Source organism: Pseudomonas sp. FSL W5-0203 (genome assembly GCF_001896155.1).
Classification (GTDB): Bacteria; Pseudomonadota; Gammaproteobacteria; order Pseudomonadales; family Pseudomonadaceae; genus Aquipseudomonas; species Aquipseudomonas paracarnis.
Map to the genome: position 1 here is coordinate 115,343 of NZ_MPOR01000002.1, position 55,384 is coordinate 170,726.

General features: G+C 61.2%; 56 protein-coding genes and 1 riboswitch (2 of these 57 cut by a window edge). Of the genes, 22 read left to right on the top strand and 34 right to left on the bottom strand.

From position 1 onward, the window contains the following. On the top strand, positions 1-99 hold the 3' end of the coding sequence (locus BOP96_RS02730) for a polysaccharide lyase family 7 protein (protein ID WP_058410801.1). It extends 567 nt beyond the left edge of the window; only the last 99 of its 666 coding nucleotides appear in the window; its start codon lies beyond the left edge, outside the window; it ends in the stop codon at positions 97-99. 473 nt (positions 100-572) lie between these two features. Further along, a complete protein-coding gene (locus BOP96_RS02735; RefSeq protein ID WP_038451799.1) occupies positions 573-866 on the top strand; it encodes a hypothetical protein in 294 nt (97 codons plus the stop codon). 59 nt (positions 867-925) lie between these two features. Here BOP96_RS02735 and fba read toward each other — a convergent pair whose 3' ends face one another. The 6 genes from fba to tkt all read right to left on the bottom strand — a co-directional run bounded on the left by fba (position 926) and on the right by tkt (position 7,140). Continuing rightward, entirely contained in the window at positions 926-1,990 is a 1,065-nt protein-coding gene (fba, locus tag BOP96_RS02740; RefSeq protein ID WP_003177554.1) for a class II fructose-bisphosphate aldolase, read from the bottom strand. Positions 1,991-2,114: 124 nt separating this feature from the next. Continuing rightward, the gene (locus BOP96_RS02745; protein WP_014720277.1) at positions 2,115-2,447 is read right to left on the bottom strand and encodes an MliC family protein; all 333 of its coding nucleotides are present in this window, start codon (positions 2,445-2,447) and stop codon (positions 2,115-2,117) included. Between the two features lie 61 nt (positions 2,448-2,508). Continuing rightward, on the bottom strand, positions 2,509-2,736 hold the full coding sequence (locus tag BOP96_RS02750) for a hypothetical protein (protein ID WP_003194953.1): 228 nt from the start codon (positions 2,734-2,736) through the stop codon (positions 2,509-2,511). Between the two features lie 31 nt (positions 2,737-2,767). Further along, positions 2,768-3,931, bottom strand: coding sequence for a phosphoglycerate kinase (locus BOP96_RS02755; RefSeq protein ID WP_003194956.1), 1,164 nt, complete (start codon positions 3,929-3,931; stop codon positions 2,768-2,770). Between the two features lie 17 nt (positions 3,932-3,948). Next, the gene (epd, locus tag BOP96_RS02760) at positions 3,949-5,004 is read right to left on the bottom strand and encodes an erythrose-4-phosphate dehydrogenase (protein ID WP_003194958.1); all 1,056 of its coding nucleotides are present in this window, start codon (positions 5,002-5,004) and stop codon (positions 3,949-3,951) included. A gap of 138 nt (positions 5,005-5,142) precedes the next feature. Further along, a complete protein-coding gene (gene tkt / locus BOP96_RS02765) occupies positions 5,143-7,140 on the bottom strand; it encodes a transketolase (protein WP_073451782.1) in 1,998 nt (665 codons plus the stop codon). A gap of 260 nt (positions 7,141-7,400) precedes the next feature. Here tkt and BOP96_RS02770 point away from each other — a divergent pair, with 260 nt between their 5' ends. The 5 genes from BOP96_RS02770 to BOP96_RS02790 all read left to right on the top strand — a co-directional run bounded on the left by BOP96_RS02770 (position 7,401) and on the right by BOP96_RS02790 (position 12,364). Then, positions 7,401-8,396, top strand: a complete 996-nt coding sequence (locus tag BOP96_RS02770) for an ArsR/SmtB family transcription factor (protein WP_003194962.1) — start codon at positions 7,401-7,403, stop codon at positions 8,394-8,396. 19 nt (positions 8,397-8,415) lie between these two features. Then, positions 8,416-9,606, top strand: a complete 1,191-nt coding sequence (gene metK / locus BOP96_RS02775) for a methionine adenosyltransferase (RefSeq protein ID WP_003194964.1) — start codon at positions 8,416-8,418, stop codon at positions 9,604-9,606. 212 nt (positions 9,607-9,818) lie between these two features. Beyond that, complete coding sequence (locus BOP96_RS02780) at positions 9,819-10,169, top strand: DUF1090 family protein (protein ID WP_014720281.1); 351 nt, start codon at positions 9,819-9,821, stop codon at positions 10,167-10,169. 96 nt (positions 10,170-10,265) lie between these two features. Continuing rightward, positions 10,266-11,930 (top strand): NAD-dependent DNA ligase LigB, encoded by a 1,665-nt coding sequence (ligB, locus tag BOP96_RS02785; protein ID WP_073451784.1) that lies wholly within the window; start codon positions 10,266-10,268, stop codon positions 11,928-11,930. A gap of 38 nt (positions 11,931-11,968) precedes the next feature. Next, complete coding sequence (locus tag BOP96_RS02790) at positions 11,969-12,364, top strand: DUF1090 domain-containing protein (protein WP_014720283.1); 396 nt, start codon at positions 11,969-11,971, stop codon at positions 12,362-12,364. A 6-nt stretch (positions 12,365-12,370) separates the two neighbouring features. Here the strand turns inward: BOP96_RS02790 and BOP96_RS02795 are convergent, their stop codons facing one another. Continuing rightward, complete coding sequence (locus BOP96_RS02795) at positions 12,371-12,820, bottom strand: c-type cytochrome (protein WP_019817443.1); 450 nt, start codon at positions 12,818-12,820, stop codon at positions 12,371-12,373. Positions 12,821-12,949: 129 nt separating this feature from the next. On the opposite strand from BOP96_RS02795, the gene mltA reads away from it, so the two are divergent. Further along, a complete protein-coding gene (gene mltA / locus BOP96_RS02800) occupies positions 12,950-14,143 on the top strand; it encodes a murein transglycosylase A (RefSeq protein ID WP_072435394.1) in 1,194 nt (397 codons plus the stop codon). Between the two features lie 208 nt (positions 14,144-14,351). Here mltA and BOP96_RS02805 read toward each other — a convergent pair whose 3' ends face one another. Together BOP96_RS02805 and BOP96_RS02810 are read right to left on the bottom strand one after the other, a co-directional pair. After that, positions 14,352-14,738, bottom strand: a complete 387-nt coding sequence (locus BOP96_RS02805; RefSeq protein ID WP_014720286.1) for an MAPEG family protein — start codon at positions 14,736-14,738, stop codon at positions 14,352-14,354. Positions 14,739-14,767: 29 nt separating this feature from the next. After that, entirely contained in the window at positions 14,768-15,601 is an 834-nt protein-coding gene (locus tag BOP96_RS02810) for an EamA family transporter (protein ID WP_019817441.1), read from the bottom strand. 103 nt (positions 15,602-15,704) lie between these two features. Here BOP96_RS02810 and BOP96_RS02815 point away from each other — a divergent pair, with 103 nt between their 5' ends. Further along, positions 15,705-16,940, top strand: coding sequence for a cation:proton antiporter (locus BOP96_RS02815; RefSeq protein ID WP_014720288.1), 1,236 nt, complete (start codon positions 15,705-15,707; stop codon positions 16,938-16,940). On the opposite strand, the gene BOP96_RS02820 is transcribed toward BOP96_RS02815, so the two are convergent. Next, positions 16,924-17,799, bottom strand: a complete 876-nt coding sequence (locus BOP96_RS02820; RefSeq protein WP_014720289.1) for a LysR substrate-binding domain-containing protein — start codon at positions 17,797-17,799, stop codon at positions 16,924-16,926. The genes BOP96_RS02815 and BOP96_RS02820 overlap by 17 nt on opposite strands. 92 nt (positions 17,800-17,891) lie before the next feature. On the opposite strand from BOP96_RS02820, the gene BOP96_RS02825 reads away from it, so the two are divergent. Next, on the top strand, positions 17,892-18,305 hold the full coding sequence (locus tag BOP96_RS02825; RefSeq protein ID WP_014720290.1) for a VOC family protein: 414 nt from the start codon (positions 17,892-17,894) through the stop codon (positions 18,303-18,305). Between the two features lie 34 nt (positions 18,306-18,339). Further along, complete coding sequence (locus BOP96_RS02830) at positions 18,340-19,629, top strand: cation:dicarboxylate symporter family transporter (protein WP_236598433.1); 1,290 nt, start codon at positions 18,340-18,342, stop codon at positions 19,627-19,629. Positions 19,630-19,648: 19 nt separating this feature from the next. On the opposite strand, the gene BOP96_RS02835 is transcribed toward BOP96_RS02830, so the two are convergent. The 3 genes from BOP96_RS02835 to BOP96_RS02845 form a co-directional block, all read right to left on the bottom strand. Then, positions 19,649-20,539 carry a formate/nitrite transporter family protein gene (locus tag BOP96_RS02835; RefSeq protein ID WP_014720292.1) on the bottom strand — a complete coding sequence of 297 codons (891 nt, stop codon included), beginning with the start codon at positions 20,537-20,539 and terminating at the stop codon, positions 19,649-19,651. Positions 20,540-20,610: 71 nt separating this feature from the next. Then, the gene (locus BOP96_RS02840) at positions 20,611-22,530 is read right to left on the bottom strand and encodes a patatin-like phospholipase family protein (protein WP_073451786.1); all 1,920 of its coding nucleotides are present in this window, start codon (positions 22,528-22,530) and stop codon (positions 20,611-20,613) included. Between the two features lie 100 nt (positions 22,531-22,630). Then, entirely contained in the window at positions 22,631-23,035 is a 405-nt protein-coding gene (locus BOP96_RS02845; protein ID WP_003194988.1) for an acyl-CoA thioesterase, read from the bottom strand. A 199-nt stretch (positions 23,036-23,234) separates the two neighbouring features. Next, positions 23,235-23,341, top strand: a riboswitch (S-adenosyl-L-homocysteine riboswitch). Positions 23,342-23,362: 21 nt separating this feature from the next. Between BOP96_RS02845 and ahcY the strand changes: the two genes are divergently transcribed. The 5 genes from ahcY to BOP96_RS02870 all read left to right on the top strand — a co-directional run bounded on the left by ahcY (position 23,363) and on the right by BOP96_RS02870 (position 29,931). Then, positions 23,363-24,772 (top strand): adenosylhomocysteinase, encoded by a 1,410-nt coding sequence (gene ahcY, locus BOP96_RS02850; protein ID WP_003194990.1) that lies wholly within the window; start codon positions 23,363-23,365, stop codon positions 24,770-24,772. A gap of 178 nt (positions 24,773-24,950) precedes the next feature. Next, positions 24,951-25,796: a methylenetetrahydrofolate reductase [NAD(P)H] gene (metF, locus tag BOP96_RS02855; RefSeq protein ID WP_014720294.1), complete on the top strand. Its 846-nt coding sequence runs from the start codon at positions 24,951-24,953 to the stop codon at positions 25,794-25,796. Between the two features lie 79 nt (positions 25,797-25,875). Next, positions 25,876-26,958, top strand: a complete 1,083-nt coding sequence (locus tag BOP96_RS02860) for a hypothetical protein (protein WP_073451789.1) — start codon at positions 25,876-25,878, stop codon at positions 26,956-26,958. 63 nt (positions 26,959-27,021) lie between these two features. After that, on the top strand, positions 27,022-27,825 hold the full coding sequence (locus BOP96_RS02865; RefSeq protein ID WP_014720296.1) for a substrate-binding periplasmic protein: 804 nt from the start codon (positions 27,022-27,024) through the stop codon (positions 27,823-27,825). Between the two features lie 222 nt (positions 27,826-28,047). Further along, a complete protein-coding gene (locus BOP96_RS02870; protein ID WP_014720297.1) occupies positions 28,048-29,931 on the top strand; it encodes a DEAD/DEAH box helicase in 1,884 nt (627 codons plus the stop codon). Between the two features lie 142 nt (positions 29,932-30,073). Here BOP96_RS02870 and BOP96_RS02875 read toward each other — a convergent pair whose 3' ends face one another. Both BOP96_RS02875 and BOP96_RS02880 read right to left on the bottom strand, forming a co-directional pair. After that, positions 30,074-30,673, bottom strand: a complete 600-nt coding sequence (locus tag BOP96_RS02875) for a YceI family protein (RefSeq protein WP_014720298.1) — start codon at positions 30,671-30,673, stop codon at positions 30,074-30,076. Between the two features lie 32 nt (positions 30,674-30,705). Then, the gene (locus tag BOP96_RS02880; RefSeq protein WP_014720299.1) at positions 30,706-31,257 is read right to left on the bottom strand and encodes a cytochrome b; all 552 of its coding nucleotides are present in this window, start codon (positions 31,255-31,257) and stop codon (positions 30,706-30,708) included. Between the two features lie 272 nt (positions 31,258-31,529). Between BOP96_RS02880 and BOP96_RS02885 the strand changes: the two genes are divergently transcribed. Together BOP96_RS02885 and BOP96_RS02890 are read left to right on the top strand one after the other, a co-directional pair. Then, positions 31,530-32,936, top strand: a complete 1,407-nt coding sequence (locus BOP96_RS02885) for an adenosylmethionine--8-amino-7-oxononanoate transaminase (protein ID WP_019817735.1) — start codon at positions 31,530-31,532, stop codon at positions 32,934-32,936. 88 nt (positions 32,937-33,024) lie between these two features. After that, the gene (locus BOP96_RS02890; RefSeq protein ID WP_014720301.1) at positions 33,025-33,744 is read left to right on the top strand and encodes a 16S rRNA (uracil(1498)-N(3))-methyltransferase; all 720 of its coding nucleotides are present in this window, start codon (positions 33,025-33,027) and stop codon (positions 33,742-33,744) included. Between the two features lie 135 nt (positions 33,745-33,879). Here BOP96_RS02890 and BOP96_RS02895 read toward each other — a convergent pair whose 3' ends face one another. The 3 genes from BOP96_RS02895 to BOP96_RS02905 are packed head-to-tail and all read right to left on the bottom strand — an operon-like array spanning position 33,880 to position 36,410. Further along, on the bottom strand, positions 33,880-34,782 hold the full coding sequence (locus BOP96_RS02895) for a transporter substrate-binding domain-containing protein (RefSeq protein ID WP_020301902.1): 903 nt from the start codon (positions 34,780-34,782) through the stop codon (positions 33,880-33,882). Between the two features lie 25 nt (positions 34,783-34,807). Then, complete coding sequence (locus BOP96_RS02900) at positions 34,808-35,158, bottom strand: RidA family protein (RefSeq protein WP_014720303.1); 351 nt, start codon at positions 35,156-35,158, stop codon at positions 34,808-34,810. 10 nt (positions 35,159-35,168) lie between these two features. Then, positions 35,169-36,410 carry a D-amino acid dehydrogenase gene (locus BOP96_RS02905; protein WP_060766827.1) on the bottom strand — a complete coding sequence of 414 codons (1,242 nt, stop codon included), beginning with the start codon at positions 36,408-36,410 and terminating at the stop codon, positions 35,169-35,171. 108 nt (positions 36,411-36,518) lie between these two features. On the opposite strand from BOP96_RS02905, the gene BOP96_RS02910 reads away from it, so the two are divergent. Beyond that, positions 36,519-37,421: a LysR family transcriptional regulator gene (locus tag BOP96_RS02910; protein WP_073451791.1), complete on the top strand. Its 903-nt coding sequence runs from the start codon at positions 36,519-36,521 to the stop codon at positions 37,419-37,421. A 17-nt stretch (positions 37,422-37,438) separates the two neighbouring features. Here the strand turns inward: BOP96_RS02910 and trhA are convergent, their stop codons facing one another. Then, the gene (trhA, locus tag BOP96_RS02915) at positions 37,439-38,056 is read right to left on the bottom strand and encodes a PAQR family membrane homeostasis protein TrhA (protein WP_020301905.1); all 618 of its coding nucleotides are present in this window, start codon (positions 38,054-38,056) and stop codon (positions 37,439-37,441) included. A 144-nt stretch (positions 38,057-38,200) separates the two neighbouring features. On the opposite strand from trhA, the gene BOP96_RS02920 reads away from it, so the two are divergent. Beyond that, on the top strand, positions 38,201-39,115 hold the full coding sequence (locus tag BOP96_RS02920; RefSeq protein WP_014720307.1) for a LysR family transcriptional regulator: 915 nt from the start codon (positions 38,201-38,203) through the stop codon (positions 39,113-39,115). 124 nt (positions 39,116-39,239) lie between these two features. Here BOP96_RS02920 and madM read toward each other — a convergent pair whose 3' ends face one another. The 10 genes from madM to BOP96_RS02970 all read right to left on the bottom strand — a co-directional run bounded on the left by madM (position 39,240) and on the right by BOP96_RS02970 (position 46,864). Continuing rightward, entirely contained in the window at positions 39,240-40,004 is a 765-nt protein-coding gene (gene madM, locus BOP96_RS02925; RefSeq protein WP_003195023.1) for a malonate transporter subunit MadM, read from the bottom strand. Positions 40,005-40,009: 5 nt separating this feature from the next. After that, positions 40,010-40,402 carry a malonate transporter subunit MadL gene (gene madL / locus BOP96_RS02930; protein WP_019817741.1) on the bottom strand — a complete coding sequence of 131 codons (393 nt, stop codon included), beginning with the start codon at positions 40,400-40,402 and terminating at the stop codon, positions 40,010-40,012. Positions 40,403-40,469: 67 nt separating this feature from the next. Further along, positions 40,470-41,369, bottom strand: coding sequence for a malonate decarboxylase subunit epsilon (mdcH, locus tag BOP96_RS02935; protein ID WP_058410813.1), 900 nt, complete (start codon positions 41,367-41,369; stop codon positions 40,470-40,472). Then, positions 41,366-41,962, bottom strand: a complete 597-nt coding sequence (locus BOP96_RS02940) for a malonate decarboxylase holo-ACP synthase (RefSeq protein WP_019817743.1) — start codon at positions 41,960-41,962, stop codon at positions 41,366-41,368. The genes mdcH and BOP96_RS02940 overlap by 4 nt, the downstream gene beginning before the upstream one ends. Further along, positions 41,956-42,726: a biotin-independent malonate decarboxylase subunit gamma gene (mdcE, locus tag BOP96_RS02945; RefSeq protein ID WP_038451835.1), complete on the bottom strand. Its 771-nt coding sequence runs from the start codon at positions 42,724-42,726 to the stop codon at positions 41,956-41,958. The genes BOP96_RS02940 and mdcE overlap by 7 nt, the downstream gene beginning before the upstream one ends. Then, positions 42,723-43,565, bottom strand: a complete 843-nt coding sequence (locus BOP96_RS02950; RefSeq protein ID WP_014720311.1) for a biotin-independent malonate decarboxylase subunit beta — start codon at positions 43,563-43,565, stop codon at positions 42,723-42,725. Before BOP96_RS02950 ends, mdcE begins: the two co-directional genes overlap by 4 nt. Further along, positions 43,558-43,857, bottom strand: coding sequence for a malonate decarboxylase subunit delta (locus BOP96_RS02955; RefSeq protein WP_014720312.1), 300 nt, complete (start codon positions 43,855-43,857; stop codon positions 43,558-43,560). Before BOP96_RS02955 ends, BOP96_RS02950 begins: the two co-directional genes overlap by 8 nt. Next, positions 43,857-44,690 carry a triphosphoribosyl-dephospho-CoA synthase gene (locus BOP96_RS02960; protein WP_032902286.1) on the bottom strand — a complete coding sequence of 278 codons (834 nt, stop codon included), beginning with the start codon at positions 44,688-44,690 and terminating at the stop codon, positions 43,857-43,859. The genes BOP96_RS02955 and BOP96_RS02960 overlap by 1 nt, the downstream gene beginning before the upstream one ends. Next, on the bottom strand, positions 44,691-46,361 hold the full coding sequence (gene mdcA / locus BOP96_RS02965; RefSeq protein ID WP_073451793.1) for a malonate decarboxylase subunit alpha: 1,671 nt from the start codon (positions 46,359-46,361) through the stop codon (positions 44,691-44,693). Positions 46,362-46,627: 266 nt separating this feature from the next. Then, positions 46,628-46,864 carry a DUF6124 family protein gene (locus BOP96_RS02970; protein ID WP_073451795.1) on the bottom strand — a complete coding sequence of 79 codons (237 nt, stop codon included), beginning with the start codon at positions 46,862-46,864 and terminating at the stop codon, positions 46,628-46,630. A gap of 377 nt (positions 46,865-47,241) precedes the next feature. On the opposite strand from BOP96_RS02970, the gene BOP96_RS02975 reads away from it, so the two are divergent. Together BOP96_RS02975 and BOP96_RS02980 are read left to right on the top strand one after the other, a co-directional pair. Next, positions 47,242-47,520, top strand: a complete 279-nt coding sequence (locus BOP96_RS02975) for a type II toxin-antitoxin system RelE/ParE family toxin (protein WP_056783018.1) — start codon at positions 47,242-47,244, stop codon at positions 47,518-47,520. Between the two features lie 14 nt (positions 47,521-47,534). Then, positions 47,535-47,822: a HigA family addiction module antitoxin gene (locus BOP96_RS02980; RefSeq protein WP_020301914.1), complete on the top strand. Its 288-nt coding sequence runs from the start codon at positions 47,535-47,537 to the stop codon at positions 47,820-47,822. A 115-nt stretch (positions 47,823-47,937) separates the two neighbouring features. Here BOP96_RS02980 and BOP96_RS02985 read toward each other — a convergent pair whose 3' ends face one another. The 5 genes from BOP96_RS02985 to BOP96_RS03005 form a co-directional block, all read right to left on the bottom strand. Beyond that, on the bottom strand, positions 47,938-48,177 hold the full coding sequence (locus tag BOP96_RS02985; protein WP_060766834.1) for a DUF6124 family protein: 240 nt from the start codon (positions 48,175-48,177) through the stop codon (positions 47,938-47,940). Positions 48,178-48,375: 198 nt separating this feature from the next. Next, complete coding sequence (locus tag BOP96_RS02990; RefSeq protein ID WP_060766835.1) at positions 48,376-48,795, bottom strand: hypothetical protein; 420 nt, start codon at positions 48,793-48,795, stop codon at positions 48,376-48,378. Further along, a complete protein-coding gene (locus BOP96_RS02995) occupies positions 48,773-49,156 on the bottom strand; it encodes a polymorphic toxin type 44 domain-containing protein (RefSeq protein ID WP_044269533.1) in 384 nt (127 codons plus the stop codon). Before BOP96_RS02995 ends, BOP96_RS02990 begins: the two co-directional genes overlap by 23 nt. A gap of 289 nt (positions 49,157-49,445) precedes the next feature. Next, positions 49,446-49,901: a chemotaxis protein CheW gene (locus BOP96_RS03000; RefSeq protein WP_003195048.1), complete on the bottom strand. Its 456-nt coding sequence runs from the start codon at positions 49,899-49,901 to the stop codon at positions 49,446-49,448. Then, positions 49,894-55,384, bottom strand: partial view of an Hpt domain-containing protein gene (locus BOP96_RS03005; RefSeq protein ID WP_073451797.1) — the 3' portion only. 329 nt of this gene lie beyond the right edge of the window; only the last 5,491 of its 5,820 coding nucleotides appear in the window; the start codon falls outside the window, past its right edge; its stop codon occupies positions 49,894-49,896. Before BOP96_RS03005 ends, BOP96_RS03000 begins: the two co-directional genes overlap by 8 nt.

A 55,384-nucleotide genomic window follows, 5' to 3' on the forward strand; every position in this document is an offset into this window, starting at 1 on the left:
TTGTACTTCAAGGCGGGGGTGTACGTGCAGGACAATTCGGGCGACACCAATGAGGGCGCGCGGGTGACGTTTGCGAAGTTGGATATTGATCATGAGTGAATCGTCCCGTGAGACACCGGATTTTTCCCAGATAAATCCAAAGCTTTAAACACACCGCCGCCCCCTGTGGGAGCCGGGCTTGCCCGCGATGGCGGCACATCAGCCACTATCCTAGGCGCCTGACACACCGCCATCGCGGGCAAGCCCGGCTCCCACATTGACCGTGCATCGACTTCAAGGTCCGGTGTGAGTCCTACAGCACCGTTGCGGCCAGCCACATCGCCGCTTATAGTTCGCCCCGTCGCTGGCATTGATCGGCGATAGGGTTTCGCAGCCCTACAGAGTTAAAACCGCACCCGTCAAAACAACCCCGGTACCCTTGCCGAAGGTCGTCTTTGTTATGGCGGCTGTGCGTGGGAGACCTTCGGGTCTGCCGGGTCTTAACTCCTCGGTCTGCGAACCCGCGTACAGCTGCCACCCAACTTGTTTCGCAGCAAACGGTGGTCATTCTTCTCTCGAGTTAAGGGTTCACCATGACCCAGCAACTACCACTTCGTCGCTTCACCCCTTGCACAGAAACCGCCACCGACTACCCCGTGCTGCTGATCGACAGCGAAGCCCCACTGCTCGACCTCCACGCCTGCCTGCGCGAACGCCTCAACGCCGCTCTGGAACACCTCAACCTGATGGCTTGCTCCAGCCTGCCGGATTTTGCCGAGCGCGACCTGAACAACATGGCCAATACCGCACGCATTCTGGTGCAGGACGTGAGTGATGTGTTTCGGGTCATTGAACACCGTGGTTTCGGCGCTTCATCTGCAAGTTGATTAAATGGTGTCCATAAAAAAGCCCGCATCGCTGCGGGCTTTTTATTAACACTTGAGGCTCAGTTCACCTTAGCGTTCAACTCACCTTTCAAATACCGCTGGTACATCGCTTCCAACGAGATCGGCTTGATCTTCGAAGCATTACCCGCCGTACCAAACGCTTCATAACGTGCAATACACACATCACGCATCGCCGTCACAGTGGCGCCGAAGAATTTGCGCGGGTCGAACTCGCTCGGGTTGGTGGCCATCAGGCGACGCATCGCACCGGTGGAGGCCAGGCGCAGGTCGGTGTCGATGTTGACCTTGCGCACGCCGTACTTGATGCCTTCAACGATTTCTTCAACCGGTACACCGTAGGTTTCTTTGATGTCGCCGCCATACTGGTTGATGATCGCCAGCCACTCTTGCGGTACCGAGGAAGAACCGTGCATCACCAGGTGGGTGTTGGGGATGCGCTTGTGGATTTCCTTGATGCGGTCGATGGCCAGCACGTCGCCGGTAGGCGGCTTGGTGAACTTGTAGGCGCCGTGGCTGGTGCCGATGGCGATAGCCAGGGCGTCGACCTGGGTCTTCTTGACGAAGTCGGCGGCTTCTTCCGGGTCGGTCAGCATCTGGCTGTGATCCAGCACGCCTTCGGCGCCGATGCCGTCTTCTTCGCCGGCCATGCCGGTTTCAAGCGAACCCAGGCAGCCCAGCTCGCCTTCAACCGAAACGCCGCAGGCGTGGGCCATGGCCACGGTTTGTTGGGTCACGCGTACGTTGTACTCGTAGTCGGTTGGGGTTTTGCCGTCCTCACCGAGGGAGCCGTCCATCATCACCGAGCTGAAGCCCAGTTGGATCGAGCGCTGGCACACGTCAGGGCTGGTGCCGTGGTCCTGGTGCATGCACACCGGGATGTGCGGGAATTCTTCGATGGCAGCGAGGATCAGGTGACGCAGGAACGGGGCGCCAGCGTATTTGCGCGCACCGGCCGAAGCCTGGACGATCACTGGGGAGTCGGTCTTGTCAGCGGCTTCCATGATGGCGCGCATCTGCTCAAGGTTGTTGACGTTAAAGGCTGGGACGCCGTAGCCGAACTCGGCTGCGTGGTCCAGCATTTGACGCATGCTGATAAGTGCCATTGTGTTGTCTCTCCCGGTCGAGGGTCGTTAATCGTGCAAGCCTGCCGTAGCGGCGGCTGCTATTCAAGTTATTGCAGATCAAGGGGTTGAGCCTTGTGCTGCTGAATCGTTATTGCTGTTGGGTTCAGTTGGCTTTGCAGCCGCGCCCAATCAAATCATCCGTCGCCACCCAGTACACCAGGCCTTCCTCACCCTTGGTGTGAAACGCCAACTGGCCGTCGCTGTACAGCACGCCGGAGGCGGCTACCTCTTGCTTGAGCCGATAAACCTGGTCCGAACCGCCGAGGCGTACATCCACTTCGGAACGGGCCTGGTTGGCAAAGCGCCAGTTGACCTCGGCCTTGCTGTCGCAGGTCCAGGTGGTCCATTTGTCGGCTGGCTCTGCCTTGTTGAACAGGTTCATGCTGCTGCAGCCGGCCAACAGGGCCAGAGCTGCCAGGGCGAAAACGCCTTTCATTGCCAATCCTCGCAGGGAGGCCTATGGGCCGCCGTTGCTGTCGGTTAGTGGATCAGACCCGTCATGGGCAACCCTGTTCCTGACCGTTGGGCGCGGAGTCGTATTTCTCCAGCCGTTCGTTGCCGATGCGCTTGTTGATCACCGGCATGGTCTCGGCTTGCCAGTCAGCCTGGTAACAGCTTTTTCTCAACGGTGCCTTGGCATTATCCGCCTCGGGCGCCGCGCTGGGTGTGCTGCCGCAGCCGGCCAACAGGCCCGCTGCGATCACCAGTGCCAACGACTTGATCATGGGAACGCTCCTTTTCCTGATCACGCGAGCCTTAACCTTTGGCTCGGGTTTCCAGCACTTCCACGGCTGGCAACACCTTGCCCTCGACGAACTCGAGGAAAGCGCCACCACCGGTAGAAATGTAGGAGATCTGATCAGCCACACCATATTTATCGATTGCCGCCAGGGTATCGCCACCGCCAGCGATGGAGAACGCCGAGCTTTCAGCGATCGCTTTAGCCAGCACTTTGGTGCCGTTGCCGAATTGGTCGAACTCGAATACGCCCACCGGGCCATTCCACAGAATAGTCTGGGATGCCTTGAGCAGCTCGGCGAAGTTGGCTGCCGTTTGCGGGCCGATGTCCAGGATCATGTCGTCGTCGGCCACGTCAGCGATAAGCTTGACGGTCGCCGCGGCGCTTTCCGCGAATTCCTTGGCAACCACCACGTCCACCGGCAACGGCACGCTGACCTTGGCGGCGATGGCGCGGGCGGTGTCGAGCAGGTCTGGCTCGTACAGGGACTTGCCCACCGGGTGGCCGGCAGCAGCCAGGAAGGTGTTGGCAATGCCGCCGCCGACGATCAGTTGGTTGCAGATCTGGCTCAGGCTGTTGAGCACGTCCAGCTTGGTGGACACCTTGGAGCCGGCAACAATGGCCGCCATCGGTTGGGCCGGAGCGCCCAGGGCCTTGCCCAGCGCATCCAGCTCGGCAGCCAACAACGGGCCCGCCGCGGCGACCTTGGCGAACTTGGCCACGCCGTGGGTCGAACCTTCGGCGCGGTGGGCGGTGCCGAACGCGTCCATCACAAACACGTCGCACAGGGCGGCGTATTGCTGGGCCAGTTCGTCGCTGTTCTTTTTCTCGCCCTTGTTGAAGCGCACGTTTTCGAACAGCACGATATCGCCGGCTTTCACGTCCACGCCGCCCAGGTAGTCTGCGACCAATGGCACGTCACGGCCCAGGGCCTTGCTCAGGTACTCGGCGACCGGCTTGAGGCTGTTTTCGGCAGAGAACTCACCTTCGGTCGGGCGACCCAGGTGGGAGCAGACCATCACGGCCGCGCCTTTTTCCAGGGCCAGCTTGATGGTCGGCAGCGAGGCCAGGATTCGCGCATCGCTGGTGACAACACCGTCCTTGACGGGGACGTTGAGGTCTTCGCGGATCAGTACGCGCTTACCTTGCAGATCGAGGTCGGTCATCTTCAACACGGTCATGGGTCGCAGTTCCTGAATTACTGTTGAGGTTGTTTAGAAGCGATGTGCAGATAGTGTTCGGCAACATCCAGCATGCGGTTGGCAAAGCCCCATTCGTTGTCGAACCAGGCCAGAATGTTCACAAGCCTGGGGCCGGAAACGCGGGTCTGGCTGGCATCGACAATCGCCGAATGCGGGTCATGGTTGAAATCGCAACTGGCGTGGGGCAGCTCGGTGTAGGCCAACAGACCTTTGAGCGGGCCGCTGGTGGCGGCGTCGCGCAGGATCCGGTTGACTTCGGCCGCGTCAGTGTCACTGACGGTTTGCATGGTGATATCCAGGCAAGACACATTCACCGTCGGCACCCGTACGGCTTTGGCCTGGATTCGCCCGGCAAGTTCCGGCAGCAGTCGCTCGATGCCACGCGCCAGGCCGGTGGACACCGGAATCACTGACTGGAACGCCGAACGCGTGCGCCGCAGGTCTTCGTGGTGATAGGCGTCGATGACCGGCTGGTCGTTCATCGCCGAGTGAATCGTGGTGATCGACACGTAATCCAGGCCGATCGCCTGGTCCAGCAGGCGCAGCAACGGCACGCTGCAGTTGGTGGTACACGACGCGTTGGACACCAGCAGCTCATCGCCGGTCAGGCAGTCCTGGTTGATGCCGTAGACGATGGTGGCGTCGACATCCGCCTCGCTGGCCATCGGCTGGGAAAACAGCACACGCGGTGCGCCGGCGTCGAGAAAACGCTGGCCATCGGCACGGGTGTGATAAACACCGGAGCATTCCAGCACCAGGTCGACGCCCAGTGCTTTCCAGTCGATGCCTTCGGGGGTGGCACTGCGCAACACTTGCACGCAGTTGCCATTGATATGCAGACAATCGCCTTCAACCCGCACTTCGCCAGGGAAACGGCCGTGGGTGGAGTCAAAGCGTGTCAGGTATTCGATGCTGGCCATGTCGGCCAGATCGTTGATCGCAACAATTTCAAACCCGGCCGCCGCCCCTCGCTCGAACAGAGCACGCAAGACGCAACGACCAATGCGGCCGTAGCCGTTGAGTGCAACTTTGTAGGGACGCGGTTGGGGCATGGGGTTCTCGATCAAGGTTAGTTCAGTGATGAATGTACTGGCGCCATCGCGGGCAAGCCCGCTCCCACAGTGGACCGCAATCCAAATGTGGGAGCGGGCTTGCCCGCGATGGCGCCAGTACAGACAACGCAGACTGACTTAGTCTTCCAGCAACTCTTCAGCCTGACCCAGGATGTTTTCCAGGGTGAAACCGAACTTTTCGAACAAGGCTGGCGCCGGTGCCGACTCACCGTAGGTGGTCATGCCGATCACGCGGCCTTCCAGGCCCACGTATTTGTACCAGTAGTCAGCGTGAGCCGCTTCGATGGCGATACGCGCACTGACCTGCAACGGCAATACCGATTGCTTGTAGCCGGCGTCCTGGGCTTCGAACACGCTGGTGCAGGGCATGGACACAACGCGCACGTTACGGCCCTGGGCAGTCAGCTTGTCGTAGGCCTGAACGGTCAGGCCCACTTCGGAACCGGTGGAGATCAGGATCAGCTCCGGCTCGCCGATGCAGTCCTTGAGCACATAACCGCCACGGCTGATGTCGGCGATCTGCGCGTCGGTACGCACCTGGTGTTGCAGGTTCTGACGCGAGAAGATCAGCGCCGAAGGGCCGTCCTTGCGCTCGATGGCGTGCTTCCAGGCCACAGCGGATTCCACCGCGTCGGCTGGGCGCCAGCAATCGAGGTTCGGCGTGGTACGCAGGCTGGTCAGTTGCTCGACCGGCTGGTGCGTCGGGCCGTCTTCGCCCAGGCCGATGGAGTCGTGGGTGTAGACGTGGATCACGCGCTTCTTCATCAGCGCCGCCATACGTACGGCGTTACGTGCGTATTCCATGAACATCAGGAAGGTCGCGCCGTAAGGCACCAGGCCACCGTGCAGGGACACGCCGTTCATGATGGCGCTCATGCCGAACTCGCGCACGCCGTAGTACATGTAGTTGCCGCTGGCGTCTTCGGCAGAGACACCTTTGCACCCCTTCCACAGGGTCAAGTTGGAACCGGCCAGGTCAGCCGAACCGCCGAGGAACTCAGGCAGCAACGGGCCAAAGGCGTTCAGGGTGTTCTGGCTGGCTTTACGGCTGGCGATGGTCTCGCCCTTGGCCGCGACTTCAGCGATGTAGGCCGAGGCCTTTTCCGAGAAGTCGGCAGGCAGGTCACCGGCCAGGCGGCGTACCAGCTCGTTGGCCAATTCCGGGAATTCGGCGGAGTACGCAGCGAAACGCTGGTCCCACTCGGATTCAGCCGCCAGGCCTTTTTCCTTGGCATCCCATTCGGCGTAGATATCGGCCGGGATTTCGAACGGGCCGTGGTTCCACTTCAGTGCTTCGCGGGTCAGGGCGATTTCCGCGTCACCCAGTGGGGCGCCGTGGCAGTCTTCTTTACCCTGTTTGTTCGGCGAGCCGAAACCGATGGTGGTCTTGCAGCAGATCAGGGTTGGCTGCGCGCTCTTGCGAGCGGTGTCGATGGCGGTCTTGATCTCTTCCGGATCGTGGCCGTCGACATTGCGGATCACCTGCCAGTTGTAGGCTTCGAAACGCTTAGGCGTGTCGTCAGTGAACCAGCCTTCGACTTCGCCGTCGATGGAGATGCCGTTGTCATCGTAGAAGGCAATCAGCTTGCCCAGGCCCAGGGTACCGGCCAGGGAGGCGACTTCGTGGGAAATGCCTTCCATCATGCAGCCATCACCCAGGAATACGTAGGTGTGGTGGTCAACGATGTCGTGGCCAGGGCGGTTGAACTGCGCGCCCAGGACTTTTTCCGCCAGGGCGAAACCAACCGCATTGGCCAGGCCTTGGCCCAGGGGGCCGGTGGTGGTTTCCACGCCTGGGGTGTAGCCGAATTCCGGGTGGCCCGGGGTACGGCTGTGCAGCTGACGGAAGCTCTTGAGGTCGTCAATGGTGACATCGTAGCCGGTCAGGTGCAGCAGCGAATAAATCAGCATCGAGCCGTGGCCGTTGGACAGCACAAAGCGGTCACGGTCGGCGAACGACGGGTTGCTCGGGTTGTGTTTCAGGTAGTCACGCCAAAGTACCTCGGCGATATCCGCCATGCCCATCGGGGCACCGGGATGGCCGCTGTTGGCTTTTTGCACGGCATCCATGCTGAGGGCACGAATGGCGTTGGCACGCTCACGACGGCTGGGCATCGCTGATCTCCTGGAGTTTGCTTATAAAGAAACGGAAAAAAGGACCGGCATTTTCCCTCAGCCACCGCCTGCGGGCAATGACAGATAGTTACTTGTGGGCGTTTTTCCTGTGCTTTGGGCACCAATCCCTTGCAGAAACCTTTAACCGGTTCGTCTAAAGGTTATAGCGATGGCTTATAACCGCCACTTATCGATCAATATCAAAACTTTTTGATATTGGCCTTGCGGGGATCTACACCCGTCACTAGACTGCTGGCCTTATGAACCTACCCGTGCCCTCCCTGCGTCCTGATGACGGCGATGAACTGGCTGCCTTGTGCAAGGCCGCTGGCGATCCGTTGCGCTTGAACGTACTGCGCGCACTGGCCAACGATTCTTTCGGGGTACTGGAGCTGGCGCAGATCTTCGCCATCGGCCAGTCCGGCATGAGCCACCATTTGAAGGTGCTGGCCCAGGCTGACCTGGTGGCTACCCGTCGCGAAGGCAATGCGATTTTCTACCGGCGTGCCCTGCCCCATACCGAACTGCTTGGCGGCAAATTGCACGCTGCCCTGCTCGACGAAGTGGATAACTTGTGCCTGCCCGGCGATGTGCAATCGCGCATCGGCCAGGTGCACGGACAACGCGCCGCCGCCAGCCAGGATTTTTTCTCACGGGTGGCCGACAAGTTTCGCGCCCAGCAGGATCTGATCGCCGGCTTGGCCCAGTACCGCGAAAGCGTACTGGCGCTGCTGGACAAGCTGAGCTTCAGTGAAGAGGCCACGGCCTTGGAAGTCGGCCCTGGCGACGGCGGTTTCCTGCCCGAACTGGCGCGTCGCTTCGAGCAGGTCACCGCGCTGGATAACAGCCCGGCGATGCTTGAACTGGCGCGCCAACTCTGCGAGCGCGAAGCCTTGGGCAATGTGCGCCTGCAGTTGGCCGACGCCCTGAGTGACACCGGCCTGCGAGCCGATTGCGTGGTGCTGAACATGGTCTTGCACCATTTCGCCGCCCCGGCAGAAGCTCTCAAGCAAATGGCCGGGTTGCTGCACCCCGGCGGTAGCCTGCTGGTTACGGATTTATGCAGCCACAACCAGAATTGGGCCAAGGAGGCCTGCGGTGATCTCTGGCTGGGTTTTGAACAGGACGATCTGGCCCGTTGGGCCACCGCTGCGGGACTCGTTCCCGGGGAAAGCCTCTATGTAGGTTTACGTAATGGTTTCCAGATTCAGGTCCGCCATTTTCAGCGACCGGCTGGCGACACTCACCATCGGTAAATATCAGGAAAACATCGAGATGAGCGAATACTCCCTTTTCACCTCCGAGTCCGTGTCTGAAGGGCATCCGGACAAAATCGCCGACCAGATTTCTGATGCGGTGCTGGACGCTATCATCGCTGAAGACAAGTTCGCCCGTGTGGCGTGCGAGACGCTGGTGAAAACGGGCGTGGCGATCATCGCCGGCGAAGTTACCACCACTGCCTGGGTCGACCTGGAGCAGATCGTGCGTGACGTGATCACCGACATTGGCTACAACAGCTCCGACGTCGGCTTTGACGGCGCAACCTGCGGCGTGATGAACATCATCGGCAAGCAGTCCCCAGACATCAACCAGGGCGTTGACCGGGCCAAACCTGAAGACCAGGGCGCCGGCGACCAGGGCCTGATGTTCGGCTACGCCAGCAACGAAACCGACGTACTGATGCCCGCGCCGATCACCTTCTCGCACCAGCTGGTACAACGTCAGGCCGAGGCGCGTAAATCCGGCGTACTGCCATGGCTGCGCCCTGACGCCAAGTCCCAAGTGACCTGCCGCTACGAAGGCGGCAAAGTGGTGGGCATCGACGCCGTCGTACTGTCGACCCAGCACAACCCGGATGTGTCCTACGCCGACCTGCGTGAAGGCGTGATGGAACTGATCGTCAAGCACGTACTGCCTGCCGAGCTGCTGACCAAGGATACCCAGTTCCACATCAACCCGACCGGCCAGTTCATCATCGGTGGCCCCGTGGGCGACTGCGGCCTGACCGGCCGCAAGATCATCGTCGACAGCTACGGCGGCATGGCCCGTCACGGCGGTGGTGCATTCTCCGGCAAGGACCCGTCCAAGGTTGACCGCTCTGCCGCTTACGCCGGTCGTTATGTGGCCAAGAACATCGTGGCTGCCGGCCTGGCCGAGCGCTGCGAAATCCAGGTTTCCTACGCCATTGGCGTCGCCCAGCCTACTTCGATCTCGCTGAACACCTTCGGCACCGGCAAGATCAGCGATGACAAGATCGTCAAGCTGGTGCGTGAGATCTTCGACCTGCGCCCTTACGCGATCACCACCATGCTCGACCTGCTGCACCCGATGTACCAGGAAACCGCAGCCTACGGCCACTTCGGCCGCACCCCGGCGCAGAAGACTGTGGGTGATGACACCTTCAGTACCTTCACCTGGGAAAAAACCGACCGCGCCAACGACCTGCGTACCGCCGCCGGCCTGTAATCGTTCGCGGTAAATAGAGCCCCGCCAGGTCTGCCTGGCGGGGCTTTTTGTTGCCTGCAGGGCCTCTTCGGGCTTTTTTGGATCCAAGGCTTGCGGGCAAAATGATGGCCCACTAGAATCCGCGCCCTCTCGGGCCCTTCACCTTATTTGGATATTGCACTGCGCCCGCCCGGGATGGATAAGCGCGCAGGCGATCGAACATTGAGGTTTTCATGCGCATTTCCACGCTCGCCCCTGCCGCCCTTCTGCTCAGCCTGTTCACCCTGTCGGCCCAGGCCGCTGACCTGAACGCGCTGAGCGGCGCCCTGAGTGCCCAGCTCGGGGGCGGCAACGCCGGCGACTGCCAGCAGCAACCCAAAGACCTGCAAGCCAAGATCGACGCGGCCAATGCCAAGAACGATCTGTTGAAAGTGCGGGCATATGAGGCTGCGCTGGAGCAGGTCAACAAAGCTTGCAACAAACTCGCCGACAGCCAGGCAAAAGTCGACGCCAAGCAGCAAAAACAGCAGGCCAAGGCTGAAAACAACGACGCTGTGAAGGCCTTGGGCGGCCTGTTCAAGTAAACAGAAATACCCGGTAAAAAGCCCCGCTCGGTCGGGGCTTTTTTGTGGGCGCGTGGATCACTTAGGCTGGGCGTCCCCTTTCGAGCAAGGATGCTCATGATGCACGTATTACTGGCTGCTCTCATAAGCGCCCTGCCAGCCTGGGCCTGGGCCGAAGCCTGTCCGGATAACGTTCACTTGCAGTTGGAAACCCTGTCCAGGCAAATCCAGCAGTGGGACGACAGCTACCATCGGCAGGGCCAATCCCTGATCAGCGATGAACTCTACGACCAGGCCCGCAAGCGCCTCGCGCATTGGCAAGAATGCGCCCGCCAGCAGCCCCCCAAGGCTGATAACCCGCTAGCCAGTGCGCGCGGCACCCTACGTCACCCGGTCGCGCACACCGGCCTGCAAAAGCTGCCGGGCGAGCCTGCCGTCAGTGGCTGGCTTAGCACACGCCAGGATGTATGGGTCCAACCCAAGGTCGATGGCGTCGCGGTGACCCTGGTGTATCGCCAAGGCCGCTTGCACCAGCTCATCAGTCGGGGCGACGGCCTGCTGGGGCACGACTGGTCAGCCTCCGCCGCCAAGATCCCCGGCATTGTCCAACAGTTGCCCGACGCCGTTGACGTGGTGCTGCAAGGCGAACTCTATTGGCGCCTCAATCACCATGTGCAAGCGCTCAAGGGCGGGCTCAATGCACGCAGTAAAGTGGCTGGCCTGATGAGCCGTCGCCAATTGAGCAACGCCGAGGCGGCAGGGATCGGCCTGTTCGTCTGGGCATGGCCCGACGGCCCGAAGGACTTCACCGAACGCCTGGCCACCCTGGCGCGCTGGGGGTTTAGCGACAGCCAGCAGTACAGCCAACCCGTCGCTTCCATTAGCGAAGCTGCGCATTGGCGCACGCACTGGTACAACGCGGCATTGCCTTTCGCCAGCGATGGCGTGGTGCTGCACCAGGCTGCGCGAGCGCCCGCCGAGCGCTGGCAAGCCAGTGCGCCGTATTGGTCGGTTGCCTGGAAGTACCCTGCCATCAAGGCCCTGGCCCTGGTACGCAATGTCCACTTCAGGGTGGGGCGCACCGGGCGCATTACTCCAATCCTCGAACTGGAACCCGTGCGGCTGGATGATCGGCAGATCAGCCGGGTCAGTGCCAGCTCCCTGAAACGCTGGCAAGCCCTGGATATCCGCCCCGGCGATCATGTGTCGATCAGCCTGGCGGGCCAAGTGATACCGCGACTGGACGAGGTGATCCTGCGCAACGAGACGCGCGTGGACCTGCAGGTACCCGACCCTCAAGACTTCCACGCTTTGAGCTGCTGGCAACTGGACCCCGGCTGCGAAGATCAGTTGCTCGCCCGCCTCACCTGGCTGAGCGGCAAACACGGCCTGGCCTTACCCCATATGGGCCGTGAAACCTGGAACGTATTGATTCAGGCCGGTCTAATCGCAGGCTTTCTCGATTGGTTGACCCTGGATGCGGCCGAGCTTGCTACCATTGAGGGCTTAGGCGAGCGGACCCGTGCGCGGGTGCTCGACAGTATTCAAAGCGCCCGGCAACGCCCTTTTTTACAATGGCTTCGCGCCTTGGGCATACCGCCAGCGGCGCGCAACAACCTGGAAGGTAACTGGCAGACGCTGGTCGCCAAAGACCCCCAAGCCTGGCTGGCCTCAGACGGCATCGGCCCGGGACGCGCGGCGCAACTCAGCGCTTTTTTTCGCGACCCGCAGGTACAAGCCTTGGCTGAAACATTACGCGTAGCCGGGATAGATGGGTTTTGAACACCCCCGGCCACCTGATTGCGAACTTGGAGCTTTATATGAAATTTCTCGCCCCCTTTGCCTTGCTGACCGTCGCAAGCTTCATGGCCACGCCGCTGTTGGCCGCCGAAGACGTACAACCCCTCACCGGCTGCGCCGCCAAGCGCCAGGCCATCAGCAGCCAGATCGAACAGGCCAAGGCCCACGGTAACCGCGCCCAGCAGGCCGGTTTGGAAAAAGCCTTGGACGAAGTCACTACCCACTGCACCGATGCCGGCTTGAAGAAAGAACGTGAAAACAAGGTGCTCGACGCCAAGCACGAAGTCAGCCGCCGTCAGGCCGACCTCGACAAGGCTATGAAAAAAGGCGACCCGGACAAGATCAACAAACGTAAGGAGAAGCTGGCCGACTCGCGCAAAGAGCTGCAAGACGCGGTGGAAGAACTTGACCAGTAAAACCGGTCAATGATCGCGGAACTGTTTATGGCAGGCGCTGCAGGCATCTTCAACTTTTTGCACCGCAGGTTGCAGGCTGCTGGCCTTGTAGGGCTGCACTTGGCTGGCGATCACCAATTCACCGGTGGCCGCCTCAAGATCGCGGGCCAATTGTTGGAACTGCGCCTGTTTTTGCCACACATCATCTTTGGCACTGGTGTGGTCTTCTTCGCGCACGCTCGGGAAATGCTTCCACGGCTCATGGGACAACGCATCCAGTTTGACCGCACCCTCGGCGAACTTGGCGCCGTCAAATGGGATACGCCCGCGCAGCATCCCGCCCAGGTCTTCACCAGTCTTGAGCATCTGCTTGAAGATCGCCTTGCGCTGGCCCAGGGGGGAATTGGGATCAACACCGCCACAGGCAGACACTGCCAGGCAGGCCAGCAATACAACGGTCAATTTTTTTAACATCATCATGGCTTCAAGGTCACGGGAAACGGCGGCCAGTATCCTCGCACCGCCCGCAAAGACCAATAGCCCTATTAATAATAAGGGTTGCCCGAATGCAGTGAAGCACGGGCAATCGTTTCAGGAATTGCTTGCATGAATGTCACCTTCAAACCCTGGGGCCGGCGCCTGGCGTGGGCTCTGCCAATGTTCGCGCTACTGGCCGGCTGCGATGCCGGTAAAGACGCCGGCAAAGAAGCTGCCCAGGAACCCACCAAACCTCACGCCGTTGCCACCTACGTGAGCGCACCGTGGGAAGCCTTGCCGAGCGTTTCCGACAGCGACTTGCTCGCCGGCTTCGAATCCTGGCGCAGCGCCTGCCAGCGCCTCAAGGCCGACCCGATCTGGGGCCCGACCTGCGCGACAGCGACCAGCGTTCCGGGCGATGCCGTGGCGGTTCGTGGCTTTCTCAAGGAACACCTGGATGTCTTCGGCCTGCGTTCGGCGGACAACACGCCAAACGGCTTGATCACAGGTTATTACGAGCCGGTCTACCCCGGCAGCCTGACCAAGACCGCCACCGCCCACGTGCCGGTATACGGCGTGCCGGACGACCTGATCATCGTCAACCTCGACAGCATCTACCCGGAACTCAAGGGCAAGCGCCTGCGCGGGCGCCTGGAAGGTCGTGTGCTCAAGCCGTATGACGACGCCAGCACCCTCAACAGCCAAGGCTCCACCGCCAAGCCGATCGCCTGGCTGACCGACCCGATGGACCTGCAATTTCTGCAGATCCAGGGCTCGGGGCGTATTCAACTGGCCGGTGGGCGCCAACTGCGTGTGGGTTACGGCGACCAGAACGGCTACCCGTACCGCCCCATAGGCCGTTGGCTGGTGGAACAAGGCGAACTGAAAAAAGAAGACGTGACCATGGCCGCCATCAGCGCCTGGGCCAAGGCCCACCCGCAGCGCATTCCAGAACTGTTGGCGAGCAACCCCAGCTACGTATTCTTCAGCGCCCGCCCCGACAGTAACGAAGGCCCGCGCGGTTCGCTGAACGTGCCATTGACCGCCGGCTACAGCGTGGCGGTGGATCGCAAGGTGATTCCGCTGGGCAGCCTGTTGTGGTTGTCGACCACCAAGCCGGACGGCACGCCACTGGCACGCCCGGTCGCCGCGCAGGACACCGGCGGCGCAATCACCGGCGAAGTGCGCGCAGATCTGTTCTGGGGCACAGGCAATGCCGCAGGCGAGTTGGCGGGAAACATGAAACAGCAAGGGCAGATCTGGATGCTGTGGCCCAAAGGCGCGGCGTTGCCACAGGTGCCGGATGCGCCTGCCGGCACCTGACAACCTCTGATAGTCAATGTGGGTGGGGGCTTGCCCTGATCCCAGCCAGTTATCGCAAATCCCCTGTGGGAGCGGGCTTGCCCGCGAAGGCGGTGTGTCAGTCAGTGCATCTGTTACGGCACGACCGCTTTCGCAGGCAAGCCAGCTCCCACATTTAATTGATCAACAGCAGGGCTTGCTCCCTCCCGCATAGCGACGGCGTCATCCCTCAGATCGAGACGAAGAAGAAACTCGCAATCAACGCCATACCCACGGCCCACACCAGCGAACGCAAGATCGCCCAGTCCGCCAGGTAGCAAATGATGTACAGCAGGCGGCTGGTGATAAACAGCACTGCCAGCACGTTGATCGTCACCAGTTCGGCGTTGCCGGCCAGGTGCGCAATGATGACTGCGGCGGCAAACGCCGGGGTCACTTCGAAACTGTTGAGTTGCGCGCTATGAGCACGCTTGGCGACGCCTTCCAGGCTCTCGAGGAAGGCACGCGGGTCGTGGTTATCCCGTGGCCCGAACTTGCCTGTACTGAACTTGGCCACACCGGTGCAGATGTACGGCAGAAAGATTGCGATCAATACACACCATAAAGCGACTGTCATCACCGATTCCTTTTAGTTTTATCCGACGGTTAGAGTTTCATCACCAACATGCCAATCAACACCAACCCACAGGCTATGAGCCGTGGACGGCCAAAAGGTTCTTTCAAGTAACGCATACCGAACAGCACCACCAGAATCACACTGACTTCGCGCAGCGCGGCGGCTTCGGCAATCGAGCCCAACTGCATGGCCCAAAGTACCAAAGCGTAGCTCAACAACACGCATAACCCCACGCTCAACCCCAACCGCCACTGGGTGCGCCAGAACAGGCTGAAGGCTGCACGCTTGCGCACCAGCGCCAGCAGCGGAAACGGCCAGGCGCTGATCAGCGTCAACCACACCAGGTAATCCAGCGGGTGCGACCAGCGCCGCAACGCCTGCCCGTCCAAAAAGGTGTAACAGCCAATGCACAGGCCGATCAGCAACACCACGGGTAGCATCGACCAGGGCAACCGGTCACCGCCGCCGCCCTGCCACAACAGGCACACCATACCGAACGGGATCAGCAGAATCCCCAGGATTTGCTGGTTACTCAGCACTTCGCCGGCAAACACCAGGGTCAGCACCAGCACCACCAGCGGCGACAAACCGCGCATCAACGGATATACCAGGCCCAAGTCACCCACCCGATAGGCCTGGATCAACAAATAGCGATAGAGCAATTCAAACAGCGCCGAGGCAACGAGCCACGGCCAGAGTTCCAGCGGCGGCAAAGACACGAACCCCACCGCCAATACCACGAACAGCAGCGCCACACTGTCCATGCAAGCGATGACTAAAAGGCGCTCGCCACTGAACTTGATCAAGGTGTTCCACGTCGCATGCAACAGCGCCGCTACCAGCACCAGGGCTGTCGCTACCACCAGAACCTCCTTAATTGATACGTCATGTAACAGCACCTGTTTATACTAAACCCCGATTCGACGCACCCCGTGCGCCTATATTTCCCTGCTCCAAGGACCCCGGATGCTTGAACTTGTCGCCGCTTTCATCTGCCTCACCACCCTGCTCACTTATGTGAACTTCCGTTTTATCGGCCTGCCGCCCACCATCGGCGTGATGGTCACCGCACTGCTGTTCTCGCTGATCCTGCAAGGCCTGAGCGTGCTCGGCTACCCAGGCTTAGAGGAACGCGTCCAACAGCTGATCGGCCAGATCGACTTCGGCGATTTGCTGATGAACTGGATGCTGTCGTTCCTGCTGTTCGCCGGCGCCTTGCACGTCAACTTGAACGACTTGCGCAGCTACCGCTGGCCCATCGGCCTGCTGGCAACCTTTGGCGTGTTGATCGCCACCGTGGTGATCGGCAGTCTGGCGTACTACATCTTCGCCCTGTTTGGCTGGCACGTGAGCTTCCTTTACTGCTTGCTGTTCGGCGCGCTGATTTCCCCCACCGACCCCATTGCGGTGCTCGGCGTGCTGCGGACCGCCAATGCCTCCAAACCGCTGAAAACCACCATCGTCGGCGAGTCGCTGTTCAATGACGGCACCGCCGTGGTGGTGTTTACCGTGCTGCTGGGCATCGCGCAGTTGGGTGAAACACCCACCGTGGGCGCCACGGCCATGCTGTTTGCCCACGAAGCCATTGGCGGCGTGCTGTTTGGCGGGCTGATCGGCTACCTCGTGTACCTGATGATCAAGAGCATCGAACAGCACCAGATCGAAGTCATGCTGACCCTCGCCCTGGTGATCGGCGGCTCGGCCATGGCTTCGGAGCTGCATGTGTCCGCACCGATTGCGATGGTGGTCGCGGGGCTGATCATCGGTAACCTGGGACGCAAGCTGGCGATGAACGACATGACGCGTCGCTACCTGGATGGTTTCTGGGAATTGCTCGATGACATGCTCAACGCGCTGCTGTTTGCGCTGATCGGCATGGAGCTGCTGCTATTGCCATTCAACTGGCTGCACGTGTTCGCGGCCAGCCTGCTGGCGGTGGCGATCCTGCTCTCGCGCCTGCTGACCGTGGCCCCGGCGATCCTGTTGCTGCGCCGTTGGCGCTCGGTACCACGCGGCACTATCCGCATCCTCACCTGGGGCGGCCTGCGCGGCGGCGTCTCGGTGGCATTGGCCCTGGCCCTGCCCCTGGGCCCTGAGCGTGACTTGTTGCTGAGCATCACCTATATCGTGGTGCTGTCTTCGATCCTGTTGCAGGGGTTGACGATCGGTCGCGTTGTCAGCCGCGTTACTGGGCCGCAGTAACCGCGCCGCGCAACACTTCAAGTAGGTGCCGCATCGCCAGTGGACGGCGCGGTGTCGAGCCGTACATGACTACCAGCTCGCGCGCATAGCACTGCGGGTTGCCGGCCGGTAACACACTGATGCCGTTGGAGGGCATGCCCGCCCACTGCGGCACCAGCGAAACCCCCATCCCTTGGGCGACCAGCATCAGGATAGTTTCCAGCGCATCCAGCTCACATAGCACCTCTGGGTCGAAGGACTGTTCATCCAGAAAGCGCTGGGCAATCTGACCGCCCCAGGAGCGTGCGTCATAGCGGATGAATGGGCGTTCACGTAACAAGGCAGCCAGCGCCTGCGCCCCCCACTGGGCGGGCGCAACCAGAATCAAGGGTTCGGCACGCAGCAAGGCCATCGACAAGGCTTTGGGCGGTTGAAACGGCGGCCGTACCAGTATCGCCGCATCCAACTCCTGGTTGAGTAACTTCTCATAAAGGCTTCTGGAGTCGCCGGGTGTGATCTTCAGCCTCAGCTTGGGTGCTGACATTGTCAGACGCTCGATCACCCCCGGCAAGACGCCGGTCAGCGCCGTGGAAATGGCCCCGATTTTAATTTCCCCCGATAACTCGTCCTGGCTCAGATGCTCCTGCAGCTGGCGCGCCTGTTCAATAACTGCCTGGATTCTGGGCAAGAGCAGCAAGCATTGATCCGAAGGCCAAGCGGCATGTGCCGTGCGCATGAGCAGCGTACAACCCAGCGTGCGCTCAAGCGCCTTGACCCGCAGGCTGATCGCCGCGGCACTACGATTTTCACGGCGCGCAGCGGCGGCTATCGACCCGGTTTCAATGACAGCGACCAGGCTCCTCAGGAATCGAACATCCATAAGTTTTCCTTTCGCTCAGACCAAGGCAAACCCGTTTTACCCTGGCGGCATCGCCTGTTTAACCTGACAGTTCCCCATCTGGAGAACCAGCCATGAACAGACCCTTTCACGCTGCATACCATGTTTATGACTTAGACGAGGCGCGCATTTTTTATCGAGATGTTTTGGGTTGCACCGAGGGCCGGTGCAGCGAGACCTGGATCGACTTCGACTTTTTCGGCAATCAACTTTCACTGCACCTCGGTACGCCCTTCCCAACCACACGCACCGGCCTGGTCGGTGAGCACCAGGTACTGATGCCGCACCTGGGGGTGGTGCTGCCACTTGATGAGTGGCTGACGCTTGCCGAGCGCCTCACCCGCCTGGGCACGCGCTTCGAGATTCCACCCGTGACCCGCTTTGCCGGCGAACCTGGCGAGCAGCGCACGATGTTTTTTCTCGACCCCAGCGGTAACCCCATCGAAGTGAAAGGGTTCAAGCACTTCGAAGGGTTGTTCGCCCCGTAAATCCCTGACAATCACAACAATAAGGGACACCCCCATGACCACTAGAAAACCCACCAGTCTTATCACTCGCATCATGATCGGCCTGGCTGCCGGGATAATCGTCGGCCTCCTGCTCAATCAATTCCCCGAGCAAAAAACCTGGTTCATCGACAATCTGCTGCAACCGGCTGGCGACCTGTTTATCAAGCTGATGAAGATGATCGTCGTTCCCCTGGTATTTGCCTGCATGACCGTCGGCATCGCCGGCATGGGCAACCCGTCTGCCCTGGGTCGCGTCGGCCTGAAGACCTTCGTGTACTTCTTCACCATCACCAGCATTGCCATCGTCTTCGGGCTGTTGGTTGGCAATGTGGTGCAGCCCGGCTCGGGCGCCGAATTCGGCAGCACGCTGCAGGCACCGGCGACGGGACTGGCCTCCAGTGGCACCCCACAGAACCTGGGCCAGGTACTGCTGGCGATCGTGCCGGATAACATCGTCCTGGCCATGTCACAGGGCAAACTGCTGTCGGTGCTGTTCTTCGCGATCCTGTTCGGTTGTGCCTTATCGTTGTTGCCCGAGGAGCGCAAAGCGCCCTTGATCAATGTGATGCAAGGCGTCTCCGACACCATGTTCAAAGTCACCCACTTGGTCATGCATTACTCGCCGATAGGTATTTTCGGCCTGATCGCGGTCACCGTCGCCAGCTTTGGCCTCAGTGCGTTGTTGCCGCTGGCCAAACTGATCGGCACGACCTATGTCGCGGTGCTCTTATTTGCCCTGTGTGTATTGGGTGCAGTGGCACGCTTGGCCGGCGTCGGCTTTTTTCACCTGGTGCGGGAAATACGCAGTGAACTGCTGCTGGCCTTCAGCAGTGCCGCCTCGGCGACGGTCATGCCTCAACTGATCGAGAAGATGGAGCGCTATGGCGCGCCACGGCCCATTACCAGCATGGTGATCCCACTGGGGTACTCGTTCAATCTGGATGGTGCATCGCTGTTTGCCGCACTCGGCACGCTGTTCATCGCCCAAGCGTATGGCATCGACTTGAGCCTGGCGGATCAAGGCATGCTGGTCTTGATCATGGTGCTGACATCAAAGGGCGCGGCGGGCGTACCAGGCTTCATGTTTATCATCCTGACCGCGACGTTGACCGCGGCCGGGCTTCCCGTTGAGGGTGTGGCGATCATCGCGGGCATCTATCGGCTGATGGATATGCCCGTCACAGCCCTGAATGTACTGGGCAACGCATTGGCCCCGCTGGTAATTGCTCGCTGGGAAGGTCAGCTCAAGGCACCCGACAGCACGCTGGCCTGCGAACCTCCCAGCGTGCCCTTCAAGGCCTGACGCGTCAGCCAGGGTAATGTCAGACTTTGCCCTTATCCTGACGGGGCTTCGCCTGTGTGTGAGATTGAGCAACAGCAGGCATGGACGCCTCGCTGCGAACCTGCGCATGGCTGATCAACGCAAAGATGAAGCTACCGCCGATGATGTTGCCGGCCAGAGTCGGCCCGGCGAAGACCAGCCAGAAATCCTTCCACGGCAACTCGCCGGCAAACACCAGGTAGGACACTTCCGCTGAACCGACGACGATATGGGTGAAGTCGCCCAGTGCCATGAAGTAGGTGATCAGGATGATAATCCACAGCTTGGCACTCTCCATCGACGGAATCATCCAGACCATGGTGGCGATCATCCAACCGGAGACGATGCCCTTGGCGAACATCTGCGCGGGGTCGTTCTCCATGACCTTGCGCCCGATCTCGAGGAAGGCCAGGTCGGTCTTGGTATCGAAGATCGGCAGGTGCAGCATCACGTAGGCCACCAGCAAGGTGCCGCACAGGTTGCCCACCAGCACCACCGTCCACAGCCGTAACAAGCGCCCGGCGTTGGCCAGAGTCGGTTTGCTCATCACCGGCAGCACGGCGGTCAGGGTGTTTTCGGTAAACAACTGCTGACGAGCAAGAATCACCGCGAGAAAGCCTGCGCAATAGCCAAAGCTGGCAATGACCTTGAATTCATCACCGTCCGGCAGGCGTGAATTGAGCAGGCCCATGCCCATTAGCGACAAGCCCATGGTCAGGCCAGCGGCCAGCGCCGACCACCACAACGCTGCCACACTGCGCTCTAGCTCCTGATCGCCCTGGGTGCGGATAATTTCGTGTAATACAGCCGCGCGAGGCGGCTGGTTCTCGTCAACGTTTTGCTGCTCTTCCTGCGACAGGTTGGGGGTCTTGCCGTCTGCTTGAGTGGCCATGATGTACCTGAGTCCAAGGGGTGCCTGTAGCTACGACACGCCGCGACGATGGCTGTTCAGTGGCACCGCAACTAAACCGGAATACGCCAGGCCTTGGCCTGCTCCACGGTGGTAGAGCTGAAGGGTTTACTCCAGGGTTTATTGCGCGCCCGGTAATGTTTGACGATGCCATCAAGCACACGGTTGAACTCCGCTGGCGTCGTCGCCTCGCCCAAATCCCGCACCGCACGTTGCAATAACTCAACGTTGGCAGCCGGTTGGCCAGGACGGTATAGCGAGGGGTAAATGACTTCGCGGATAAAATTCTCTGCCTTCACGCCGATATCGCGTTTTTGCATTTCCGCGACGGCGCTGGTCAACACTTTGGACAGGCCTGAGCCATTGTTCGACGCCTGCTTGGTGCCCACCTGCAGCAGTTGCTGGAAATTACGCTGGCCTGGCGCATTCAGGCGCTTGCCCAGCCACTCGATATCCTCGGGTCTACGGGCGAGCGCATCCAGATTGCGCAGCGCCGAGGCTAATTTCGGCGTGATCACCAGCGACGTGCTGGTTTGATTCGCCTCGGCAATCGCAGTGTCCAACGCCTGTAACGCTTGCTGCGCGTCTTTGCGAAAGCGCAACGCCTCGGCGCCGGCCGCATCGTTTTGCAGGTGAACTTGCACGCTGGCGAGCATTTGATCATCCATCGCCATCACGGCATCGTTCAGCGAGGGGAACTCATGACGCTCACGCTCCAGCTCACGCTGTTGCAGATGCCCTGACACCGTCTGGCGAGCCTGGGCCTGCAAATGCTGTTTCTGCTCGGGGGTCATGGTGAAGTTGACGGTACCACCGAGCAGGCCGCGAAAGTCGCCTTTGTCCGAGTTCAGCGGCAACGTGACCGTTTGTTCCGAGAACGCCTGGAGCCGGTCATTCTGGTAGCTTTCAGCGGCGGTGTGTGGCGTGCCGGTGAACGTGTCGGCCAGAAAGCTGAAAAAACCACCGCTCCTGGGCGGCGTTGATGCCTTGTCAGACTCGAACTTGACGATCAGCGCTTCGTCCTTGCCCAGGGGGCTTTCCGGGAACGAGCGCTCGATGACACCTGGCGCAGGGGTATTGAGCAGCAACCCGCCGTCCTGAAACGCCGTGACCTGCGACGCCGCCTGGAACCCGTGACCCTGCTCGGTGGGGCTCTTGAACAGCCCAGGCAGGGCGCCCGAAATAAGCGCGGCGCGGCCGATATCCATATCCGGTGTCAGGTTGGCATTGAACACCACCAACTGCGGGCGGCCATCGAACATGCCCGTGCCGGTGATGTTCAGTTGCTTGATCGCCGGAATATGCCGGCTCAACACTTCCAAGTCGCGAAAAGTCGCCCCACCACCAGCGCTGAGCCGTTCGGCAATTGCTGCAACTTCCGGGGGGCGGTTGGCTGGGGGCATACCGGCGATATGGGCGAGAATCGATTGACGCGATTCGTTGCGGATCAAGTCCTCCAGCGGCTGCCCCTCGGTTTGTAGGCGCGGCAGCAACGTCAGCAGCAGTTGAGAGATATTTCCAACCGGCCCGGGCAGACTTCTGACGAGCTTGCCGAGCTCGGAACTGGCTTCCTGCAACCAAGCCGTGACCGGGTCTTTGCTGTTGAGCAAGCGGGGCAGGTCTAGGTTATTCGACAGTTGCGTAAAGGCCTTGGCATCCATGCCGCTGGCGAGCAGTGCTGCGCAAATCGCACCGGCAGATGAGCCGGAAACCACTTTTACGCCTTTGAGTTTGTCGGCCTCTTCAAGCGCTTGCACCATGCCTGGAAAGGCGATGCCCTTGGCGCCACCACCACTGAGCACCAGGTGAGCGGGCGGCGGCGGTGACACCACCACCTCCACACGCCCATCGCTGTGACGATAAATACTCAGGTTGCGCTCGCCCACACCTTTGACCAAGGGCACCTTGGCGCCCTGGTCGCTGATTTGCGGCGATGGGGGGTGATTCTCTACAACAGAACTGGAGACTTTCATACACAAGGCTCTCTCTACAGGATGTAGGCCTGAGTGATGAGAGAGCCTCAGATAGATCCACGCGGAATGATTTGGTAAAGCAAATCAGGCCGCGGGGTTGTTACTCGGGAAGACTGTCGTCCTTGAACTGGTCCTTCACGTACTTGATTTCGGTACGGCCGTGGGGCGCCGGCAAACCGTCTTCGCCCAGGTTGACGAAGACCATTTTTTCCACGGTCAGGATGCTTTTGCGCGTGATCTTGTTGCGCACTTCACAGGTCAGGGTGATGGAGGTGCGGCCGAACTCGGTGGCAGTGATGCCCAGTTCGATGATGTCGCCCTGGCGTGAAGCGCTGACAAAGTTGATTTCCGAGATGTACTTGGTGACCACGCGCTGGTTGCCGAGCTGGACAATCGCGTAGATGGCCGCTTCTTCGTCGATCCAGCGCAGCAAGCTACCGCCGAACAGAGTGCCGTTGGGGTTGAGGTCTTCGGGTTTTACCCATTTGCGGGTGTGGAAGTTCATGGTCACTCCAAAGCGTCTTGCGAAATGATGGGCAACATCATGGCAGAGCCCAGGCCCAAGCTCTATGAGCCATTGCCTATCAACCCCATGCGCGATCTTCATTGCCACCGACAGAAAGGCTTGGGAAGTGCCACATACACGGCTATAATCGCCTCCGTTTCAAAACGGTCATCTTCGATTGATACCGTTCTCCCGCCACCTGTCCGAGGGGCGCTGCAGCAGGTTAAACCTGTCAGGCTCGGATGGGGCGTTGTCCGGCCTGGTTGCCTTGGCCTGATACTAAACGCACAACGGCGCCCATTCGCACACTACGAATGGAGGCTCTCTATGAGCGCTGTAATGACGCCTGCTGATTTCAATGACTACAAAGTCGCCGATATGTCCCTCGCTGCCTGGGGCCGTCGCGAAACCTTTATCGCCGAATCCGAAATGCCGGCCCTGATGGGCCTGCGTCGCAAGTACGCCGCTGAGCAGCCGCTCAAGGGCGCCAAGATTCTCGGCTGCATCCACATGACCATCCAGACTGCCGTGCTGATCGAAACCCTGGTTGCCCTGGGTGCCGAAGTGCGTTGGTCGTCGTGCAACATCTTCTCGACTCAGGACCAGGCCGCTGCCGCTATCGCTGCTGCCGGTATCCCGGTATTCGCCTGGAAAGGCGAGACTGAAGAAGAGTACGAGTGGTGCCTGGAGCAAACCATCCTCAAAGATGGCGCGCCTTGGGATGCCAACATGATCCTGGACGACGGCGGCGACCTCACCGAGTTGCTGCACAAGAAATACCCGCAGATCCTCGACCGCGTCCACGGCGTGACCGAAGAGACCACCACCGGCGTACACCGCCTGCTGGACATGCTGGCCAAGGGCGAGCTGAAAATCCCGGCCATCAACGTCAACGACTCGGTGACCAAGAGCAAGAACGACAACAAGTACGGCTGCCGTCACAGCCTGAACGATGCGATCAAGCGCGGCACCGACCACCTGCTGTCGGGCAAGCAAGCCCTGGTGATCGGCTACGGTGACGTGGGCAAGGGTTCGTCCCAGTCCCTGCGTCAGGAAGGCATGATCGTCAAGGTCTCCGAAGTTGACCCGATCTGCGCCATGCAAGCCTGCATGGACGGTTTCGAAGTGGTTTCGCCGTTCATCAACGGCCAGAACGACGGCACCTCCGCCTGCATCGACGCAGCCCTGCTGGGCAAGATCGACCTGATCGTCACCACCACCGGTAACGTGAATGTGTGCGATGCGAACATGCTCAAGGCCCTGAAGAAGCGCGCCGTTGTCTGCAACATCGGTCACTTCGACAATGAAATCGACACAGCTTTCATGCGCAAGAACTGGGCATGGGAAGAAGTGAAGCCGCAGGTACACAAGGTTCACCGTACCGGCGCTGGTGATTTCGACCCACAGAACGACGACTACCTGATCCTGCTGGCCGAAGGCCGCCTGGTGAACCTGGGCAACGCCACTGGTCACCCAAGCCGCATCATGGATGGCTCGTTCGCCAACCAGGTGCTGGCGCAGATCTTCCTGTTCGAACAGAAGTACGCCGACCTGTCGCCCGCCCAGAAAGCCGAGCGCCTGACCGTGGAAGTACTGCCCAAGAAACTCGACGAAGAAGTGGCCCTGGAAATGGTCCGCGGCTTCGGCGGCGTCGTGACTCAACTGACCAAGACCCAGGCCGACTACATCGGCGTGACGGTTGAAGGTCCGTTCAAGCCGCACGCTTACCGCTACTGATCGGCCTTGCTGGCGCCGGCTCTTCTGTGGGAGCCGGGCTTGCCCGCGATGCAGACGCCTCGGTGTTCCAGTAACACCGAGCTGATGCTATCGCAGGCAAGCCAGCTCCCACAGAAAGCCAGGCACCCGCATCGATTGCGTATGCCTTCCAGGCTTTCGAGTTTCCAAGGGTATTACCATGTCCCAAGACCGTCGCTACAGCTTCGAGTTCTTCCCGACCAAGACCGATGCTGGACATGAAAAACTGATGGCCACTGCCAAGCAGTTGGCCAGCTTCAACCCTGACTTCTTCTCCTGCACCTACGGCGCTGGCGGTTCGACCCGTGATCGCACGATCAACACCGTGTTGCAGCTGGAAAGTGAAGTCAAAGTTCCCGCCGCTCCGCATCTGTCCTGCGTGGGCGACAGCAAGGCCGACCTGCGTAGCCTGCTGACCCAATACAAAGCCGCCGGCATCAAGCGCATCGTTGCCCTGCGTGGCGACCTGCCATCGGGTATGGGCATGGCCAGCGGTGAGCTGCGCTACGCCAACGACCTGGTGAGCTTCATCCGCGAAGAAAGTGGCGATCACTTCCATGTCGAAGTAGCCGCTTACCCGGAGATGCACCCCCAGGCGCGCAATTTCGAAGACGATTTGCAGAATTTCGTGCGCAAGGCCAATGCCGGTGCCGACAGCGCAATCACCCAGTATTTCTTCAACGCCGACAGCTACTTCTACTTTGTCGAGCGAGTACGGGCGATGGGCGTGAACATCCCAATCGTGCCGGGCATCATGCCGATCACCAATTACAGCAAGTTGGCGCGCTTCTCCGACGCCTGCGGCGCCGAGATCCCACGCTGGGTGCGCAAGCAACTGGAAGCCTATGGCGATGACGTCAAAAGCATCCAGGCGTTCGGCGAGCAGGTTATCACCGAGATGTGTGAGCAATTGTTGCAAGGTGGTGCGCCAGGGTTGCATTTCTATACCCTGAACCAGGCTGAACCCAGCCTTGCCATCTGGAACAACCTCAAGCTGCCACGTTAACGCTTGACCGGTTGTACCAAGGCCCTCGTTCTGACGAGGGCCTTTGTCGTTTTACGTTACCCACGGAACCCCGCAGTCCATGAATACAGTGCCCCCGACGTCCCGCCCGCAACTGGTTTACCTGGTCTTCGGCGCCGACACCTACCATCAGGAAGCGGTATTCAGCATCGCCAGCGCACTGGCGTTCCTGCAGGACACACCGGATGCGAACATCGACATCCAGGTATTCAGCGACAACCCCGAGCCCTATCGCTTGCTGCCGGTGCGCGTGCGCCCACTGGACGAAGCCACCCGCAAACGCTGGAGCGAGCCCCACGGTTATCACTTTCGCACCAAGCACGTGGTGCTGCGCCAAGTCCTGCAAGAATCCCCCGTGGCGCTGCTGATCGACACTGACACCTTCTTCCATCATTCGCCCAAGGCCCTGTTCGAACGCGTAGAGCCCGGCACCCTGCTGTGCAACGCCTTTTACACCAAGTACGGCGACAACCACGAAAGCATCCTCTACACCGCCCTGCGTCAGCGCCTGCTGGACATGGGCGTGGCCGACGATGACATGATGACCCTCAACTCCGGCGTCATGGGCCTGACCCAACAGGATGCGCACATCCTCGACCGCTCCATCGAGTTGATGGATGAACTGTTCCCCCATGCCCAAGGCGCCTACACCCTGGAAGAGTTCTGCCTGTCGATCGCCGCCTACCGTACCGTAAAGGTGCGCGAGTGCCCGGACCTGATCCACCATTACTGGAGCCGCAAACAGCTGTTCCGGGCCAAGGTCAAGGCGTGGATCGCCAAGCACGCGAGCGCCCCCACCAGTGCGCAGGCCCTGGCCGATACGCGTCAGGTCTCCTCGCACCTGCCGCGCCCGCCGCGTTTGCAACGCTTGATGTACAAGCTGATCACCCTGCTGCTGCCCAAGCACCAGCAACAATTCATCCGCGAAATCCTTTACGGCTGCTACGAACACGAAAACGAGTTCGACCAGGCCTGCGGTCCGGTCTGGTGGGACAAGGCCCGACAAAACCAGGAAGAACGCCAGAAGCGCCCGCTTGATGCACACCAGTTGGAACACTGGTTTGCCAACCCCCTGGTGCGCCTGATTCTGGGCGAGCGCCGCGCCGCGATCCACGAACACCTGCTGAACGCTCCCGCGAAGTAAGACCGCCCGCCAATGCGCGTGCCAGAGCTTCTCTTTCTTCGGGGAGCGTCGTAACCTCAGGCTATGCCCGTCCTCTTCAAGCTGTTGACCGCTGTGTTTTTTTCTTGCCTGAGCCTAGCCGCTCATGGCGAGAAACTGCGCATTGTCACCGAACCCTGGGCGCCCTATGTCTACGAAGACAACGGCACCATGGCCGGCCTGGATTATGAAACCACAGTGATCGTGTTCCAGCGCCTGGGGGTGGAGGTGCAATGGCAGTTCCTGCCCTGGAAGCGCTGCCTGGCGATGCTCGACCAGGGCCACGCCGACGGCGCGCTGGATATCTTTCACAGCCAGGAGCGCGACGCGTTGCTGCTCTATCCCAGCGAGCCGTTGTCGGAAGTCGAATTCGTTTTGTTCTATGCCAACGAACGCCCTCACCCCGCCGCCACGCTCGACGACCTGCGCGGCCTGACGGTTGGCGTTTCACCTGGTTACCTTTATGGCGACGCGTTCAGTGAGGCCAACACCTTCCAGCGCGAACCCGCACCCAGCCATGAAGCCAACTTTGGCAAACTCATGCTGGGGCGCGTCGATATGGTGGTGACTGACCGGCGCGTGGGGCACCACGTGCTCAAGGCCCTGGGCCTGGAAGGTAAAGTCAGCCAGGCATCGGTGGTGGTCAGCCGCCAGCAGCAATTTCTTGCGGTACGCCGTGGCGCAGGCATGGACCTGCTGGTGCAACGCTTTGCCGCCGAGCTCAAGCGCTTCAAGCAAGAGCCCGCCTATGCCACATTGAGCGCCAAATATGGGCGGATGCACGAGCAAACAGCCCCCATACCAGCCCCCGAACACGCCGTTGAGCAGCAGGAAAGCAGCGCGCGGTGATTGCTCTGTTATACTGCGGCCTTTCCGCCAGGCTTACGCCCGGCCGCTCGGGTCTTGAAAACGGCACCCAACCCAGCTACTGCGCAGCTTTGCAGCCCGCGCGAGCCGATGGAGTGCCCGCCAGACACAGCAGGACCGGACGGGGTTGCGCTCCCCTAAGCGCCATTCACGCCCGGCAAGATTATCCCTTTGGGCCAAGCCCTAACTAAAACAGGATTACTCATGTCCTTTGCTTCCCTCGGTCTCTCCGAGGCTTTAGTCCGCGCCATCGAGGCAGCGGGCTATACCGAGCCTACTCCGGTGCAACAGCGGGCCATTCCCGCCGTGTTGCAAGGTCGCGACCTGATGGTTGCGGCTCAGACAGGTACTGGTAAAACCGGCGGTTTCGCCCTCCCGATCCTGGAGCGGTTGTTTCCCAACGGTCACCCGGACAAATCCCAACGTCACGGCCCGCGCCAACCGCGCGTACTGGTCCTGACCCCAACCCGCGAACTCGCAGCCCAAGTGCACGACAGCTTCAAGCTGTATGCCCGCGACTTGAAGTTCGTCAGCGCCTGTATCTTCGGCGGCGTCGGCATGAACCCACAGGTTCAGGCCATGTCCCGTGGTGTCGACGTGCTGGTAGCCTGCCCGGGTCGCTTGCTCGACCTGTGCGGCCAAGGCAGCGTCGATTTGTCCCACGTGGAAATCCTCGTGCTGGACGAAGCCGACCGCATGCTCGACATGGGCTTTGTCCATGACGTGAAAAAAGTCCTCGCCCGCCTACCGGCCAAACGGCAGAACCTGCTGTTCTCGGCAACGTTCTCCCAGGACATCACCGCCCTGGCCGGCAAGCTGCTGCATAACCCAGAACGCATCGAAGTCACGCCGCCGAACACCACGGTCGAGCGTATCGAGCAACGCGTGTTCCGCCTGGCCGCCAGCCACAAGCGCTCGCTGCTGGCGCACCTGATCACCCACGGCGCGTGGGAACAGGTGCTGGTGTTCACCCGTACCAAGCATGGCGCCAACCGCCTGGCCGAGTACCTGGACAAGCACGGCCTCACCGCCGTCGCCATCCACGGCAACAAGAGCCAGAACGCACGCACCAAAGCCCTGGCCGACTTCAAGGCCGGCAGCGTGCGTATCCTGGTGGCCACCGATATCGCCGCACGCGGCCTGGATATCGACCAATTGCCACACGTGGTCAACTTCGAGCTGCCAAACGTTGATGAAGACTATGTGCACCGTATCGGCCGTACCGGCCGTGCCGGTCGTTCGGGCGAGGCCATTTCGTTGGTCGCGCCGGATGAAGAAAAGCTGCTGAAAAGCATCGAACGCATGACCAAGCAGAAAATCGCCGATGGCGACCTGATGGGCTTTGATGCCAGCGCCGTGGAGGCCGAGAAGCCAGAAGCGCGCGAGCGTCCAGACGTGCGCAACCCGCGCAACCCACGCGGTCCGAAGGGCGATGGCCCGAACGGCGGCGGTGGTGGCGGTGGTCGTCGCGACAAAGGCAAGGACAAGGGCAAGGAAAAAACCGCGAGCAGCAGCCGTGGCGAACGCCCGGCCCGTGAGCAGAAGCCCCGTGAAGGCACCCCGGCCCGCGAACAGCGCCAGCCGAGCCAGCCACCACGCGCCGCGGCCGACCGCGCCCCGGACGAGTTCCTTGACGACGATATCGATAACTTCGGTAACCGCGTCGACTACGTGCCCCAGGCCAAACCGGCCCAGGGCCGTGGCCGTCGTCCAGGGGCTCCGGCCCAGGGCGCAGGCGCTCCACGTAGCGGCCAGCCACAGGGCGGTCGCCAGAACGCCCCGCGCAACAGCAGCGGCGGCACCACTGGCACCCCGCCTGCCAAGCGCAGCGGCCCGCGTAATGGCGCACCGCGTGACGGCCAGGCCCGTCGCGAAGATTCACGCAGCAACAACCGCCGCCCTGCCCGTGACGATCAGCCTCGCTCGTCCGAGCCTGCAGTACAAAACCCACGGGGTGGCCCGGCGCCGAAGATCATCCACAAGGAGTCGAAAGCGGATCGCTTCCCGACACCTGAGCAGTTGGATCAACTGCCAGGCCGCCCTCGTGGTGAGAAACCAGCGCTGCTGACTCGCAACCGCGAAGCATAAAAAAAACCCGTATCGTGAGATACGGGTTTTTTTTGCCTGTAGGAGCTAGCTCGCGAAGGTCGTCAACGATAACGCGGGCATCCTGGTTTAACGCGGTGTCCTTGCGACCTTCGCGAGCAAGCTCGCTCCTACATACGAAGCATTACTTCGCTTTCACACCCTCAAACGTGATGTACAACTGCACGTTGTCAGACTGTGGACCTACGTCCATGCCGTCCTTGTTGAATTCCTTGCGGCTGATGTTGGTGGTGCCTTCGAAACCGGCACGGTAGCCGCCCCATGGATCCTTGCCTTCGCCCAGGAACGTGGCTTTGACCAGGATCGGCTTGGTCACGCCGTGGAAGGTCAGGTCCCCGGTCACATCAGCAGTCAGCTTGCCATCAGCATTTTTGCCAGTTGGCTTGACGCTGGTGGAAACGAACTTGGCATCAGGGAATTTACCCGACTCCAGGAAGTCCTTGCTGTTGACGTGCTTGTCGCGCTCGGCGTGGTTGGAGAACACGCTGGCAGTACGCACGTTGACTTCAATCTTGGCGTCTTCGGGCTTGGCGGCGTCAAAGCTGAACTTTCCATCCAGGTCCTTGAAGGTACCGGTGATGTAGCTGTAGCCCAGGTGGCTGATTTTGAAATCGACGAAGGCGTGCTGGCCTTCCTTGTCGATCACGTAGTCAGCGGCCATCGCCGAACCTGCGGACAGCAGGGCAGAACCGATTGCCAGCGCAGCGAGTGTTTTTTTCAACATGCTTTCTATTCCTTGTGAGTCGAGGTTGAACATCAGGCTTTGCGTCCCAGCATTCGCGCAAGGGTCGCATCACGATCGATAAAATGGTGTTTCAGGGCCGCCACGCCGTGCAAGCCGGCGAAGACCACCAACACCCAGGCCAGGTACAGGTGCACCCAACCCGCGGTATCTGCCTGGTCCGGTAGACCGGAAACCACGGCAGGAATTTCAAACAGGCCAAACACCGGGATACCGACACCGTCTGCGGTGGAAATCAGGTAACCGGCAATCATCACGGCAAACAGCCCGACATAAAGGAACGCGTGCCCAAACGCGGCGCCGATCCGCGTCATGCGGCTATAGCTGGCCAGTGGTGGCGGCGGCGGGCTGACCAGGCGCCAGACGATCCGCACCAGCATGATGGCGAACAGCGTGATGCCAATGCTCTTGTGCAAGTCGGGCGCATCTTTGCGCCAGGCGCTGTAGTAATCGAGACCGACCATCCACAAGCCCAGGGCAAATAAACCGAACACCACCAGGGCTACGCCCCAGTGCAGAACCATGCTGACCCAACCATAGCGGGCCGGCGAATTACGTAGCTGCATGTACTTAATCCCGTAAGAACTGTGCCCAAGACTAGCGCTTTACCTATCGAATTAAAGCGGAAAATTTTGCTTTGAAATATCGAGAAATACGATAAAGAGGCTAGGCATCATAAATTAACAAGGGATTAAGACTATCCCTGGGAAACGTGACAGACCGTCCTGCATTTACTCCGAATTTCCCCACAATGGCTTGTGACCCGAGCCACCATTGCATAGGCTTGCGCGATTGTTTCGCCTGTGCCCGCCGCAGGACCGCTTCGAGGAGATCACCGATGGGCTTGAACAACCAGTGGATGCAACGCGACCTCGCGGTGCTGTGGCATCCCTGCACCCAGATGAAAGACCACCAGCAACTGCCGCTGGTGCCCATCAAGCGCGGTGAAGGCGTATGGCTGGAAGACTTCGAAGGCAAGCGCTACCTCGATGCCGTCAGTTCCTGGTGGGTCAACGTATTCGGCCACGCCAACCCACGGATCAACCAGCGTATCAAGGATCAGGTCGATCAGCTGGAGCACGTGATCCTCGCCGGTTTCAGCCATCAACCGGTGATCGAGCTGTCCGAACGCCTGGTCGCGATGACGCCCGAAGGGCTGACCCGCTGCTTCTACGCCGATAACGGTTCGTCCTGCATCGAAGTGGCGCTGAAGATGAGCTTCCACTACTGGCTCAACCGCGGCCAGCCGAACAAAAAGCGCTTCGTCACCCTCACCAACAGCTACCACGGCGAAACCATCGCCGCGATGTCGGTGGGCGACGTGCCGTTGTTTACCGAGACCTACAAGGCGCTGCTGCTCGACACTATCAAGGTGCCGAGCCCGGACTGCTACCTGCGCCCCGAAGGCATGAGCTGGGAAGAACACTCGCGCACCATGTTCCTGGCGATGGAACAGACCCTGGCCGACCATCACGACACCGTTGCCGCCGTCATTGTCGAACCGCTGATCCAGGGCGCCGGTGGCATGCGCATGTACCACCCGGTGTACCTCAAGCTGCTGCGCGAAGCCTGCGACCGCTACGGCGTGCACCTGATCCACGACGAAATCGCCGTGGGCTTCGGCCGCACCGGCAGTATGTTTGCCTGTGAACAAGCCGGCATCCGCCCGGACTTCCTGTGCTTGTCCAAGGCCCTTACCGGCGGTTACCTGCCGCTGGCCGCGGTGGTTACCACGGAAGACGTCTACAGCGCGTTCTACGATGACTACCCCACACTGCGCGCCTTCCTGCACTCCCACAGCTACACCGGCAACCCGCTGGCCTGTGCGGCGGCGTTGGCAACGCTGGATATCTTTGAAGAAGACAACGTCATCGAGAACAACAAGGCCCTGGCCCAGCGTATGGCCACCGCCACCGCGCACCTGGTGGACCATCCTCACGTGTCGGAAGTGCGCCAGACCGGCATGGTGCTGGCCATCGAGATGGTGCAGGACAAAGCCACCAAGGCCGCCTACCCGTGGCAGGAGCGCCGTGGCCTGAAGGTCTTCGAGCACGCGCTGGAGCGCGGTGCGCTGCTGCGGCCGTTGGGCAGCGTGGTGTATTTCCTGCCGCCTTATGTAATTACCCCCGAGCAGATCGACTTTCTGGCCGAGGTGGCCAGCGAGGGGATCGATATCGCCACCAACAGCAAGGTCAGTGTGGCGGTGCCGAAAGATTTCCATCCAGGCTTCCGTGATCCGGGTTGATTGCCTAAATCCTTGTAGGAGCGAGCTTGCTCGCGAAGGCATTCCAGGCGCGCCGCTGCGCCTACATAAACTTCTTCAGAGAACAGAAATGCGACTGTCCCGCTTTTTCACCGACACCCCGCTGAGCCTCGGCGATCACGAACTGCCCGAAGCCCAGGCGCATTACATCAGCCGTGTGTTGCGCATGGGTGAAGGCGATGCCGTGCAACTGTTCGACGGCTCTGGCCAGGAGTTTAGTGGCACCTTGCTGGAAGTCGGTAAAAAACGCGTCACCGTGCAACTCACCGATAGCTTTGCCGGCCAAGCCGAATCGCCCCTGCATATTCACCTCGGCCAGGGCCTGTCCCGGGGCGAGCGCATGGACTGGGCGATCCAGAAGGCCACTGAATTGGGCGTCAACGCGATCACACCGATCTTCAGCGACCGCTGCGAGGTACGCCTCAAGGACGAACGCGCCGACAAGCGCTTGCTGCACTGGCGCCAGGTGGCAATCAGCGCGTGCGAGCAATGTGGGCGCTCAACGGTGCCGGTGATTCACCCTCCGCTCTTGCTGGCAGACTGGCTCAAGCAAACCGAGGCGGACTTGAAGCTGGTGCTGCACCCGGTGGCAGAGCCGATGATCAGCCACGCCAAGCCATCGAGCCTGGCGTTCTTGATCGGTCCCGAAGGGGGGCTCACCGATAATGAAGTCGCGACCGCCCAAGACGCCGGCTACCACGCCGCTCGCCTCGGCCCGCGGGTGTTGCGTACCGAGACCGCCCCCGTCGTCGCACTCTCCGTCGCCCAACAACTCTGGGGCGACTTCTAACCTCCCCCTGTAAACCCAATCAACTGTGGGAGCTGGCTTGCCTGCGATAGCGGTGTTTCAGGCAGTTAATTTACAACTGACAGACCGCTATCGCAGGCAAGCCAGCTCCTACAGTTTTATCGGGTTACCCAAGGCTTACTCCACTGGGTCACTCACCGGCTTGGCGATGATCGCTTTCAACTCGCTGGTCATCGGGAACTCCAGGTTCAAGCCCTTGGGCGGAATCGGCTGCTCGAACCAGCGCTGGTAAATCCCGTTGATCTCTCCCGAGCGGTACAGCTCGCCCAGGGTTTCGTTGACCACCGCGAGAAACTGCGGGTCATCCTTGCGCACCATGCAGCTGTAGATCTCCCGCGACTGCTCCTCGCCGACCACCACCCAGTGATGCGGGTCCTTGGCCTTGGCACGCTCGCCGTAGAGCAACGCGTCGTCCATATAGAACGCTACGGCCCGGCCAGTCTCGAGCATCTTGAACGCTTCGCCATGGTCCTTGGCGCTGATCACGAACATATTGGCTTTGTGTTCAGCGTTATAACTTTTGAGGAAGCGCTCATTGGTGGTGCCGGCAGTGGTCACCACATTTTTGCCCGCTAGGTCGGCAAAGCCTTTGATCCCGCTGTCCTTGGCCGTCAGCAACTGGCCTTTTACGTAGATAAACCCGTAGGAGAACGCCACTTGCTTCTGCCGTTCAGCCGTCACGCCGGTTGAGCCGCATTCCAGATCGACAGTGCCGTTCTGCACCAGCGGGATGCGGGTTTGGGACGTCACCAGGTTGTATTTCACCTTGAGGTCGCCCACTGAGGTTTTCTGCTGGATACGCTCGACAATCTTGTTTGCCAGGTCCACCGAGTAGCCCATCGGTTTACCACTGCTATCCCCCACGTAGGAAAACGGCACCGACGCATCGCGGTAGCCCAGGGTGATGGACTTGGCGCTGGCGATCTTGCTCAAAGTGCCCGCCAGCGGCGCTTCGGTTGCATGCGCCTGCGCGCCCCACAAAAGGCCCAGGGTGCAGCCGGTCAACAGGATCTTTTTCATTGTTATTCTCCGTTGGTCTTTGAGGTTATTTACGTACTGCAATCACGCTGATTTCCACCAGCACACTCGGCCGCGCCAGCTCTGCTTGCAAGGTAGTGCGCGTGGGCGCCATGCCTGGCGAGAGCCATGCGGACCAGACATCATTCATCGGTGCAAAACCGGCACCGATGTCCTTCAGGTAAATCGTGGCGTTGAGTAAGTGATCCTTATCGCTGCCCGCCTCGGCCAACAGCGCGTCGATCCTGGCCAGCACTTGCCGGGTCTGAGTAGCCACATCCAGGCCGTCGCCCGGTACCTGGCCCGAAAGGAACACTAGGTCCTTGAACGTCACGGCGCCGCTGAGTCGTTCGTTGCTATTGATTCGGGTAATGGTCATGGCTGCATCCTCAAGCGGCGCGGGGCGTCAGGCCCTGCATATCAATGGAAGGGGGGCGCTGGTCGATCAGCTCGGCCAGCAGTTGGCCGCTGCCGCAGGCCAGGGTGAAGCCCAGTGCGCCATGCCCCAGGTTCAGCCACAGGTTGCGGTAGGCGCTGGCACCGATCAATGGCACGCCCGTCGGTGTTGCCGGGCGCATACCGGCCCATTCGACCGCCTGGGTGTAGTCACCGGCCAAAGGAAACGTTTCCAGCGCCTGACGCTTTATCAACGCCAGGCGCTTGGGCTCAAGACGCGCATCAAAGCCGACAATATCCACCATGGCCGCGATCCGCAGTTGCTCACCTATGCGTGCATAGACGATCTTGCGGTCGTAGTCGGTGATGCTTACGTTCGGTGCTTTGTGCTGCTCGCCGATCGGCACGCTCAGGCTGTAGCCCTTGAGCGGATACAGCGCCAGCGACAAGCGCGGCAATGCCAGCTCGGCACTGCGATGCCCGGCAGCCAATACCAGTTGATCGACCGGCATCACTTCATGGCCCAACTCGATGGCCTGCACCGCACCGTCGGCGTGACGAACCCCGGTAACCTTGCGCCCCAGCAAAAATGTGCAACGCCCGGACGCTTCCAACCTGGCGGCCAGGCGTTGGCAAAAGGCATGACAGTCCGCAACTTCTTCACTGGGCGTATAGATGCCTCCGACAAAATCCCGCGCCGCCAAGGAAGGTTCCAGGCGCTGGCAGTCGGCCATCGACAGTACCTGCTGCTGCAGGATGTCTGTGACGTTGGCGCGCGCACGCTCAAAGGTCCCGGCATTACGGAAGGTCACCAGCTTGCCGTTGCACCGCCAGTCGAAGCCGTCCAGCCGATCGTCGACACGCCATTGCTGCAAGGTGCCTTGGCTCAGGCTCGCCAGCCGCAGCAAGTGGGCAGCGTTGCGCTTGTTCACCGAGCCCCGGCATGCGCCGACGAATGCAGCCATCCAGCGCCATTGCCGGGGGTCGAGGCGAGGGCGCAGCTTGAGCGGAGAGTCCCCACGCAACAGCCACCCCATCGCCTGCAGCGGTACGCCCGCGTCGGCCAGCGGTGCAACATAGCGATAGGACAGCTGCCCACCGTTGGCGAAACTGGTTTCGCTCCCCAGGGTGTCACGGGCGTCTATCACCGTGACCTCGTGGCCTGCCCGCACCAGTGCGTAAGCACTGGCCAGGCCGATGACCCCACCACCGATGATGCAAACCTGCCTCGCCATCCCAGCCCCCGACCGTTGATTAACTGAAGGCCAAGCGTAGGCGCAGGTGACAGGCCACCGACAATGAATAAAGATGGGTCACCTATAAACAAAGGTTATGGACCTGCCATGCGCTTGCGTCATATCGAAATCTTCCAGGCCATTCGTCAGACTGGCTCGATCAGTGCCGCCGCGCAGTTGCTGCGCGTCTCGCAACCGGCGGTGACCAAAGTGTTGCAGCACGCCGAATTGCAGCTGGGCTTTGCGCTGTTTCTGCGTGTACGCGGCAAATTGCAACCCACGCCGGAAGCCCTGGCGCTGGAACGCGAAGTCGAGAAAGTCACCGAGAGCTTGCAAGGTGTACGGCGCCTGGCCAAGAGCCTGCGCCGCGCCCCAGGGCAAAGCGTACGCATTGGTGCGATACCCGCGCTGGCCCTGTCGCTGCTGCCTCCAGCGATTCTGGAATGGAAGCGCGAATACCCCGACATGGCTTGCGAGCTGTCCAGCGACCATAGCCGTGAGCTGGTCCAGAAGCTGTTAATGCGCGAAATCGACCTGGCGCTGACCCTCAATTTTTCCGGACATCCGGGGTTGACCACACAGGTGCTGGCCAATGGCGTGCTGGTTGCATTGGCGTCCAAGGGCTATTGGTCGGCGGCTGAAATCAACCGGCCATTGCCACTGAGCGAACTGGCGGGCGCGCCATTGATCGGACTCTCCAGTGCCGATCCGCTGGCGACCAAGCTGGACAGCTACCTGGAGAACGTTGATCCACCGCCACGGGTGACCATCTCGGTGCAAACCTATTCCCTGGCCCGGGCGATGGTGGAGTCCGGCGCCGGCTTGACGGTGATCGACCCCTTTACCGCCCTCGGCGCATCGACGGCCACCACCTGTATCCGCACCCTCACGCCCCCCCTGCCGATCACCCTCTACGCCCTGACCCGCGGCGATGAGCCACCGCCGCATATGCTGGCCAAGCTGCTGCAGATTTTCGGCAATCGTGCCTGTGAGTTGCTCGAGCGCCTTTAAAGAGCAGCCACCAGCATTCACAGCACGTAATGCATGATCGCCACAAAATGCAGGAGGCTGCCGCCAATCACAAACAAATGCCAGATGCCATGGGAATGACGCAGGCGATCTTCCAGGGCAAAAAAGATGATGCCCACGGTGTACAACACCCCACCCGCGGCCAACCAGATAAACCCTGCCGTGCCCAGCGCCGCGATCAGCGGCTTGACCGCCACCAGCACGATCCAGCCCATTACCGCGTAGATCACGATGGACAGAATCCGCGCCTCCGAGCGCGGCTTGATCTCTTGCAGGATGCCAATCACCGCCAGCCCCCACACGATCCCGAACAGCGTCCAGCCCCACGGCCCGCGCAGGCTTACCAGGCAGAACGGTGTGTAGCTGCCGGCGATCAACAGGTAGATCGAGAAGTGATCGACCTTCTGCATGATCTCTTTTCGCCGCCCCCGCACGCTGTGGTACACCGTCGACGCGCTGTACAGCACCATCAGGGTAAAACCATAAATCGCCACGCTGACGATTTTCCAGGGGCTGCCGTCCAGGCTCGCCACCACCAACATCCACACGGCGCCAATACACGCCGCGACTGCACCGAGCAAATGGCTCCAGGCGTTGAACCGTTCCCCGTGATACATCTATCGTTGACCTCCCCTCACCGTTGACGACTGTCGGCAAGCCTCCAGTCTTGCGTATCAGAGTGCAAGCGGCGTGTGACGTTCCAGCGACGAGGGCCGCGTTTGCAGGCACAATCGAGCGCAATCGAACAAGAGCCCAAGGCCATGCTGATCGACGAAGAATTCACCCTCAAAAAGCTGGAGATCTTCCTGGCGTTCATGCGCACCGGCAACCTGGCCCGCGCGGCCGCCGAGTTGCAAACCAGCAATGTCAGCGTGCACCGCGCCATTCACTCCCTGGAAAGTGCCCTGCGCTGCCCGCTGTTCAAACACGAGGGGCGCAACCTCACCCCGCTGGAAAGCGCCTACGTGCTCGAAGAGCGTGCGCAAAAACTGGTGGCCGACGTGGTCGACAGCGTGCGCCTGACCCGCGAAGCCGCCGGGTTCTCGGCCGAACGCTTCAAGCTCGGCTCGCTGTATTCGCTGACGGTCAAGACCGTGCCGCAGTTGATCATGGGTCTGAAAATCAGGCGCAGCGAACTCAATATCGACCTGATCCTGGGCTCCAACTTCGACCTGCTCTACAAGCTCAAGAACATGGAGGTGGACGCGATCCTCATCTCCCTCGACGAACACGCCCACGACCCCGACTGCGAGCAAATCGCGCTGTTCAGCGATGACATCTTCCTCGCCACCCCGGCCGATTCGCCCCTGGACCGAGATCAGGAAATCGACCTGGCCGACGTGCGCGATGCCACCTTCATCACCCTCACCCAGGGCTTCGCCACGCATCAGGACGGCAACCGGGTGTTCCATCAGGCCGGGTTCGAGCCGAAGGTTGCGATGCAGGTGAACGATATCTTCACCTTGCTGAGCATGGTCAGCTCGGGGGTGGGTTATGCGCTGCTGCCAGGACGTATCGCAGCGGTGTATGAGAACCGCGTGAAGCTGATACCGCTGCAGCCCAGGTATCGGTTGCAGCAGCAGATCGGTGTGGTGTTTTTGAAAGCCAAGGAGCGCGACCCGAACCTGCTGGCGTTGTTGGCAGAGTGTCGGATGTATGCCAATCGCCAAAGCTGAGGACGATTGCTCCCACGCTCTGCGTGGGAGCGCAGCTTAGGACGCTCCGCGTCCGCTTTTTGACCGTGACGCAGAGCGTCACAAGAGGCGTTCCCACGCGGAGCGTGGGAACAATCATCCCCCGTCAGCCCACCAACCCACGCATCAGCAAAAACAACAACGACGGCCCCAACAAACACCCCAGCGCCGTATAGAACGCCGCCGTCAGACACCCATAAGGCACCAGCTTCGGATCAGTCGCCGCCAGGCCGCCCGCCACACCGCTGGAGGTGCCCATCAAGCCACCGAAGATCACCGCGCTGCGTGGGTTGTTCAGCCCGATCAGCGGCGCTACGAACGGCGTCATCACCATCACCAGAATGGCCTTGATCAACCCCGCGGCAATGGACAGCGCCATCACCTCGGAGCTGGCCCCAATCGCCGCACCGGTCACCGGGCCGACGATATAGGTCACGGCCCCGGCACCGATGGTGGTGAGGCTCACCGCATCGGTGTACCCGAACGCCATCGCCACCCCGACCCCGGCAACGAACGACGAGCCCACGCCGACAAACAGCGCCAGTACACCCACGTAGCCGGCGCGTTTGAGCTCATCGACACTCACGCCAAACGCCGTGGCGACAATGGCAAAGTCGCGCAGCATCGCACCGCCCAGCAGGCCGATGCCCGACAACAGTGGAATATCCACCACGCCCTTGGAACCACCGGTAAACGCACCGCCCACATACGACAGTGCCAACCCCAGTAGAATGGCAATGGCCGAACCATGCAGGCGGCCCTTGGTGAAGGTATCGGAGATCCAATAAGACACCCACATGGTCAGGCCGATCACGGCGAAACCACTGATCAAGCCGTAGCCGGTGATCACTTTCATCATCGATTCGTACATGGCGATCACCCGGCTTCTTTGGTGGGAACAGGAGCAACCGGCTCGCGGTTACCGATACGCACCAGCACGGGCACCAGGGCAAAGCCGAGCACCACGGCGAGGGTCCCGGCCAGAATCGCCATAGGCCCACCGCTGATGGCGCCATACACGTTTTGCTGGGCAGCCATCGCCACCACAATCGGGATATACACCGCCGCCCAGAAACTCACGCCTTGCTCTGACTTGCCGGTAAACAGGCCGCGTTTGCTCAGGTAGCTGCCCAGGCCGATCAACAGCAGCATGGCAATACCCACCCCGCCGACGTTGGCCGGGATACCCAACAGCTTGCCCAGCAGTTCACCCACCAACAGCCCTGCCAACGTGCAGAACGCCAAAAAAGCCACACCGTAGATAATCATGGTTGTTGTCCTCAAAGTGCTCGTTCGAAATTGTTGTTTTTGTGCTTCGAAAGCCTTGGGTACTGCGTTATCGGTGGCGGCGCTCCTCCTCTTGCAGCAGGGCCTGCAAGGTGTCCAGGCGGGCGCCTTCGCAGGCGATAACCGTGCCTTGTTCAAAAACACGGCGTGACAGACCGGTGAGCACCGCGCCCGGAGGCAGTTCGATTTGCAGGCGCACACCGCGCTCGTAGGCGCTCTGCACCGTGCCGCGCCAATCGACAACGCGGCACATATTGAAGGCCAGGTCGTCACGCAGTTGTTCGGGGTTGTGGATAGGTCGCGCGCGGGTGCTGCTCAGGTAAGTGATGCGCGGCGCCTTGAGTGGGACGAAGGCTTGGAACAGAGCCTGGGCGGGTTGCTCCAGCAACGGGCAGTGAGACGGCACGCTGACCGCCAAGCGCTTGGCGACACCGTTGCCTTTGATGCGCTCGGCAACCCGCTTCATCCCCTCGTTGCTGCCGGCGATGACGGTCTGGTTATCGGCATTGATATTGGCCAGGTACACCGGCGTTTGCGCGTTGTGGATATCCGCCAGCAGCGCTTCGACGCTGGACAGATCAGGGCCGATCAGCGCGGTCATGCCATAGCCCTGTGGATAAGCCTGCTGCATCAACTCGCCACGCAGGCTGACCAGTTTTATCGCATCAGCAAAACCCAGGGAGCCGGCGATCACCGCAGCCGGGTAGGCGCCGATGGACAGGCCCGCCACATAATCCGGCGTGCACGCCAATTGCCGGGCATGGGCCACGCCGGCGATCAACAGGCACAGTTGCACAGCCCGCGTCGATTCCAGCGCCTGCGCCGAGTCGAGCAGACGAACGTCTTCACCCAGGGCATCACTGGCCTCTTGCAGAATGTCGGCCGGCAACCCCTGGAGCATGCCGCTGCGTTGGGCGCCCTGCCCCGGAAACACCAGAAGGCTGCTCATGCCACGGTCTGCCAAGGGTCGAGCACAAGGTGCGCACCGCTGACGGTCTTGAGCAGTACACGGCGTGAGGGCCCGGCCCATTCGCGCAAGGCGACGGCGCCGAACGGGGTTTGCAGTTGCAGGTCGACGGCGCAGGGCGCGGTGTCCAGGATCGCCAACAACGCTTGCGCCTCGCTACGACCTAAAGGATTGGGCGTGCACAGAATCAAATCCAGGTCACTGTTGGCATGCAGCGCTTCAATGCCACTGGCCAATTCAAACCCGGCACTGCCGCTGACGCCCCAGTCTTGCTGCGCCAGCACCGGCCGCAGTTGATCGAGGGCCCGCAGCGCCGGTAAATCCCGTGGTGAGAGCACCTCGCGCAAGGCTTGCGGTACCACCCGCCGATGCACCGCCGCCACGGGCATCCGGGCGGCAAAACGCTGCTCACGCAAACGCCCACGCACACCGACCGCCACATGGTCCGGCTCGGCGATGGCACGCCGCACCACCACCGGATGCCCGGCACGGATCGCCTCCCGCACCCAGACCGGGGCATCGGCAGGCAGATGCGCCAGGGTCATGCCCCAGAGCAAGTCGTGGGCGTTCACCATTGCTCCCGCAACAGCTGGCGCACATGGCTGGAGGCGGCTCGGTTGGTGGCGCCGAGGCGTGAACTCAAGTCGGTACTGCCGATATCCTTGACCGCCTGCACCAGGCAATCGCTGACCCGCGCCACGTCATCCGCCGTGGGTTGTTCAATCCGGGTGACTGACAACGTCTCCCACAGCAATCCCAGGCTGGCATAGCTGTCGATGTCATAGGCCATCGGCGGCACGCTGGCGGCCAGGGTTTCCAATTCTTCGACGCTGCGCAAGGTCACCCGGGCGGCCGAGGCTTTGCCCATGGCATGCACCATCACGCCGGGGTCGCGCAGGGCAATCAGGCGATTGGCCTGGTAGCCGTGGGCGAGGAACGCCCCCGACATGGCCTTGCCCACCAGCAGGGCGATCACCGGGTGGCCGGCAAGCCGAGCGCGTGCGTAGCTGTCAGCCGCGGCGGCCAGGGCCTGATGAATGCCCAGGGCTTCTTCGCGGCGGCCATAGGCTTGGCTGGGTACGTCGACGATAGCGATGATAGGACGCTTGTCACCCCGGGCGATGGCTTCGTCCACCACCTTGGCCAAGCCCCAGCCTTCCAGCAGGCCGACTTCGCCATTGCGGGCGCGGGGGAAGCGGTTGTGCGGGTCGGGAACCACGGCGATATAGCGCACCGCCTGTTCACCCAATACTCCATCCGCCACTTTCAATGAGCCCGGCAAACCTTCCACCGGCGTTGCGTTGGCGCTCAACGCGTTGAACCACTGCAAGCCTCTCATGAGCGTTCTCCCTCATACAGCGCGCGAACAGTGGCCGGCTCGATTTGCGCGCTCGCGTCCAGTTCGGCCAGGCGTGCCAGGTAAAAATCAGCGCGCCGGCTACGCGGTTGTGCGGGTACACCTTGCTGCAACAGTGTGCTGACGGTCTGCTGGATCTGCGCCACATCGTCCGCCACATAACGGTCGGCCAAGCCGCTGTTGAAGCGTTGCTCGCCACCGGTAAGGCTCCAGATAAAGGGGCGGTCACGGGAGTCGTATTCCTCCAGGCCAGCCTCCTGCTCAATCACCTGGGGGCCATTCAAGCCCAGGCGTGCTTCGCGAGTGACCACCAGGTAGCTGCACAAGCCAGCCGCAATGGACATGCCCCCAAAGCAACCGACACTGCCGGCCACCACGCCGATCACTGGCTGATACTGGCGCAGGTCGACAATCGCCGCGTGAATGTCGGCAATGGCGGCCAGGCCCAGGTTGGCTTCCTGCAAGCGCACCCCACCGGTTTCCAACAGCAACACGGCGCAGGTGGGGATGCCGTTGCGGTTGTCTTCGGCGGCCAGCTCCAAGGCGCCCGCGATTTTTGCGCCGCCAACTTCACCCAGGCTGCCGCCCTGGAAATTGCCTTCGATCGCGGCAATCACCACAGGCTTGGCGCCGATGCTGCCCTTGGCGATCACCACACCGTCATCGGCCTGGGACACCACGCCTTGGCGGCTGAGCCACGGCGACATGACCCGCTGGAACGGGTCGATCAACTCGCGGAAGGTGCCTGCATCCAACAGCGCCTTGGCGCGCTGGCGGGCACCGAGTTCCACAAAGCTGTGTTTAGCGAGTAGGTCAGTCATGGCCGATCTCCTCGAAACCTTGCTCCAGGCGCAAGCGCACCACACCGGGCGTGGCACCGAAGTCGTGGATATCAATGTTCAGGGCCGGCGGCGTCTGCTCCTGGAAGATGCGTTCGAACAGGTGCTGCCAGCGTTGCTGCGCGCCATTGACCGAGGTTTGCACCTGGATGGTCAAGGTGCCGGGCGTGCCCGGCTCCAGCAGCACTTCCAAGTCGCCCGAGCCGACGCAACCCACCAGCGCACGGCCTTTGGGGGGCTGCCCGGCGGGGAATTCAAAGGACAAGGTTTCCATCACAACGCTCCGTCGAGGCGGTCGATAAACAGGCAGGCGGCCAACAGGTCGGCGGCGCCGCCGGGGGAGGCATTCAAGGCCAGCAGTTGCAGGTCCAGCTCATGCAGTTGGCGGCGTCCGGCCAGGGTTGCGCTGCCACCGGCGTCGAGCACGGCTTGGGCGCCCTGTTGCATGGTGGCCAGGCCTTCGGTACCGGCGCGGTAAAGCACGCAGGTGTCTGCCAGGTCCGTCATGATCGCCAGCAAAGCATCCAGGCGGGCGTTCTGCTCACCGGCGTTTTCGCGGCGGCTCTTGTGCAGTTGCGGCAGGCCGCGTTGAATCACCGAAGGGAAGCCGAGCTGGGCTTCTTCACGGGCACCGCGTGCGCCGTAGCGCTGCGCAACCTGGGCCCCATGGCTCATGGGCTGCGGGGCGAAGCGGTCGTTGAGCAGGGCCAGCTTGGCGGCGGTCAGGGTTATGGCACGCGGTTCCAAGGCCACCGCAGCGGTGAGCAACCCCAGCGCCCAGATCGCACCGCGATGGGTGTTCACGCCCTGGGTGGTGGCGAGCATGGCCTGCTCGCCTTCCCGGCCAATACGCCCGAGCGCCTCGCGCAGGGGCAGGCCGACTTCGCCGATGTCGAGCGCGGCCTCGGCCATTTCCTTGAACATCGGCCACAGCGACAGCGCCGAGGCGTGCATCAGCCCCAGGTGCAAATCGCTGTGGGCGCCGTTGCCGCGCCGGTCTACCAGAGCGGGTTTGGGCGACAAATCCGCTTCGTCGATCAGCGCATCCACGGCCATATCCGCCAGGCGATCGGCCAGGCTCAGTTCATGCTGTTTGAGCGCGCGCATTTACCAGCTCCTGAATTTGGCGGGCGGGTTGTAGAGGGCACCAGACCAGTCCACCAGGTCGGCCACGCTCTTGGCGGCCAACAACTCGCGGGTGGCGTCGGTGCGGCGAATACCCAAGTCTTCGGGCAAGGCAATCAAGCCTTCGCGGCGCATACGCGCAGTGTCCTTGGGGTTGTGGCGCATACCGATGGCGGTCACCCCGGCGACGGCGGCGATCATTGCCTGGCGTTCTTCCAGGGAGCGCGCCTTGTACAGGTAGGCGATGCCTTCTTCGGTGAGCAAGTGGGTGACGTCGTCGCCGTAGATCATGATGGGCGCCAGGGGCATGCCGCTTTTGCGGGCCACTTCCACTGCGTCCAAGGTGTCGACAAAGGTCGGTTTGCCGCCTTCCTGGAAGGTCTCGACCATTTGCACCACGAGTTTTTTGCCGCGTTCAAGCAAGGCCTCAGGCGCATCGTCGTGGCGCATATCCAGCCAGGCCGGTGTGCCATGACGGCGGCCCCGTGGGTCGTGGCCCATGTTCGGCGCGCCACCGAAACCGGCGAGGCGGCCACGGGTCACGGTGCTGGAATGCCCGTCGCCATCGACTTGCAGGGTGGCGCCGATAAACAGGTCCACGGCGTATTGGCCGGCGAGTTGGCAGAACATGCGGTTGGAGCGCATGGAGCCATCGCGGCCGGTGAAGAACACATCCGGGCGTGCGGCAATGTAGTTTTCCATGCCCAGTTCGGTGCCGAAGCAATGCACACTCTCCACCCAACCGCTTTCAATCGCCGGGATCAATGTGGGGTGCGGGTTGAGTGTCCAGTTGCGGCAGATCTTGCCTTTCAGACCCAGGGATTCGCCGTAGGTGGGCAGGATCAATTCGATGGCAGCAGTGTTGAAGCCGATGCCATGGTTGAGCGACTGCACATTGTGTTTTTCGTAGATGCCACGGATCGCCATCATCGCCATCAACACATGCACCGGCTTGATATGGCGTGGGTCGCGGGTGAACAGCGGCTCGATGTAGAACGGCTTGTCGGCCACCACCACGAAATCCGCCCAACTGGCGGGAATGTCGACGCGAGGCAAGTCGGTAACGTCGTCCACCAACTGGTTGACCTGCACGATGACGATGCCATCGCTGAAGGCAGCGGGTTCGATCAGCGCCGGGGTGTCTTCGGTGCTGGCGCCGGTGTAGATATTGCCGGCGCGGTCAGCCATGAAGCCGGCAGAAAGCACCACGTTGGGGATCAGGTCCACCACCAGCCGGGCGTAAAGTTCGATGTAGGTGTGGATCGCGCCGATTTCCAGCAGGCCGTCTTCCAGCAACTGGCTGATGCGCAGGGATTGGGTGCCGGCGAAGGAGAAATCGAGCTTGCGAGCGATGCCCTTTTCAAACAGGTCCAAGTGCTCGGAACGCCCGACACTGGGCATGATCATGTGCAAATCGTGGAGCTTGGCCGGGTCGGCCTTGGCCAGGGAGCGCGAAAGGAAGTCGGCCTGCTTCTGGTTGTTGCCCTCCAGCACCACGCGGTCGCCGGGGAGGATCAGGGCTTCAAGGGCCTCGACGATCTTGTCACTGGGCAACACCGCCCCGTCTGCATACTGTTTGACCAGCCCGAGCCGCCGCTGCTTCTCGTCGCGCCGCCGCGTCCAGCGCGAGTCGGGGGTGATGGTTGTTGTCATGGTCGCTCCACGGGGGGTTGCTGTCGTGGGGCTAACCTTAGGAGTGAAGCGCAAAGGCATCAATCAAGCTGGAGGACGAACCGTTACGCCTGGAGTAACGAAGATCAAACTGTGGGAGCTGGCTTGCCTGCGATAGCTGTAGGTCAGCTACTGAGATGTTGACTGACAGGCCGCTATCGCAGGCAAGCCAGCTCCCACATGGGTCGGTGGTGTTGGTTAGATAGCGGTCCCAAAGAGGGAACGATCAGTCCCTTTTTGGGACCGTTTCAAGTTGCTGGCGACTGGCTGATTTGCTCCAGTGCTCTATCGACCAGCAACTGACCCAGCTCGGCCATTTGCTGAATCCCCAGCATGATGGCGCGCTGGGAAGTGTCCAGGTCGAAGGCTAGGTTGCAGGTGAGTGCGTTGAGGGAGGACAGGGTTTCGCTGGCGTTGACCAGCAGGGTTTCGGTGTCTTGATGCGGGTTTACGGTGAAGAGGTTGGATGAGGAGGAGTTCGACATGGTATGCGGTTCCTGAATGTCTCATTAAGGAACGCCTTTGGTTCTAGGCGTTTTGTGCGCCTAAACAGGTTTCTCGGACTTGCACGTCCGTGTCACCGTTTTTTGCGATGACGGAGCGAAGACTAGGCGTGCGGACCTCTCACCACAAGTTCATGCATAGCCCAAAATCTTTCGGGAAAAATCCTAAGTCCACCTCCACCATCATCCTTCCGATAGGCAGCAAAGAATGCTCCGACAGGCTTTTCAGGTTGTTGCTCGGAACTCGCCTCTCTAGCCTTTTCCATCCGAATCGTGCCACGGGCAGACATCATGAATCCGACCGTTAAACCCGATGCAAGGCCATTGCAGAGCGTGATGCATCACATCACAATCATGCCATGATCGTTAGCTGGAAACATAAGGGACTCAGGGCCTTCTATGAGACCGGTTCAACCAGAGGCATCAACGCAAATCATGCAAAGCGCTTGCGCCGCGTTCTGCTCATTCTGGACAAAGCCGAGCACCCAGATGCACTGGACCTGCCCGGCTGGCGCTTCCATCGTTTGAAGGGCGACCTGCTTGACTACTGGTCCGTCAGCATAAGTGGTAACTGGCGCATTATTTTTCGGATGTTCGACGATCAGGTCGAACTAGTCGACTATCTTGACTACCACTGAGTAGAGGCATCGATATGGGTATGCACAATCCACCTCACCCAGGTGAGATCCTGCTTGAAGATGTGATCCCTGCCTTGGGCATCACCATCACCGAGATGGCGAGACGCCTGGGTTTCGCCCGTGAGACTTTTTCAAGGATCTTGCATGGCCACGCCCCGGTCAGCCCGGATCTTGCCGTTCGGTTGGAGCGCGCGGGCGTGAGTACCGCCCAGTTATGGTTGTCGATGCAAAGTGCTTATGACTTATGGCAGGCCGAGCACCGGGAGCAGCCAGTGATTGAACGGTTTGCGCGGATTGATTGAGACCTAGAGATGAGCGCAGCTCGTTGTGGGCGCTTGCCTGCTCCCACATTGGTCGGTGGTGTTGGTTAGGTGGCTGTCCCAAAGAGGGAACGATCAGCCCCTTTTTGGGACCGTTTCAAGTTGCTGGCGACCGGCTGACTTGCTCCAGCGCTCTATCGACCAACAACTGCCCCAACTCTGCCATTTGCTGGATCCTCAGCATGAAGGCGTGCTGGGAAGTGTCCAGGTCGAAGGCCAGGTTGCAGGTGAGCGCATTGAGCGAGGACAGGGTTTCGCTGGCATTGACCAGTAAGGTTTCGGTGTGTTGGTGGACTTTTACGGTGAAGAGGGGTGGATTGGGCGTAGGTTTGACCATGATTTACAGCTCCGATATGTGATGGAGGCTGCCCTCTTTCGCTTGCACGCAGATAAGGTGGCAGCCGTGCGCAGGTGTGCAAGACCGGGCATATCGGACCCCGGCAGATTCCGAAGATTCTCCCACGCACAGCTGTCATAACGAGTACGGCAGACATAAAAAAGGCCCGCTTGCAGGAAAAGTCTGAGCACTAGCCCATCACAACACCATCATCACCTTGACCTTCCCCAGGCCCTCCAGCGCATAGCTGTGGTACTCATACACTTCTCCCTGAATAACCAGCTGCAGGGCACCACCCTCATTATTGACTTGAACATCGGGCTCTTTTGTTTTGAGAAAAGGAGGGGCCGACACTAATGCGCTGAGTATTTCCTGATCACTTCCCAAATCCTTATGCACGTAATACCTGTAGGAAAACCCCACCGTCGCGCCACCTTGGCCATCTCGCGCACCATAGATCGACATACCGTTGCCCAGGGAATGCTTCAACACCACTTCATCCAGGTCCGGTGTTCCGGGCGACAGGACCCAACTGCCGCCGATATAGATCAGGCAGATCACAAGCAGGCAATTACGCAGAACAGGTATGAGGCGTTTAGTGACCTTGCGAAATGGCATATTCGATACCTCTTCTTATCCAATATTGGTCCCGTGGGTCATCACCAAAAGGCTCACCGCCCCACCATGATCCAAAATCCGGACGAGTCGTTCTGGCGACGGTTTGAGCCACACCGGCGGCTCGCAGCAACACATTTTCGGGAATGCCCAGAACCGTGCCCGTGGCACCGTAATTGAAGTTACCAAAAGCTTCGTACTGACGCCCCTGCTTCTTGTAGTTCCAAGGGCCGGCCGCACGGACCTGGGAGTAAAACCAGGAATAGGCGAATGCCGAGCCGGGCTTGAGATGAATGCGCTTGCAGTTGGAGATCGCCATGTTTTCAAGAATTGAAACACCGGGCGGCATTAACGGTACGGCCATTTGCGAGTCCTTGCTGGCAGTGAGGAGTGCAGAAACTAGCCACTCCACTGCGGCCTGAAAACCCGCCTATTCCCAATTCAGAACTCGCCTACAGCAACTCCATCCTATTCCGACATATCGCCCAGTAATGGTTGTCGATGCAAAGTGCCTATGATTTATGATCGTTCCCACGCTCCGCGTGGGAATGCATCCTGTGACGCTCTGCGTCACCCTTGTGCTGACTGGCGGGACGCGGAGCGTCCCCGGCGGCATTCCCACGCGGAGCGTGGGAACGATCAGTCACGATCAGTCAGGCCAGGCCGGACTCTACCAGCAGCGCTTCAAGCCCCATCAAATCGGGCACCTTCGCCACCTGCTCGCCCACTTGCACCGCCGCCAGTTCCAGCGGGCACAGGGGCACGTCCACGTAGCTCAATTCGCTATCGAGCTTGTACGAGCGGGGAATGCCCTGGATCACCAGAGCAATGAACTTCAAGGTCGGCCGCCCGCCCAGTGCATTCAACACCACGATGCGCGAGCGTTCGCCCGTCATGCTGGCTTCGCCGCAGGCCGCTTCAAAGCTGATCAGCGGAATCTGTCGATCGCGCCACGTGACCTGCCGCAGATACCACGGCGGCGCATCGCTGGCCGGTTCGCCGCGCTGGAAGTCGATCAGCTCGGCGACGGCGACGTTGGGCAGCACCAGGTGGCGGTCGGCCAGGGGCAGCAGCAGGCCGGTGAGTTGGCTGGTGCGGTGCTCAAGCATGGGACTTGCTCCAGTAGGCGATGCTCTCCAGCAGCACCGACTCTTGGTACGGCTTGCCGAGGTAGTCGTTGACGCCAATGGCCATGGCGCGGTCGCGGTGTTTCTGGCCGGTGCGTGAGGTGATCATGATGATCGGCAAGCGCATCAGGCGTGGGTCGTTGCGTATCTGAATGGCCACTTCGAAGCCGTCCATGCGCGGCATTTCGATGTCGAGCAGCATCAGGTCCGGGGTGTGTTCTTCCAGGATGGCGAGGGCGTCGATACCGTCCTTGGCGGTGAGCACGTTCATGCCGTTGCGCTCCAGCAGGCGGCTGGTGACTTTGCGCACGGTGACCGAGTCGTCCACCACCAGCACCAGCAGCGGGCGTTTTTTCAGTGGGTCGTTGAGGACCAGCGGCGCATCCACTGCCTGGGCCGGCAAGGCCGGTTGCCGAGCGCGGATGTGCGCCAGCAGGTCGATGATCAGCACCACATGGCCGTCGCCCAGGATGGTCGCGCCGGTCACGCCCTGCACCCCGGAGAATTGCGGCCCCAGGCCCTTGACCACGATCTCGCGGGTACCGGCCATGGCATCCACGTGCACCGCCACGCGGCGTTCATTGCAATGCACCAGCAGCACCGGCACAGGCTGGTACTGGCCCAGCAGTTTCGGGCGGCTGGCGGTGTGCAGCAGGTCGCCGAGGTAGAACAACTCGTAGCGCTGGCCGCCATATTCATAGTGCGCCGGGTCTTGCTGGTAGTGCCCCGCCAACTCGTGGGGCAGCACGCGCACCAGGCCTTCGATGGTGTTGAGGGGAATCGCGTATTGGTCGTCCGCGCAGTGCACCATCAGCGCACGATTGACCGACACGGTAAACGGCAGGCGAATGCGAAAATGCACGCCCATGCCCGGCGTCGAGTCGATCACCATGGAGCCGCCGAGCTGGCGCACTTCTTCATGCACCACGTCCATGCCCACGCCGCGCCCGGAAATCTGGGTGATTTTTTCGGCGGTGGAAAAGCCCGGCTGCAGGATGAACTGCAACACGTCACGGTCGCTGATCTCTTGATGGGGCGCGAGCAGGCCGCGCTTGATCGCCTTGCGTCGCACCGCTTCAAGGGGCACGCCGGCGCCGTCGTCGCGCATGTCGAAGACGATGTCGCCGCCTTCGTGGGTCAGGTCCAGGGTGATGCGGCCCTTCTCCGGTTTGCCCGCCGCCAGCCGCACTTCGCGCGACTCCAGGCCGTGGTCGACGGCGTTGCGCAGCATATGCTCCAAGGGTGCCGCCATGCGCTCCAGCACATTGCGGTCCATCTCGCCTTCGGCATTGCCGACGATAAACTCCACGTCCTTGCCCAACTCGCCCGCCACTTGCCGCACGATGCGCTTGAGGCGTGGCAACATGCGCTCGAAAGGCACCATGCGCGTGCGCATCAGGCCTTCCTGCAACTCGGTGTTGATACGCGCCTGTTGCTGCAGCAGGTTGTGGGCATCCTGGTTGCGGCGCTCAAGGGTGTCCTTGAGGTCGAGCAGGTCGGAGGCAGATTCGGACAGCGCACGGGCCAACTGTTGCAGCTGCGAATGGCGGTCCATTTCCAGCGGATCGAATTCTTCGTAGCCCAGGCGTTCGGCCTCGGCTTGCTGGCGGCTCAGGAGGCGGCCCTGGGTTTCGCTGTCGAGCCGGCGCAGCTGGTCGCGCATGCGCTCGATGGTGGTTTCCATCTCACTCAAGGCAATGCGCGCATCCTTGACTTGCTGCTCGATACGTCCACGGAAGATCGAGGTTTCGCCGGCGAGGTTGACCAGGTCATCGAGCAAGTCGGCAGAGATTTTCACCATGTCGGCAGCCGGATCGGCGACCGCTTCGGCCTTGCCAGCCGGCAGCGCCACCGGTGTGACCGGCTCATCACTGGGGTGCACCAGGCTCTTGATGCGCTCGATGAGTTTATCCACCGAACCCACCGGCAGACCCTCGGCCACGGCGTCGATCATCTGCGCCAGGCGGTCATGGCAGCCTTGCAGCAGTGCGAACAACTCAGGGGTCGGCGCGAGCAAACCGGCGGACAGCCCTTCGTAAAGAAATTCCAGCTCATGGGCCAGATCGCCGATTGGCCCGATCTCGACCATGCGCGCACCGCCCTTGAGGGTGTGCAGGTCCCGCAGCAGGGTTTCCACTTCCTGGCGATTGCCCGGCTCGCCCTGCCAGCGCACTAACGCGCTGCCTGAGCTGTCGAGGATATCGGTGGCTTCTTCGAGGAAGATATCCAGCAATTCCGGGTCGGCACCCGAGGCGGCTGCCACCGCAGCCGGCGCTGCCGGGCTGCTGGCCTGGCGCAACTCCCGCAACCTTTCGACCAGCTCGACGCCGTCACTCAAGGGTTGCTGCTGTTGCAGTTCGTCCAACTGTTGGGCCAAGCGTTCGTGGCTGGCCATCAGTGCCTGGGACAGCTCCACGGAATAACTGTAGCGGCGATCCACCAGCCCCTCATAAACGCATTCGAACTCATGGGCCAAGTCGCCCACCGGGTCGATTTCGGCCATGCGTGCGCCGCCCTTGAGGGTGTGCAGGTCCCGCTGCAACGAGGACAAGGGCGCGGCGTTTTCGGGTTCCAGCAACCAGCGCTTGAGCGACTGCCCGGCGCTGTCGAGGATGTCTACGGCCTCTTCAAGAAAGATCTCGACAATCTCGTCGTCCATCGCGGTGGCGTGATCCAACTGCGCAGTAGCCGCGCCCAACTCGGAGATACTCAGGGCGCGGCTGCCGTCGCTTTTGATCAGGCCCGTGGCGGACGGGTCCAAGGCTTCGTCCAGCAACTCGCGCAACGCCTGCAGACGTGCGGGCGCGGGGCTGATTTCCTGGCCGGCGGCCAACTGGTCGAGCATGTTGATCAGCGCGTCGTGGGCCTGTTCAGCCTCGTGGAAGAACCGGGCGCTGACCGCCAGGCTGCTTTCTTCTACCGCGCCATACAGGTCGAGCAAGGCCTCGCACAACGCGTCGATAGGGTGCAGGTCGGCAAGGTGAGCGCCCTCGCCCAACGTAGTCAGCTCGTCCAGCAATGCCGTGAGCTCCTGACGGTCGCCGGGGTGCTGCTGCCAGCGGCGCAGCAGGCTTTCGGCGTCGAGCAGGATGTCCATGCCCTGGGCCAGGAAGTTGGTGATCAAGTGCGGGTCACGCTTGACGCGCAGGCCGGTCGTGGGCGCGTCGAGCAAGGCGGCAAGTTGATGCTCCAGCAGGTGTTGGGTGCGGCTGATCACGCTGGCCGCACCGTGGATCGGTGCCAGGGGATTGTTGTCCAGGTCACGCACCCCGCGCTGGAACAGCCCCTGTGCCTCAAGCAACAACGCCACTTCGTCCTTGTCCAGCGGCAGGCGGTGGGCCTTGTACTCACGGGTGAGGTGATCCAGCGGGCGCGCCAGCTCGGCGATGGGCAACACGCCAGCCATGTAGGCGCTGCCCTTGAGGGTGTGCAAGGCGCGTTGCAGTTCATCGCTGACCTGCAGCGGCACCTGCTCGGCGGCCTGTTGCAGGAAGTGGCCGAGGCTGTCCAGATGGCCCTGGGCTTCGTTGCGGAAGATCTCCAGCAGCATTGGGTCATGGGGCTCGGTGGTCGACGTTGCAGCGCCACTGGCCAGGGCATGGGCACGGGCGGCCAAGGCGTCGGCTTCATCGCGCTGGCGTTGATCGTCGCTGGCAAAATCGGCGATCAGCTCCGGCAGCAGGGCCACAGTCTCATCCAACACCTGCTGCACCTCAGGGCCAAGGACTAAGCTGCGTTCCAGCACGCGATTGAGCAGGTTCTCCACGGCCCAGGCCAGCTCGGCCAGCACCAGGGCGCGCACCATGCGGCCGCTGCCCTTGAGGGTATGGAAAGCCCGGCGCATTTCGCCCTGGGCGGCTTTGTCCGCGCTGTCGGGCAGGTAGCGATGCAACACGTCGAGGACTTCATCGGTTTCTTCAAGGAAGACTTCGCGCAATTCATCGTCAATCGGTTCCTCGCCGGCCGGCGGCGGCAACAGGCTGCCTGGACGCTGCAAGGCCGGAGGGTTGAGACGTGATGCAGGGCTGGCCAAGGCATCGAATTGGGATTGGTTTGATACGGCCTCGGAGGACAGTGCCCCCTCGGGCGCGACCAGGGCCTGACGCCAGGGTTTTTCCACCGGCAGGTAGCCCAATGCATTCAAGCCCTGGGTGGCCAACTCCAGCACTTTTTCCCCTGCCGCGTCAGGGTCTTGAAGCATGCGTTCGAGGTAGTACTCCAGGCTACTGACCACCTCGGCAAAATGCGCCAGTTGTGTCGCCGAAGGGGCGGCTTCATTGACCATCAACTGCTCATCGACGTAGTCGGTGCAACCGCGCATCAGGCTCGCCGCACGCGGCAAGGGAATCATCGCCAGGGCACCACGTACCTGGCTCAGCAGCTCGGGCAAGGACTCCAGGCGCTGACGATCCCAATCAGCCTCAATGCAGTCGATCACCAGTTCCTTGGCTTGGCGCAGGCACTGGCACGACTCACGAATCACCAACTGATGGATCTGGGTCAGGTCGGTGGTGGGCAAGCGGCTGTCTTCACGGCTTTGCGGTTCGACAGTGCTGATCATCCCGGCCAACGTCGCTTCGACATACAGCAACGCACCGGCCACATCCATCAACACCGCGTCATTGGGTTCGCGCTGCCCCTGGACCAGGCTCAACACCACAGCGAGTTGGTCGATGATCACTTTGCGCGGCTGGCCGAAACCCAGTACCGCAAGGGTATCGGCGATCTGCCGCAGCGGCGCCAGCAAGGGGTCGAGGTCCTGGGTGTGCTGGCGATCACTGCGCACGAACAGATCCAGGCGCTCCTTGACCCGCACCAGCTCCTCACACAACGCGCCGAGCACCGAGCCCATGGCATTGCGATCCGGCCCGGCCAGCCGTGCACGTTCAGCGTCGACCACGGCGCTGTCGGGCAAGGCTTCGTCCAAGCCGTAGCGTTCCTTCAGGCTTTGCATGCGCGGCGTCGGCCGGGTGACTTTGGCGACGTAGAACAGCAGGCTCTTGAGCAAGTCGTCCGGCGCCGGCTGGTTGATGCCATTGATGCCTTGAACCAGCAAGCGCTTGAGTTGCTTGTCGCTGGCCTTGAGCAGGCTGCGCAGCGCCGGGCTGTTGGCGACCACGCCGGTGAGCATGCCTTCGACCAGCGCCGAGGTGACCTGCCACAACGGCAGCAGCGGCGCACCCTGGCACAGCGCTTCAAGGCGTGCGAACACCCGCGCCATGTCTTCCAGGTTGCTGGGGCCGTGGTCTTCACGCAGCAACCCGGCGAGGGCTTGTTGCAGCAGGTGGCGCCATTGGCGCAACTGCTCATGCAGATCCGGCGTGGCCCGTTGGGCCAGGGCTTGCTCAGGCAACGGCTCGATCGACAGCAGTTGCGGGCTGAACAGGCTGGTTTCCGATAGCAGGCTTTCACCACGGGCGCTGCGCAGGTCGTTGAGCAGCGGCAGCACCACCAGTGGCAGGTCG

Excerpts from the sequence above, each read along its gene's own strand:
- BOP96_RS02835 (WP_014720292.1), bottom strand. The coding sequence starts at position 20,539 with ATGGCCACTCAAGCAGACGGCAAGACCCCCAACCTGTCGCAGGAAGAG.
- fba (WP_003177554.1), bottom strand. The coding sequence starts at position 1,990 with ATGGCACTTATCAGCATGCGTCAAATGCTGGACCACGCAGCCGAGTTC.
- BOP96_RS02910 (WP_073451791.1), top strand. The coding sequence starts at position 36,519 with ATGCGCTTGCGTCATATCGAAATCTTCCAGGCCATTCGTCAGACTGGC.
- BOP96_RS02770 (WP_003194962.1), top strand. The coding sequence starts at position 7,401 with ATGAACCTACCCGTGCCCTCCCTGCGTCCTGATGACGGCGATGAACTG.
- mdcE (WP_038451835.1), bottom strand. The coding sequence starts at position 42,726 with ATGAGAGGCTTGCAGTGGTTCAACGCGTTGAGCGCCAACGCAACGCCG.
- BOP96_RS02815 (WP_014720288.1), top strand. The coding sequence starts at position 15,705 with ATGCTTGAACTTGTCGCCGCTTTCATCTGCCTCACCACCCTGCTCACT.
- mdcA (WP_073451793.1), bottom strand. The coding sequence starts at position 46,361 with ATGACAACAACCATCACCCCCGACTCGCGCTGGACGCGGCGGCGCGAC.
- BOP96_RS02840 (WP_073451786.1), bottom strand. The coding sequence starts at position 22,530 with ATGAAAGTCTCCAGTTCTGTTGTAGAGAATCACCCCCCATCGCCGCAA.
- tkt (WP_073451782.1), bottom strand. The coding sequence starts at position 7,140 with ATGCCCAGCCGTCGTGAGCGTGCCAACGCCATTCGTGCCCTCAGCATG.
- BOP96_RS02735 (WP_038451799.1), top strand. The coding sequence starts at position 573 with ATGACCCAGCAACTACCACTTCGTCGCTTCACCCCTTGCACAGAAACC.
- BOP96_RS02985 (WP_060766834.1), bottom strand. The coding sequence starts at position 48,177 with ATGGTCAAACCTACGCCCAATCCACCCCTCTTCACCGTAAAAGTCCAC.
- BOP96_RS02845 (WP_003194988.1), bottom strand. The coding sequence starts at position 23,035 with ATGAACTTCCACACCCGCAAATGGGTAAAACCCGAAGACCTCAACCCC.
- trhA (WP_020301905.1), bottom strand. The coding sequence starts at position 38,056 with ATGTATCACGGGGAACGGTTCAACGCCTGGAGCCATTTGCTCGGTGCA.
- BOP96_RS02750 (WP_003194953.1), bottom strand. The coding sequence starts at position 2,736 with ATGATCAAGTCGTTGGCACTGGTGATCGCAGCGGGCCTGTTGGCCGGC.
- BOP96_RS02980 (WP_020301914.1), top strand. The coding sequence starts at position 47,535 with ATGGGTATGCACAATCCACCTCACCCAGGTGAGATCCTGCTTGAAGAT.
- BOP96_RS02780 (WP_014720281.1), top strand. The coding sequence starts at position 9,819 with ATGCGCATTTCCACGCTCGCCCCTGCCGCCCTTCTGCTCAGCCTGTTC.
- BOP96_RS02755 (WP_003194956.1), bottom strand. The coding sequence starts at position 3,931 with ATGACCGTGTTGAAGATGACCGACCTCGATCTGCAAGGTAAGCGCGTA.
- metK (WP_003194964.1), top strand. The coding sequence starts at position 8,416 with ATGAGCGAATACTCCCTTTTCACCTCCGAGTCCGTGTCTGAAGGGCAT.
- BOP96_RS02830 (WP_236598433.1), top strand. The coding sequence starts at position 18,340 with ATGACCACTAGAAAACCCACCAGTCTTATCACTCGCATCATGATCGGC.
- BOP96_RS02960 (WP_032902286.1), bottom strand. The coding sequence starts at position 44,690 with ATGCGCGCGCTCAAACAGCATGAACTGAGCCTGGCCGATCGCCTGGCG.
- BOP96_RS02895 (WP_020301902.1), bottom strand. The coding sequence starts at position 34,782 with ATGAAAAAGATCCTGTTGACCGGCTGCACCCTGGGCCTTTTGTGGGGC.
- BOP96_RS02970 (WP_073451795.1), bottom strand. The coding sequence starts at position 46,864 with ATGTCGAACTCCTCCTCATCCAACCTCTTCACCGTAAACCCGCATCAA.
- BOP96_RS02870 (WP_014720297.1), top strand. The coding sequence starts at position 28,048 with ATGTCCTTTGCTTCCCTCGGTCTCTCCGAGGCTTTAGTCCGCGCCATC.
- BOP96_RS03000 (WP_003195048.1), bottom strand. The coding sequence starts at position 49,901 with ATGCTTGAGCACCGCACCAGCCAACTCACCGGCCTGCTGCTGCCCCTG.
- BOP96_RS02825 (WP_014720290.1), top strand. The coding sequence starts at position 17,892 with ATGAACAGACCCTTTCACGCTGCATACCATGTTTATGACTTAGACGAG.
- epd (WP_003194958.1), bottom strand. The coding sequence starts at position 5,004 with ATGCCCCAACCGCGTCCCTACAAAGTTGCACTCAACGGCTACGGCCGC.
- BOP96_RS02880 (WP_014720299.1), bottom strand. The coding sequence starts at position 31,257 with ATGCAGCTACGTAATTCGCCGGCCCGCTATGGTTGGGTCAGCATGGTT.
- ligB (WP_073451784.1), top strand. The coding sequence starts at position 10,266 with ATGATGCACGTATTACTGGCTGCTCTCATAAGCGCCCTGCCAGCCTGG.
- BOP96_RS02900 (WP_014720303.1), bottom strand. The coding sequence starts at position 35,158 with ATGACCATTACCCGAATCAATAGCAACGAACGACTCAGCGGCGCCGTG.
- BOP96_RS02795 (WP_019817443.1), bottom strand. The coding sequence starts at position 12,820 with ATGATGTTAAAAAAATTGACCGTTGTATTGCTGGCCTGCCTGGCAGTG.
- mltA (WP_072435394.1), top strand. The coding sequence starts at position 12,950 with ATGAATGTCACCTTCAAACCCTGGGGCCGGCGCCTGGCGTGGGCTCTG.
- BOP96_RS02885 (WP_019817735.1), top strand. The coding sequence starts at position 31,530 with ATGGGCTTGAACAACCAGTGGATGCAACGCGACCTCGCGGTGCTGTGG.
- BOP96_RS02790 (WP_014720283.1), top strand. The coding sequence starts at position 11,969 with ATGAAATTTCTCGCCCCCTTTGCCTTGCTGACCGTCGCAAGCTTCATG.
- madM (WP_003195023.1), bottom strand. The coding sequence starts at position 40,004 with ATGTACGAATCGATGATGAAAGTGATCACCGGCTACGGCTTGATCAGT.
- BOP96_RS02940 (WP_019817743.1), bottom strand. The coding sequence starts at position 41,962 with ATGGTGAACGCCCACGACTTGCTCTGGGGCATGACCCTGGCGCATCTG.
- mdcH (WP_058410813.1), bottom strand. The coding sequence starts at position 41,369 with ATGAGCAGCCTTCTGGTGTTTCCGGGGCAGGGCGCCCAACGCAGCGGC.
- BOP96_RS02890 (WP_014720301.1), top strand. The coding sequence starts at position 33,025 with ATGCGACTGTCCCGCTTTTTCACCGACACCCCGCTGAGCCTCGGCGAT.
- BOP96_RS02975 (WP_056783018.1), top strand. The coding sequence starts at position 47,242 with ATGATCGTTAGCTGGAAACATAAGGGACTCAGGGCCTTCTATGAGACC.
- BOP96_RS02920 (WP_014720307.1), top strand. The coding sequence starts at position 38,201 with ATGCTGATCGACGAAGAATTCACCCTCAAAAAGCTGGAGATCTTCCTG.
- BOP96_RS02995 (WP_044269533.1), bottom strand. The coding sequence starts at position 49,156 with ATGGCCGTACCGTTAATGCCGCCCGGTGTTTCAATTCTTGAAAACATG.
- ahcY (WP_003194990.1), top strand. The coding sequence starts at position 23,363 with ATGAGCGCTGTAATGACGCCTGCTGATTTCAATGACTACAAAGTCGCC.
- metF (WP_014720294.1), top strand. The coding sequence starts at position 24,951 with ATGTCCCAAGACCGTCGCTACAGCTTCGAGTTCTTCCCGACCAAGACC.
- BOP96_RS02820 (WP_014720289.1), bottom strand. The coding sequence starts at position 17,799 with ATGGATGTTCGATTCCTGAGGAGCCTGGTCGCTGTCATTGAAACCGGG.
- BOP96_RS02905 (WP_060766827.1), bottom strand. The coding sequence starts at position 36,410 with ATGGCGAGGCAGGTTTGCATCATCGGTGGTGGGGTCATCGGCCTGGCC.
- BOP96_RS02955 (WP_014720312.1), bottom strand. The coding sequence starts at position 43,857 with ATGGAAACCTTGTCCTTTGAATTCCCCGCCGGGCAGCCCCCCAAAGGC.
- BOP96_RS02865 (WP_014720296.1), top strand. The coding sequence starts at position 27,022 with ATGCCCGTCCTCTTCAAGCTGTTGACCGCTGTGTTTTTTTCTTGCCTG.
- BOP96_RS02990 (WP_060766835.1), bottom strand. The coding sequence starts at position 48,795 with ATGCCATTTCGCAAGGTCACTAAACGCCTCATACCTGTTCTGCGTAAT.
- BOP96_RS02875 (WP_014720298.1), bottom strand. The coding sequence starts at position 30,673 with ATGTTGAAAAAAACACTCGCTGCGCTGGCAATCGGTTCTGCCCTGCTG.
- BOP96_RS02860 (WP_073451789.1), top strand. The coding sequence starts at position 25,876 with ATGAATACAGTGCCCCCGACGTCCCGCCCGCAACTGGTTTACCTGGTC.
- madL (WP_019817741.1), bottom strand. The coding sequence starts at position 40,402 with ATGATTATCTACGGTGTGGCTTTTTTGGCGTTCTGCACGTTGGCAGGG.
- BOP96_RS02950 (WP_014720311.1), bottom strand. The coding sequence starts at position 43,565 with ATGACTGACCTACTCGCTAAACACAGCTTTGTGGAACTCGGTGCCCGC.
- BOP96_RS02805 (WP_014720286.1), bottom strand. The coding sequence starts at position 14,738 with ATGACAGTCGCTTTATGGTGTGTATTGATCGCAATCTTTCTGCCGTAC.
- BOP96_RS02745 (WP_014720277.1), bottom strand. The coding sequence starts at position 2,447 with ATGAAAGGCGTTTTCGCCCTGGCAGCTCTGGCCCTGTTGGCCGGCTGC.